General features: G+C 75.2%; 48 protein-coding genes and 3 pseudogenes (1 of these 51 running past the window's edge). 31 read left to right on the top strand and 20 right to left on the bottom strand.

The annotated features are described in order from the left end of the window. The 6 genes and pseudogenes from OSB71_RS20735 to OSB71_RS20710 form a co-directional block, all read right to left on the bottom strand. Positions 1-241, bottom strand: the start of a protein-coding gene (locus OSB71_RS20735; protein ID WP_265950172.1) for a Tellurium resistance. The gene continues 524 nt to the left of window position 1, outside the view; only the first 241 of its 765 coding nucleotides appear in the window; it begins with the start codon at positions 239-241; its stop codon lies beyond the left edge, outside the window. Between the two features lie 124 nt (positions 242-365). Then, complete coding sequence (locus tag OSB71_RS20730) at positions 366-1,514, bottom strand: DUF475 domain-containing protein (protein ID WP_265950171.1); 1,149 nt, start codon at positions 1,512-1,514, stop codon at positions 366-368. Between the two features lie 71 nt (positions 1,515-1,585). After that, positions 1,586-1,842, bottom strand: a pseudogene (locus OSB71_RS20725) (TerD family protein); the annotation flags it as partial. A 456-nt stretch (positions 1,843-2,298) separates the two neighbouring features. Continuing rightward, a complete protein-coding gene (locus tag OSB71_RS20720; RefSeq protein ID WP_265950169.1) occupies positions 2,299-2,874 on the bottom strand; it encodes a TerD family protein in 576 nt (191 codons plus the stop codon). Positions 2,875-2,996: 122 nt separating this feature from the next. Continuing rightward, positions 2,997-3,455 (bottom strand): peroxiredoxin, encoded by a 459-nt coding sequence (locus OSB71_RS20715; RefSeq protein ID WP_265950168.1) that lies wholly within the window; start codon positions 3,453-3,455, stop codon positions 2,997-2,999. A gap of 218 nt (positions 3,456-3,673) precedes the next feature. Continuing rightward, on the bottom strand, positions 3,674-4,114 hold the full coding sequence (locus tag OSB71_RS20710) for a DUF3052 domain-containing protein (RefSeq protein ID WP_265950166.1): 441 nt from the start codon (positions 4,112-4,114) through the stop codon (positions 3,674-3,676). Between the two features lie 443 nt (positions 4,115-4,557). On the opposite strand from OSB71_RS20710, the gene aceE reads away from it, so the two are divergent. Further along, positions 4,558-7,290 (top strand): pyruvate dehydrogenase (acetyl-transferring), homodimeric type, encoded by a 2,733-nt coding sequence (gene aceE, locus OSB71_RS20705; RefSeq protein WP_265950164.1) that lies wholly within the window; start codon positions 4,558-4,560, stop codon positions 7,288-7,290. A 56-nt stretch (positions 7,291-7,346) separates the two neighbouring features. Here the strand turns inward: aceE and OSB71_RS20700 are convergent, their stop codons facing one another. Further along, positions 7,347-7,877: a peptidase inhibitor family I36 protein gene (locus OSB71_RS20700; protein WP_416237303.1), complete on the bottom strand. Its 531-nt coding sequence runs from the start codon at positions 7,875-7,877 to the stop codon at positions 7,347-7,349. Positions 7,878-8,083: 206 nt separating this feature from the next. After that, on the bottom strand, positions 8,084-9,697 hold the full coding sequence (locus tag OSB71_RS20695; RefSeq protein ID WP_265950162.1) for a DHA2 family efflux MFS transporter permease subunit: 1,614 nt from the start codon (positions 9,695-9,697) through the stop codon (positions 8,084-8,086). Between the two features lie 123 nt (positions 9,698-9,820). Between OSB71_RS20695 and OSB71_RS20690 the strand changes: the two genes are divergently transcribed. The 5 genes and pseudogenes from OSB71_RS20690 to OSB71_RS20670 form a co-directional block, all read left to right on the top strand. Next, positions 9,821-10,471 carry a TetR family transcriptional regulator gene (locus tag OSB71_RS20690; RefSeq protein ID WP_265950160.1) on the top strand — a complete coding sequence of 217 codons (651 nt, stop codon included), beginning with the start codon at positions 9,821-9,823 and terminating at the stop codon, positions 10,469-10,471. Between the two features lie 635 nt (positions 10,472-11,106). Then, positions 11,107-12,348, top strand: a complete 1,242-nt coding sequence (locus OSB71_RS20685) for an alpha/beta hydrolase (RefSeq protein WP_323055323.1) — start codon at positions 11,107-11,109, stop codon at positions 12,346-12,348. A gap of 56 nt (positions 12,349-12,404) precedes the next feature. After that, entirely contained in the window at positions 12,405-13,304 is a 900-nt protein-coding gene (locus OSB71_RS20680) for a DUF4429 domain-containing protein (protein ID WP_265950159.1), read from the top strand. A gap of 181 nt (positions 13,305-13,485) precedes the next feature. Beyond that, positions 13,486-14,102, top strand: a pseudogene (locus tag OSB71_RS20675) (LuxR C-terminal-related transcriptional regulator). Positions 14,103-14,369: 267 nt separating this feature from the next. Next, a pseudogene (locus tag OSB71_RS20670) lies at positions 14,370-15,392 on the top strand (alpha/beta hydrolase); the annotation flags it as partial. A 257-nt stretch (positions 15,393-15,649) separates the two neighbouring features. Here OSB71_RS20670 and OSB71_RS20665 read toward each other — a convergent pair. Together OSB71_RS20665 and OSB71_RS20660 are read right to left on the bottom strand one after the other, a co-directional pair. Beyond that, positions 15,650-16,741, bottom strand: coding sequence for an aldo/keto reductase (locus tag OSB71_RS20665; protein WP_265950157.1), 1,092 nt, complete (start codon positions 16,739-16,741; stop codon positions 15,650-15,652). Next, a complete protein-coding gene (locus tag OSB71_RS20660) occupies positions 16,738-17,304 on the bottom strand; it encodes a MerR family transcriptional regulator (RefSeq protein WP_265950156.1) in 567 nt (188 codons plus the stop codon). Before OSB71_RS20660 ends, OSB71_RS20665 begins: the two co-directional genes overlap by 4 nt. A gap of 71 nt (positions 17,305-17,375) precedes the next feature. On the opposite strand from OSB71_RS20660, the gene OSB71_RS20655 reads away from it, so the two are divergent. Further along, positions 17,376-18,188, top strand: a complete 813-nt coding sequence (locus tag OSB71_RS20655; protein WP_265950154.1) for a serine hydrolase domain-containing protein — start codon at positions 17,376-17,378, stop codon at positions 18,186-18,188. A 63-nt stretch (positions 18,189-18,251) separates the two neighbouring features. Here the strand turns inward: OSB71_RS20655 and OSB71_RS20650 are convergent, their stop codons facing one another. Then, entirely contained in the window at positions 18,252-18,926 is a 675-nt protein-coding gene (locus OSB71_RS20650) for a pirin family protein (RefSeq protein ID WP_265950152.1), read from the bottom strand. A 138-nt stretch (positions 18,927-19,064) separates the two neighbouring features. Here OSB71_RS20650 and OSB71_RS20645 point away from each other — a divergent pair, with 138 nt between their 5' ends. The 5 genes from OSB71_RS20645 to fabF all read left to right on the top strand — a co-directional run bounded on the left by OSB71_RS20645 (position 19,065) and on the right by fabF (position 23,995). Next, a complete protein-coding gene (locus OSB71_RS20645; protein ID WP_265950151.1) occupies positions 19,065-20,270 on the top strand; it encodes a PucR family transcriptional regulator in 1,206 nt (401 codons plus the stop codon). 94 nt (positions 20,271-20,364) lie between these two features. Continuing rightward, entirely contained in the window at positions 20,365-21,297 is a 933-nt protein-coding gene (locus OSB71_RS20640; RefSeq protein WP_265950150.1) for an ACP S-malonyltransferase, read from the top strand. Positions 21,298-21,309: 12 nt separating this feature from the next. Beyond that, complete coding sequence (locus OSB71_RS20635; RefSeq protein ID WP_265950148.1) at positions 21,310-22,323, top strand: ketoacyl-ACP synthase III; 1,014 nt, start codon at positions 21,310-21,312, stop codon at positions 22,321-22,323. A gap of 76 nt (positions 22,324-22,399) precedes the next feature. Beyond that, complete coding sequence (locus OSB71_RS20630; RefSeq protein ID WP_265950147.1) at positions 22,400-22,648, top strand: acyl carrier protein; 249 nt, start codon at positions 22,400-22,402, stop codon at positions 22,646-22,648. A gap of 81 nt (positions 22,649-22,729) precedes the next feature. Continuing rightward, on the top strand, positions 22,730-23,995 hold the full coding sequence (gene fabF / locus OSB71_RS20625) for a beta-ketoacyl-ACP synthase II (protein ID WP_265950146.1): 1,266 nt from the start codon (positions 22,730-22,732) through the stop codon (positions 23,993-23,995). A gap of 114 nt (positions 23,996-24,109) precedes the next feature. Here fabF and OSB71_RS20620 read toward each other — a convergent pair whose 3' ends face one another. Then, on the bottom strand, positions 24,110-24,604 hold the full coding sequence (locus OSB71_RS20620; RefSeq protein WP_265950144.1) for a DUF3145 domain-containing protein: 495 nt from the start codon (positions 24,602-24,604) through the stop codon (positions 24,110-24,112). 327 nt (positions 24,605-24,931) lie between these two features. Between OSB71_RS20620 and OSB71_RS20615 the strand changes: the two genes are divergently transcribed. Beyond that, positions 24,932-25,840, top strand: a complete 909-nt coding sequence (locus OSB71_RS20615; RefSeq protein WP_265950142.1) for an SGNH/GDSL hydrolase family protein — start codon at positions 24,932-24,934, stop codon at positions 25,838-25,840. 66 nt (positions 25,841-25,906) lie between these two features. Next, the gene (locus tag OSB71_RS20610; protein ID WP_265950141.1) at positions 25,907-26,794 is read left to right on the top strand and encodes an alcohol dehydrogenase catalytic domain-containing protein; all 888 of its coding nucleotides are present in this window, start codon (positions 25,907-25,909) and stop codon (positions 26,792-26,794) included. Positions 26,795-27,062: 268 nt separating this feature from the next. Here OSB71_RS20610 and OSB71_RS20605 read toward each other — a convergent pair whose 3' ends face one another. Then, positions 27,063-27,488 carry an organic hydroperoxide resistance protein gene (locus tag OSB71_RS20605; protein ID WP_265950139.1) on the bottom strand — a complete coding sequence of 142 codons (426 nt, stop codon included), beginning with the start codon at positions 27,486-27,488 and terminating at the stop codon, positions 27,063-27,065. Between the two features lie 94 nt (positions 27,489-27,582). Further along, a complete protein-coding gene (locus OSB71_RS20600; protein WP_265950137.1) occupies positions 27,583-28,599 on the bottom strand; it encodes an NADP-dependent oxidoreductase in 1,017 nt (338 codons plus the stop codon). Between the two features lie 106 nt (positions 28,600-28,705). Here OSB71_RS20600 and OSB71_RS20595 point away from each other — a divergent pair, with 106 nt between their 5' ends. After that, positions 28,706-29,158: a MarR family winged helix-turn-helix transcriptional regulator gene (locus OSB71_RS20595; RefSeq protein WP_265950136.1), complete on the top strand. Its 453-nt coding sequence runs from the start codon at positions 28,706-28,708 to the stop codon at positions 29,156-29,158. A 46-nt stretch (positions 29,159-29,204) separates the two neighbouring features. Here the strand turns inward: OSB71_RS20595 and OSB71_RS20590 are convergent, their stop codons facing one another. Together OSB71_RS20590 and OSB71_RS20585 are read right to left on the bottom strand one after the other, a co-directional pair. After that, complete coding sequence (locus tag OSB71_RS20590) at positions 29,205-30,419, bottom strand: PucR family transcriptional regulator (protein WP_265950134.1); 1,215 nt, start codon at positions 30,417-30,419, stop codon at positions 29,205-29,207. Beyond that, positions 30,416-31,045, bottom strand: coding sequence for a hypothetical protein (locus OSB71_RS20585; RefSeq protein WP_265950132.1), 630 nt, complete (start codon positions 31,043-31,045; stop codon positions 30,416-30,418). Before OSB71_RS20585 ends, OSB71_RS20590 begins: the two co-directional genes overlap by 4 nt. 287 nt (positions 31,046-31,332) lie before the next feature. On the opposite strand from OSB71_RS20585, the gene pgfA reads away from it, so the two are divergent. The 12 genes from pgfA (at position 31,333) to OSB71_RS20525 (ending at position 47,195) form a co-directional block, all read left to right on the top strand. Beyond that, the gene (gene pgfA, locus OSB71_RS20580) at positions 31,333-32,277 is read left to right on the top strand and encodes a cell envelope lipid trafficking protein PgfA (RefSeq protein WP_265950130.1); all 945 of its coding nucleotides are present in this window, start codon (positions 31,333-31,335) and stop codon (positions 32,275-32,277) included. 345 nt (positions 32,278-32,622) lie between these two features. After that, positions 32,623-33,846, top strand: coding sequence for a glycosyltransferase family 4 protein (locus tag OSB71_RS20575; protein WP_265950129.1), 1,224 nt, complete (start codon positions 32,623-32,625; stop codon positions 33,844-33,846). Between the two features lie 5 nt (positions 33,847-33,851). Continuing rightward, the gene (locus OSB71_RS20570; RefSeq protein WP_265950194.1) at positions 33,852-34,589 is read left to right on the top strand and encodes a class I SAM-dependent methyltransferase; all 738 of its coding nucleotides are present in this window, start codon (positions 33,852-33,854) and stop codon (positions 34,587-34,589) included. Continuing rightward, positions 34,576-38,922 (top strand): alpha-(1->3)-arabinofuranosyltransferase domain-containing protein, encoded by a 4,347-nt coding sequence (locus OSB71_RS20565; protein ID WP_265950127.1) that lies wholly within the window; start codon positions 34,576-34,578, stop codon positions 38,920-38,922. Before OSB71_RS20570 ends, OSB71_RS20565 begins: the two co-directional genes overlap by 14 nt. Further along, the gene (locus OSB71_RS20560; RefSeq protein ID WP_265950126.1) at positions 38,919-40,220 is read left to right on the top strand and encodes a condensation protein; all 1,302 of its coding nucleotides are present in this window, start codon (positions 38,919-38,921) and stop codon (positions 40,218-40,220) included. The genes OSB71_RS20565 and OSB71_RS20560 overlap by 4 nt, the downstream gene beginning before the upstream one ends. Then, positions 40,217-40,981 carry a class I SAM-dependent methyltransferase gene (locus OSB71_RS20555; RefSeq protein WP_265950124.1) on the top strand — a complete coding sequence of 255 codons (765 nt, stop codon included), beginning with the start codon at positions 40,217-40,219 and terminating at the stop codon, positions 40,979-40,981. The genes OSB71_RS20560 and OSB71_RS20555 overlap by 4 nt, the downstream gene beginning before the upstream one ends. 2 nt (positions 40,982-40,983) lie before the next feature. Then, a complete protein-coding gene (locus OSB71_RS20550) occupies positions 40,984-41,961 on the top strand; it encodes a DMT family transporter (RefSeq protein WP_265950123.1) in 978 nt (325 codons plus the stop codon). Continuing rightward, on the top strand, positions 41,951-42,163 hold the full coding sequence (locus OSB71_RS20545; RefSeq protein WP_265950121.1) for a Trm112 family protein: 213 nt from the start codon (positions 41,951-41,953) through the stop codon (positions 42,161-42,163). The genes OSB71_RS20550 and OSB71_RS20545 overlap by 11 nt, the downstream gene beginning before the upstream one ends. Next, entirely contained in the window at positions 42,160-42,948 is a 789-nt protein-coding gene (locus OSB71_RS20540; protein ID WP_265950119.1) for an FkbM family methyltransferase, read from the top strand. The genes OSB71_RS20545 and OSB71_RS20540 overlap by 4 nt, the downstream gene beginning before the upstream one ends. A gap of 69 nt (positions 42,949-43,017) precedes the next feature. Continuing rightward, positions 43,018-43,485: a GNAT family N-acetyltransferase gene (locus OSB71_RS20535; protein ID WP_265950117.1), complete on the top strand. Its 468-nt coding sequence runs from the start codon at positions 43,018-43,020 to the stop codon at positions 43,483-43,485. 364 nt (positions 43,486-43,849) lie between these two features. Next, the gene (gene dnaG / locus OSB71_RS20530) at positions 43,850-45,778 is read left to right on the top strand and encodes a DNA primase (RefSeq protein WP_265950115.1); all 1,929 of its coding nucleotides are present in this window, start codon (positions 43,850-43,852) and stop codon (positions 45,776-45,778) included. Between the two features lie 328 nt (positions 45,779-46,106). Then, complete coding sequence (locus OSB71_RS20525) at positions 46,107-47,195, top strand: RNA polymerase sigma factor (RefSeq protein WP_265950193.1); 1,089 nt, start codon at positions 46,107-46,109, stop codon at positions 47,193-47,195. 83 nt (positions 47,196-47,278) lie between these two features. Here OSB71_RS20525 and OSB71_RS20520 read toward each other — a convergent pair whose 3' ends face one another. From OSB71_RS20520 to OSB71_RS20510, 3 genes are all read right to left on the bottom strand, one after another. After that, positions 47,279-48,733, bottom strand: coding sequence for an FGGY family carbohydrate kinase (locus OSB71_RS20520; protein WP_265950114.1), 1,455 nt, complete (start codon positions 48,731-48,733; stop codon positions 47,279-47,281). Positions 48,734-48,909: 176 nt separating this feature from the next. Continuing rightward, on the bottom strand, positions 48,910-49,320 hold the full coding sequence (locus OSB71_RS20515; protein ID WP_265950112.1) for a rodlin: 411 nt from the start codon (positions 49,318-49,320) through the stop codon (positions 48,910-48,912). 347 nt (positions 49,321-49,667) lie between these two features. Further along, positions 49,668-50,477 carry an SAM-dependent methyltransferase gene (locus tag OSB71_RS20510; RefSeq protein ID WP_265950110.1) on the bottom strand — a complete coding sequence of 270 codons (810 nt, stop codon included), beginning with the start codon at positions 50,475-50,477 and terminating at the stop codon, positions 49,668-49,670. 258 nt (positions 50,478-50,735) lie between these two features. On the opposite strand from OSB71_RS20510, the gene OSB71_RS20505 reads away from it, so the two are divergent. The 4 genes from OSB71_RS20505 (at position 50,736) to OSB71_RS20490 (ending at position 56,980) form a co-directional block, all read left to right on the top strand. Next, positions 50,736-51,278 (top strand): hypothetical protein, encoded by a 543-nt coding sequence (locus OSB71_RS20505; protein ID WP_265950108.1) that lies wholly within the window; start codon positions 50,736-50,738, stop codon positions 51,276-51,278. A gap of 133 nt (positions 51,279-51,411) precedes the next feature. After that, positions 51,412-53,556, top strand: a complete 2,145-nt coding sequence (locus tag OSB71_RS20500; RefSeq protein ID WP_265950106.1) for a SpoIIE family protein phosphatase — start codon at positions 51,412-51,414, stop codon at positions 53,554-53,556. A gap of 108 nt (positions 53,557-53,664) precedes the next feature. Next, positions 53,665-55,590 carry an ATP-binding SpoIIE family protein phosphatase gene (locus OSB71_RS20495; protein WP_416237302.1) on the top strand — a complete coding sequence of 642 codons (1,926 nt, stop codon included), beginning with the start codon at positions 53,665-53,667 and terminating at the stop codon, positions 55,588-55,590. A 301-nt stretch (positions 55,591-55,891) separates the two neighbouring features. Next, positions 55,892-56,980, top strand: a complete 1,089-nt coding sequence (locus OSB71_RS20490; RefSeq protein WP_265950105.1) for a helix-turn-helix domain-containing protein — start codon at positions 55,892-55,894, stop codon at positions 56,978-56,980. Here the strand turns inward: OSB71_RS20490 and OSB71_RS20485 are convergent. Continuing rightward, entirely contained in the window at positions 56,873-57,511 is a 639-nt protein-coding gene (locus tag OSB71_RS20485; protein ID WP_265950103.1) for a TMEM175 family protein, read from the bottom strand. The genes OSB71_RS20490 and OSB71_RS20485 overlap by 108 nt on opposite strands. Positions 57,512-57,671 lie beyond the last annotated feature (160 nt).

Raw genomic sequence — 57,671 nt, 5'->3', positions numbered from 1 at the left:
GGCCGGGATTGCGCAGCAGACTCGGCCGCCGCGGGCGGTCGTTGAGGTCCGAGGTGCGCATCTGCCAGGAGAGGTTGACGCGCATCGTGCCGGTGTCGCCGCCCTGCTGGGTGAGCGAGACCTTCGGGTACCGGCGGGTCAGCTCCACCGCGTACGACGACGGGCCGCCCACCGTGTCGAACTTCGGGCCCTTGCCAGGACCCCGCCCCGCCGTTCTCCAGTGCTCCCACAGGGAAACCATGCCGCGCCCCCAATCCGGTGTTCGGACAGCCCACTGCCGCGGGGCGGCCGTCCCGCGACGGACGGCCGCTCCGCTCAGAGACTTCCGCAATTACGGGGCCGCGACACCCGCGTTCACCCGCTGTTCACACTCCGGAGGTCACCGGTGCCTGCTCCTGCGGACTGCCCCCGTCGTCGTCGCCACTGGCGTCCCGGCGGCGGTTGTACCGCAGCGACGAGGCGAAGGCCAGGCCGATCAGCGCGACACCGAACAGGCCGGTGATGACCTCGTGGATCTCCCACCGCACCGTGACGAGGAGAATGGTGGCCAGCGCGCCGATCGCGTAGTGCGCCCCGTGCTCAAGGAACACGTACTCGTCCAGCGTGCCCTGGCGGACCAGGTAGACGGTGAGCGAACGGACGTACATCGCACCGATGCCCAGACCCAGCGCCATCCAGAAGATGTGGTTGGTGATGGCGAAGGCGCCGATGACGCCGTCGAAGGAGAAGGAGGCGTCCAGGACCTCCAGGTAGAGGAAGAGGAAGAAGGCCGCCTTACCGCCGACGCCGAGGGCGGTGACCTCCTTGCCGGAGCGCCGGGCCGCCTCCTCGGCCTCCTCTTCGCGGGCCTCCTCCTGCTCCAGCTTGTTCTCGAAGAATCCGGAGAGTCCACCGACGATCAGGTAGGTGATCAGACCGGCCACGCCGGACAGCAGCACCGTGGAGGTCTTGTCCGCGTGACCTCCGTACTGGTGGGCCATCGGAGCGAGGAAGCTCGCCGTCAGCAGCAGCGCGATGAGCGCGACGCACACCGCGAGGCCGTTCACGGCACTGAGCTTGCCCAGCGGCTTCTCCAGCCACGGAATCCACTTGTGCTCGCGCTCGTCGAAGATGAAGTTCAAGAAGATCATCAGCAGGAACATGCCGCCGAACGCCGCGATCGAGGGGTGGGCGTCGGTGACCATCTGCTCGTAGGTCTCCGGCTCGCTCATCGCGAGGTCGACCGCCTCGACCGGCCCGATGCCCGCCGTGACGGCCACGATGGCCACCGGGAAGACCAACCGCATGCCGAAGACGGCGATGAGGATGCCGATGGTGAGGAAGATCTTCTGCCAGAAGGCGTTCATCTTCTTCAGCACACCGGCGTTCACCACGGCGTTGTCGAACGACAGCGAGATCTCCAGAATCGACAGGATCGCCACGATGGCGAAGCCCTGCCACCCCCAGAAGAACGCCGCCGCGGCGAGGCCGACGGCAGTGACGCCGAAGGACCACCCGAAGGTTCTCAGAACCACTGCTTACCTCGTCTCTCGCACGGAGTCCTCCCCGCGCATCGGCGTGGCCGGCCCGCGCACGACGGACCCGGTCACGTGACGTCGACGCCGAAGTCTAGGGCGATGCCCCGCGACCCCGATGCGTACCCCCGGCCGACGGCCCGGAACGTTCTTTCCCGCCATAGCGGTACAACTCGCCGAAGCTCGTGGCGGGCTCCGTGGAGGCGTACCCCGTCGGCTCGTACCGGACCGGCTCCTGCCCGCTCTCCTCGCCTCCCACACCGGTGCGCGCGCCGCTGACCTGGCCGGAGACCTGACGGCGGAAGGCCGCATCGGCGTGGTGGGACACGACGGCGACGGCCCCGCGCCCCGCCCACGTGCGAGGACGCGGCCGGTTTCCGGCAGCGGCGCCTACGCCTCACCGCCGCCGACGAGCCGACGAGCCGGACTAGGGCGTGCCCGCCGGGAACCTCGGGCTCACCAGGTGGTGACAGGCGACGTGGTCGTCGACCGGCGCGCGCCTCGGCACCGCGGCGTCCAGGGCGCAGGGTGTTTCGGTGGCCGCTCGGGCGGGCCGACCCGCTCCCGTCCGCACCCCCGGCCTGTTCGCCGCCGCACTGCTGTGGAGAGGTCGACCTTCTGCCGGGCGTCACGCCCCGCCCGCTGCTCGCGTCTCCGGGGACCGCGCACCGCCCGGCCCCGCGCCGGCGGCGCGGGGCTGACAGCCGACACACGCGCCGGTGCCGCCCCGGCTGAGGGCGGCGCCGGCGCCGACGCACACAGCCGACACCGGGACCAGCCGCTCTCAGACGTTGACGCCGAAGTCCTGTGCGATGCCGCGCAGCCCGGAGGCGTATCCCTGGCCGATGGCGCGGAACTTCCACTCCGCGCCGTGCCGGTACAGCTCGCCGAAGACCATCGCCGTCTCCGTGGAGGCGTCCTCCGTCAAGTCGTACCGCGCCAGCTCGCGGCCGTCCGCCTGGTCGACCACGCGGATGTAGGCGTTGCGGACCTGGCCGAAGCTCTGCTGGCGCGTCTCCGCCTCGTAGATGGAGACCGGGAAGACGACCTTCTCGACCTCGGCGGGCACCGAGGCGAGGTTGACCTTGATCGCCTCGTCGTCCCCGTCGCCCTCACCGGTGAGGTTGTCACCGGTGTGCTCCACGGAGCCCTCGGGGCTGGTGAGGTTGTTGAAGAAGACGAAGTGCTGGTCGCTGAGCACCTTGCCCTGACCGTCGGTGAGCAGGGCGCTGGCGTCCAGGTCGAAGTCCGCGCCGGTGGTGGTGCGGGCGTCCCAGCCCAGGCCCACCAGGACGGCGGTCAGGTTCGGCGCTTCCTTAGTCAGCGAGACGTTGCCGCCTTTGCTGAGACTCACTCCCACGAGTCCTCCAGGTGGGTCACACGAGGAGCAGTGCTGCCGCCCCTCTGGCCGGGTGTCGTTCAGTCGGTGTCGGGTGCCGTCGCCTCAACGAACGGGGCGACGGTGACGGTTCCCCCGGTGTGTCACAGGGCCGCGAGGGCCTCGGCGTACTCGTTGAGGTCACGGGCGTCGGGCAGGCCGTTGACCACGGTCCAGCGCACGACGCCCTCCTTGTCGATGACGAACGTGCCGCGCACGGCGCAGCCCTTCTCCTCGTCGAAGACCTCGTAGGCGCGGGAGACCTCGCCGTGCGGCCAGAAGTCGGACAGCAGCGGGTAGCCGAGCTGTTCCTGCTCGGCGAAGACGCGCAGCGCGAAGGGGGAGTCGTTGGAGACGGCGAGGAGCTGCACGTCGTCGTTGACGAACCGCGGCAGCTCGTCACGCAGAGCGCACAGCTCACCGGTGCAGACCCCGGTGAAGGCGAACGGGTAGAACAGCAGGACGACGTTCTTGCGGCCGTGGAAGTCGGCGAGTGAGACCGTCTCGCCGTGCTGGTTCTTGAGCTGGAAGTCCGGGGCCTTGGTGCCGACGGCGATCGCCATGGTCGTGTGGTCCTCCGATGGTGGCGGCTGCTGATCGTGCCCCCACCCTATGCCTCCGGCGCCACGGGCGGTTCACGGGCCCGCTTCCGCGGTATCCGGCGGTCTCGCGGCGGCGCACGGGGCGGGGAGCCGATCACGGCCCGGGGCCGGGCGGCACCGCGCCGCCCGGCCCCGGCTCACAGCCGCCGCACGGGCGGGACGCGCCCCGGTCGGCCCGCTCAGCCCTTGGCCGCGCGGCTCGTCTTCGGGGTGACCAGGCGGCTGCCGGTCCAGTCCTTGCCGATGTTCATGGGCTTGGTCTGCTGGAGGCCGGCCGTCTGGGCAGCCTCGCCGATGTCGCTCGCCTCGACGTAGCCGTCCCGGCCCGTCTTGGGCGTCATCAGCCAGATCGGCGCCCCGTCATCGACCAGCGAGATGGCGTCCACCAGCGCGTCCGTCAGGTCGCCGTCGTCCTCGCGGAACCACAGCACCACGGCGTCGGCCAGGTCGTCGTAGGTTTCGTCGACCAGCTCGGTGCCCGTGATGGCCTCGATGCCCTCGCGAAGTGACTGCTCGGTGTCGTCGTCGAAGCCGAGCTCCTGGACCACCTGCCCGGGCTGGAAACCCAGCCTTGCGGCGGGGTTGGTCCGCTCCTCCGCGTGGTCCGCGGTCGCGCTCACGGATTGCCTCCTGTCATGGTTCGAACGTATCGAGATCCTCGCGTGTACGCGAGGTACTTGGCCGTAGTCCACACGTGCCGGGCGGATCGCGCAAGTACCCGGCCGCCCGGAGCAGCCCAAACGGTGACGTGTCGGCACGGCCACACGGCTGCGCACCGTCAGCCGTCCGAAACCGCTGGTAGCGGGGCCGTACAGGCGACCGCGCCGGGCAAACGACTCCTTGCCCCCTACCCGCCCACTACCCGTCCGTCAGCGAAGCATGGGCGCTGTGGGCGTAAGGTTGCAATTTGGCCGACCGGTGCGGCCGGCCCGCGCGCGCCGCCGCGCGTCACCCCGAGACCGGCTGCGGTTACCTCCCAGTAGAGGTGACGCGGGCGGCCCAGCGGTAGACGATGGAGTCGGCGCGACACCACCAGAGCACTACCGAGCAGCGAAGGAACAGCGTGGCTTCCGCATCCGATCGCAACCCGATCATCATTGGCGGCCTTCCCAGTCAGGTCCCGGACTTCGATCCCGAAGAGACCCAGGAGTGGCTCGACTCGCTCGACGCGGCCGTCGACGAGCGAGGCAGGGAACGTGCCCGCTATCTCATGCTCCGCCTCATCGAGCGCGCCCGCGCCAAGCGGGTGGCCGTGCCGGAGATGCGCAGTACGGACTACGTCAACACCATCGCCACCCGTGACGAGCCGTTCTTCCCCGGCAACGAGGAGATCGAGCGCAAGGTCCTCAACGCCACCCGGTGGAACGCGGCGGTCATGGTCTCGCGCGCGCAGCGCCCGGGCATCGGCGTCGGCGGCCACATCGCGACCTTCGCCTCCTCTGCCTCCCTCTACGACGTCGGCTTCAACCACTTCTTCCGGGGCAAGGACGAGGGCGACGGCGGCGACCAGGTCTTCTTCCAGGGCCACGCCTCCCCGGGCATCTATGCCCGTGCCTACCTGCTGGACCGGCTGACCGAGGCACAGCTCGACGGCTTCCGGCAGGAGAAGTCCGCCTATCCCAACGGGCTCTCCAGCTACCCGCACCCGCGGTCCATGCCCGACTTCTGGGAGTTCCCCACGGTCTCGATGGGCCTCGGGCCGATCGGGGCGATCTACCAGGCCCGGATGAACCGCTACATGGAGGCGCGCGGCATCGCCGACACCTCCCGCTCGCACGTGTACGCCTTCCTCGGGGACGGCGAGATGGACGAGCCCGAGTCGCTCGGGCAGCTCTCCATCGCCGCGCGCGAGGGCCTGGACAACCTGACGTTCGTCGTCAACTGCAACCTCCAGCGGCTCGACGGCCCGGTGCGCGGCAACGGCAAGATCATCCAGGAACTGGAGTCCCAGTTCCGCGGGGCCGGCTGGAACGTGATCAAGCTGATCTGGGACCGCTCGTGGGACCCGCTGCTCGCCCAGGACCGCGACGGCGTCCTGGTGAACAGGCTCAACACCACGCCCGACGGTCAGTTCCAGACGTACGCCACCGAGACCGGCGCCTACATCCGCGAACACTTCTTCGGCGACGACCACCGGCTGCGCGCCATGGTCGAGGACATGACCGACGACCAGCTCCTGCACCTGGGCCGTGGCGGGCACGACCACCGCAAGGTCTTCGCCGCCTACAAGGCCGCCCGGGAGCACAAGGGTCAGCCGACGGTCATCCTGGCCCAGACGATCAAGGGCTGGACGCTCGGTCCGAACTTCGAGGGCCGCAACGCCACGCACCAGATGAAGAAGCTGACCATCGACGACCTCAAGCGCTTCCGTGACCGGCTGCACATCCCGATCACCGACCGGGAGCTGGAGTCCGGCCCGCCCCCGTACTACCACCCGGGGCGGGACTCGGAGGAGATCCAGTACATGCACGACCGCCGTCAGGGGCTGGGCGGCTACGTGCCGACGCGGGTGGTGCGCGCCAAGCCCCTGGAGCTCCCGGACGACAAGGCGTACGCGGCACTGAAGAAGGGCTCGGGCAACCAGCAGGTCGCCACCACGATGGCTTTCGTGCGGCTGCTGCGGGATCTGATGAAGGACAAGGAGATCGGCAAGCGCTTCGTGCCGATCGCGCCCGACGAGTACCGCACCTTCGGCATGGACTCGCTGTTCCCGACGGCCAAGATCTACAACCCGCTCGGGCAGAGCTACGAGTCCGTCGACCGCGAACTCCTGCTCGCCTACAAGGAGTCCCCGACCGGCCAGATGCTGCACGACGGCATCTCCGAGGCGGGCTGCGCGGCCTCGCTCATCGCGGCCGGTTCGGCCTACGCGACGCACGGCGAGCCGATGATCCCGGTGTACGTCTTCTACTCGATGTTCGGATTCCAGCGCACCGGCGACCAGTTCTGGCAGATGGCCGACCAGCTCGCCCGGGGATTCGTGCTCGGCGCGACGGCGGGGCGCACGACGCTGACGGGTGAGGGGCTGCAGCACGCCGACGGCCACTCGCAACTGCTGGCTTCCACGAATCCGGCGTGTGTGGCCTACGACCCGTCGTTCGGCTTCGAGATCGCCCACATCGTCAAGGACGGCCTGCGGCGGATGTACGGAGAGGACGCCGAGGACGTCTTCTACTACCTGACCGTCTACAACGAGCCGATCCAGCAGCCGGCCGAGCCGGAGGACGTGGACGCCGAGGGCATCGTGCGCGGGCTGTACCGCTACCGCGCCGGGGACCGGGGCGAGCAGCGGGCGCACATCCTGGCGTCGGGCGTGGCCATGGGCTGGGCCCTGGAGGCGCAGCAGATCCTCGCGGACGAGTGGGGCGTGCGCGCCGACGTGTGGTCGGCGACGTCCTGGAACGAGCTGCGGCGTGACGCGGTGGCGGCCGAGGAGCACAACCTGCTGCACCCCGACGAGGAGCAGCGGGTGCCGTACGTCACGCGGGTCCTCCAGGACGCCGAAGGACCGGTGCTGGCCGTCTCCGACTGGATGCGCGGTGTGCCGGACCAGATCGCCCGCTGGGTGCCGGGGCCGTACCAGTCCCTCGGCGCGGACGGGTTCGGTTTCGCGGACACGCGGGGTGCGGCCCGGCGTTACTTCCACATCGACGCCCAGTCGATCGTGCTGGGTGTGCTCGTGGAGCTGGCGAAGGAGGGGAAGGTGGACCGCTCGGCGCCCAAGCAGGCCATCGACCGCTACAAGCTCCTGGATGTGGCGGCGGCCGACCCGGGCCCCGCCGGCGGCGACGCGTAGGCAGCGTCGGAGCAGTACGGGGAGGCGGCCCGCTCGGCGGGCCGCCTCTTGCGTGCTCACCTCTCCCACACCTTGAACGCGCGCACGGCGTACGGCGTCCGCGGAGCCCACGAACCCGTGGGATGGGTGTGGAACTCCCCCGTCTCGGCGCACGTCCGGCTCTGGTAGACCGTCACCGGGCGGCCGGTGCGGTTGGCGACGGCCGCGGCACTGACGTCCCGCGGCAGTGCGACGCAGCTCTCGATGCCGGTGTCGGTCAGCTCGTAGGCGTGCCGCTCCCCGGTGAAGTCCGTCCCTGACCACAGACAGAGCTGGCCGGGCGTACACGCCCCCAGCTCCGGCGCGGCGGCGGACGCGGCGGCGGCGGGGGCCGCGACGAGCCCGAGGACGGCGGCGCCGGCGCCCAGCGCCCGGCCGAAGCGGCGGCCGGTGCCGCCCCGCCTGTGCCGTGCGGTGCCCGGCGTGTGGCCCGCGCCCGCGAGGTGCTTCCGCGGCGCGGCGGTCGGTGTGGCGGTCGTGGCGTGGACGGTCGTGCGGGTGAACGTGCGGGTGAACGTGCGGGTGAACGTGCGGGTGGAGAGGCGCATGGGTACCCCCGGAGCGGTGTGGTCGAGGTGGTCGTGTCGCGGAGTGCGACGGCGGCGTGGGAGCGCCGCGCTGGCACCAAGACTCGACGCGAAACGGCCGGCCTGCCAAGAGCAGACCGGCCGTTTCACCGTCACGGGGGGCCGAGTTGTCCACAACCCGTCAGTTGTCCACAGGCCGCTGCGGCGGCCTGGTCACGGGCGTAGCGTCACACGTGCACCGCAGGGCCCGCGTCGCTCCGCCCCCGCTTGGTGAACAGGGCGACCCCCGCAGCCAGGACGGCGACCCCGCCGGCGATGGCGAACGCGAGCCCCATGCCGGAGATGAACGCACCGTGCACGGCGTCCGCCATGGCGGACGCCATCTGCTCGGGCGCTCCCTCGGGCGGTGGCGGGACGACGCCGACCTCGGCGGCCTCTCGCAGCGCCGCGGACTGCTCCGCATCCAGCGGGGCCAGCCCGGCCGCCTGCCACTCCCCCGGCAGGGTGCTGCCGACCCGGGAGGCCATGACGGCGCCCAGGACGGCGGTACCGAGCGCGCCGCCGACCTGCATGGCGGCCTGCTGGAGCCCGCCGGCGACCCCGGCGTGCTGCAGGGGCGCGTTGCCCACGATGACCTCGGTCGCTCCCACCATCACCGGCGCCAGGCCGAGGCCCAGCAGGGCGAACCAGACCGACATCTCCAGCGTTCCGGTCTCCGGCTGGAGCGTGGACAGGCCGAACATGGCGACCGCCGACAGCCCCATGGCCGTGACCAGCGGGATGCGCGGACCGACGCGCGTGATGACGGCTCCGGCCAGCGGGGAGGCGACGATCATCATCGCGGTCAGCGGCAGCAGGTGCAGGCCGCTGTCCACCGGACTCATCCCATGCACGTTCTGCAAGTAGAAGGTGACGAAGAAGATGCCCCCCATGAAGCCGAAGGCCATGAGCACCATGAGCACCGTCCCCGCCGACAGCGGCACGGAACGGAACATCGACAGCGGCAGGAGCGGTTCCGCGGCCCTGCGCTCCCAGACGGCGAAGGCCACGAAGGCGACCACGGAGACGGCGAGGAAGAGCCAGGTCGTGCCGTCGCCCCAGCCCCACTCGGGGGCGTTGATCAGTGCCCAGATGAGGCAGAACATGCCGCCGGACAGCAGCAGGACCCCGGGTATGTCGAAGGACCTGGGCGCGGCGGCGGCTCGGTGGTCGACGAGGATGGCCAGGCCGAGCACGCAGGCCAGCAGGCCGACGGGCACGTTGATGAAGAAGACGGACTGCCAGCTCACGTGCTCCACGAGCAGGCCGCCGGCGATCGGGCCGCCGGCGGTGGAGGCACCGATGACGGCTCCCCAGATCCCGATCGCCATGTTGAGCTTCTCGGCCGGGAAGGTGGCGCGCAGCAGCCCGAGGGCGGCGGGCATCAGGAGCGCGCCGAAGAGGCCTTGCAGCACGCGGAAGGCGATCAGCCAGGCGACGCTGCCGGAGAACCCGATCGCGGCGGAGGCGGCGGCGAACCCCAGGACGCCGACCAGGAAGGTCTGGCGGTGGCCGAAGCGGTCGCCGACCTTGCCGGCGGTGATGAGGGCGACGGCGAGCGCCAGCAGATAGCCGTTGGTGATCCACTGCACGTCGGCGAGGGAGGCGCCGAGGTCCGCGGTGATGGCCGGATTGGCGACCGCGACGATGGTGCCGTCCAGCGCCACCATCATGACGCCGATCGCGACGGTGACCAGGGTCAGCCAGGGGTGGCCGCGCAGCCCTGCGCGCGGCGCGGGCGGGGGTTGATCGGGTGGGGAGCCGGGCGCCGGGGCGTGCGCAGGGGAGGTGTCGGTGGTCATGCGCCCGAGATTAATGTCAGCGAGTGACAGTTTTCGAACGGTTTTCCGGCTCGCGCCTGTCGCCTTGCTCACAGGTAGGGTGAACCGTTCGAAACGGCGGGGGAAAGCCTCTGGAGGTAGTTGTTGGCGGGCCTGCGCGAGAGCAAGAAGCAGCGCACCCGGGACGCACTCGTCCGCGCCGCCCACGAGCTGTTCGTCTCCCAGGGCTACGAGCACACGACCGTGGACGAGATCGCCACCGCCGTGGACGTGTCCCAGCGCACCTTCTTCCGCTACTTCGCCGGGAAGGAGGACGTGGCCTTCGCCGTGCAGAACATGATCCAGGAGCGCTTCGTCGCGGCCTTCCGGGACCGGCCGAGGCGCGAGGCGCCGATCACGGCGCTGCGCGGAGCGCTGGCCGAGACCTGGGATTCGACCGGTGAGGCGATCGCCGAGGTCGTGCCCCTGGACCTGCACCTGCGGCTGGCGCACGTGATCGAGACCACGCCGACGCTGGTGGCCGTCGAGCTGCGGCGGTCCACGGAGATGGAGGAACGGCTCGCCCTGATCGTCGCCGATCGGGAAGGCCTGGACCCCGACGCCGACCCCCGACCCCGGGTCCTGGTCGCGGCCTTCGCCGCGGTCATGCGGGTGGCGATGCACCGCTGGGCCCTCGGGGACGACATCACCATCGAGCGGGCCAGACGGGAGATGGACCGGCACCTCGACCAGCTCACCCCCTCCCTGTTCTCCGGATGGCGCTCCCGGCGCCGCGGGTGCCCCGGCCGCCGGTGAGCCGAGCGGTGGGAGACCGACCCGGGCGGGCCCCGCACGCCGCGGCTTCGGGCCGCCGGACCTCCGGACGGTGGGACGCAGGCGTCGGGCCTTCGCACCCCGGCCTCCGGCCCCCGGGTGGTGGGGTGACGCATGCCGGGCGAATCGGAGCGCGGGACCTTCACACCCCCGCCCCCGGGCTCCCAGGGCCCCGGGCGCCAGACCCCCGGGCGGTGAGGTGACGCATGCCGGGCGAATCGGGGCACCGGGGAGTCAACGCCTCGGGTCTCCGCACGCTGGGCGATCGGGGCACCGGGGGCCAACGCCCTGGGTTCCGCGCGCCGGGCCATCGCGGCTCGGGGGGTTGGGGCTCCGGGTGGTGAGGTCGCGGACGCCGGGCGTTCGGGGCTCGGCTGGTCGGGTGCCCCGGGTCTCGTGCACCGGAGTTGCCGGGCCGGGGGCACGGGTGTCGGGGCGGGTTCCGGCCGGGTTCGTGGTTGGCGACTCCGGGGGGGCCGGGCGGTCCGGACGGGGAGCTGCTGCCCGTCGCACCGCCGGGTGTGCTGGTCGGAAAGGTGGTGCTCAGACGGGTGGACTGGAGGGAAACGTGATGTGTCTCACGGCTCCGGGGACGGAGGTGCGGCGTCTCGTAGGGTGTGGCTTCCGCGATCTTCTCCCCGCACCCCAGCACGTCTCCGCCCACCCGCGGTGCGCCGTCGGCCGGGTGGACCGAGCCTTCGGCCGAGCAGACCCACTGGAGTCCGTGGCGCATCCTGCTCACGGTGGCGGTGGTGTTCGTGCTGCTGACCACCACGGGGTGGACGGCGCGGCAGGACGGGGAGCAGGCCCCCGACGCGCGCACCGAGGCACTGCTGGCCTGGGAGGAGGCCACCCTCGGCGGCCGGGGGCTCCCCAGTGCCGAGGCCGGAGCCGCTGAGCTGGCCCGCTTCTTCGGCACGCTCGACCCCCACCAGCGCCGGGCGCTGACGCGGCGCCATCCCCTCGTGGTCGGCAACCTCGACGGAGTCCCCGTGCGGCTGCGGTACCAGGCCAACCGCATCGCGCTGCGGCGCGCGGCCGCCGCCGAGGCCGAGCGGCACGCCGACCCGCGGCTGAGCCCGGTCGGGCGCCACCTCGCCGGGCGCCGGATGAACCGTTTCACCTCACTGCTGGAGGACGGCCGGCAGATCCTCGCGTTCGACCCGACCGGCGGGGGCCGGGTCGCGGAGGTCTTCGGTGACCTCCGCCGCGCCGAACGCGTCTCCGTCGTGGTGCCGGGAGCGGACGTGGACGTGCTGACCTTCGAGCGGACGCGGATGAAGTACGCCGCCCCGGTGGGGATGGCGCAGGCGGTGCGGGCCGAGCAGCGCCGCACGGCACCCGGCGTGCGCACCGCCACCATCGCCTGGGCCGACTACACCGCGCCGCGCGGCGCGAGCGTGGACGCGGCCACCGGCGAGCTGGCGCAGGCGGGGGCGCGGCGCCTCACGGAGCTGGTGGCGGGCCTGCCCGGGGCGGGACGCGTCGCGCTGCTGTGCCACAGTTACGGCTCCGTGGTGTGCGGCCTGGCCGCCCGGGACCCGGTCATCGCCGCGCGCGTCACGGATGTCGCGGTGGCCGGGAGTCCGGGCATGCGGGCGGGCTGCGCCGAGGACCTCGCCCCCGGCGTCGCGGTGTGGGCGATGCGCACCCCGGACGACTGGATCGCCGACGTGCCCTACCTCAGCCTCGGGGACCTGGGCCACGGCGCGGACCCGGTGTCTCCGGCGTTCGGCGCGCGCCGGCTGGCCACGGGGAGCGCAAGGGGGCACACAGCCTACTTCACGCCGGGCACGGAGAGCCTGGCGAACCTGGCCGCGATCGGAAGCGGCACCTACGGTTCCGCTGAGCTGCATTAACGGCCGTTAGCCGCGACGGGGGGACGCGCGGGCCGTCGCCGCATACGATGGGCCGCATGGGTGATGTGCTGGCCGGAATCCACTCCGCCTGGGAGTTCGACACCGACTCCGTGCGCATCCGCTTCGAACGGGGGATTCGCACACCCAAGCTGTTCCACGTCCTGCGGGAGAGAACGGTGCCCTACGCGGCGCTGGCCGGTGTCGAGCTCGGGCCGGGCCTGCGCCGGGGCACGGTGGCGCTGCGGGTGGTGCCCCGCAAGGGCGCCGATCCGCTGCTGGACGCCGCCGCCGGGCAGCTCAAGCTCGCCTGCGACCCCTACCGTCTGGTGCTGCCCGCCGAGCGCGAGACCCTCGCGGACTACTACGCCACCGAGCTGCGCGGCGTCCTCGGCCCGGACGCGGACCACCCGGCCGACGAGTTCCTGGTGGCCGCCCCGGAGCCGCCGTTGCAGTTCAAGGCCTACGACGGCAAGGCGAGCTTCGACGGCAGCACCGTGGCGTTCCGCTGGTTCTGGACGGGCGCCTCGTCGGCCAAGTGGAAGGCCGGTGACCAGTTCTTCCCCGTGGAGGACCTGGAGGGCGTCGACTGGCATTCGCCCGAGCTGCTGGGCGGGCACCTGCGGCTGTTGCGACGCGGCGCGGACGCGCCGGAGGGCGATGCCGCGGAGGCGGACCAGGACCCGGCGGCCGTGGTCTTCGGCCTCGGCTACGGCCTGGTGCACGAGTCGCTGCCGCTGGCCGCCTCGGTGCTGGAGAAGATCCCCCGCACGCGCGCCGCCGGCGAGGCGCTCGGCGGCAGCGGCACGGGTCTGCCGGGCTCCGCGCCGAGCGCGCTGCGCGCCGATCCGGCCGACATCGCCGAGCGCATCCGCCACCTCGGCCGGCTGCACGACTCCGGCCTGCTGACCGACGAGGAGTTCTCCGCCAAGAAGGCCGACCTGCTCGCCGAGCTGTAGCCTCGGCCCCGTCGCGGCCCCCGTGCCGCACCACACCGCAATGAGCGCACCTCACTCCCCCGCCCCGCCGCCGGACGCCGACAGCCCCGGCGCGCCCGGGCCCGAAGGCGCCGGGGCGCGCAGCCCCGAACCCACCTCGGGGTCCCCGGCCGAGCCCGCTGCGGTCGGCGGCTTCGCCGCGCTGCTGTCCGCGCAGAGCGACATCGACGTCGTCGGGGAGGCGCCCGACGGCGTGGCGGCGTCGACCTGGGCCACCGCCCCCACCCCGACGTGGTGCTGATGGACGTGCGGATGCCGGTGCCGGACGGCCTCGCCGCCACCCGCAGGCTGCTGGAGCCGGCCCGGGGCGTCACGCACCGACCCAGGGTGCGCATGCTCACGACGTTCGACGTGGACGACTACGTCTACGAGGCGCTGCGCGCGGGGGCCAGCGGCTTCCTGCTCAAAGACGCCCCGCCGGCGGACCTGACCGCGGCGGTGCGCGTGGTGGCCGCCGGGGACGCGCTGCTGGCCCCGTCCGTCACCCGCCGACTGATCGCGGGCTTCGCGGCGCAGCGCCGGGCCCCGCGCGGCGCTCCCCGGCTGCGTCTGAACGGGCTGACCGAACGCGAGACGGAGGTGCTGGGCCTGGTGGCGCGGGGCCGGTCCAACGCGGAGATCGCAGCCGACCTCGTGGTGGCCGAGCAGACGGTGAAGACCCACGTCAGCCGCGTCCTGACCACACTGGAGCTGCGCGACCGGCCGCAGGCCGTCGTCTTCGCCCACGAATCCGGGCTCGTCACCCCCGGCGAGGGCTGACCGACCGAGCGGCCCGCGACGTCCCGCACGACCCGCGACGTCCCGAGCGGTTCGAAGCGGCCGGAAACGTCCGGCGCGCGGCCCCGTACCGCCCCCGCGCCCCCTGCGGCACACCCGGACGCACGCGGAGCCCGACCCCGCCCCCGGTCTCCCCCTGCCCCTACCCCGGTACCACCCCGCGGATGGCTCCGCGGGGTGACGCGGCGTCCACGGCCGTCCGCGCACGCTCTCCGGCGACCCCACCGGAAGCGAGCGAGGGAGCGCCGGATGTGGCAGCGGAAAGCGGTACGGAGCGGCGGCACCAGGGGCGTCGACGCCCACCGGACCGGGTGGGCGGCCGCCCGGACCGCGCGCCGACGGCTGGCCCGCGCGACGGCGGCGGGGACGCTGGCGCTGACCGCCGTGGTCGGGGCCGGAGGCTGGGCGGCGGGCCCGCAGCAGCAACCGATCACCGGCCCGCCACCGGGCACGGCGGCGTGGCGGGCCGACACCGTGCAGGGCCGTGAGCTGCCCGACCCGGCGACGGCGTCCCCGCGGCGCGTCGCCGCGTTCTTCGCCTCGCTCAGCCCGGACGCGCGCCGGGAGCTGGCGGAGCGCCACCCGGGCGTGGTGGGCAACCTGGACGGCGCCCCGGTGGCGCTGCGGTACGCGGCCAACGCGCTGGCCTACGCCCGGCACACCGGCCGACCGCTGCCCGGTGAGCGTCAGTTGCTGGCCTTCGACCCTCGCGGCCGCGGCCTGGTCACCGAGGTGGTCGGCGACCTGTCCCGGGCGCGCCGGGTGGCCGTCGTGGTGCCCGGGTCCGACCTGGACCTCGCCGACCACGACGGCGCCCGGACCGCCGCCCGCAACCTGCACGCGCGCCTGGAGCGGACGGCCCCCGGGGTGCCGACGGCCGTCGTCGCCTGGGTCGGCTACACCACACCCGACGGCCTCGGCATCGACGCCGCCACCGACCGCCTCGCCGAAGCGGGCGCGCCCCGGCTGACGCGCTTCCTGACCGGCCTGGCCGCGACCACCGACGCGGCCGCCCCCGCCCTGTTCTGCCACAGCTACGGCTCGCTGCTGTGCGCGCGGGCGGACGCGGACCGGGCGGACACCCACCGGACGGACGCCGGTCGAACGGACGCGGATCGAACGGACCCGGACCGGGCGGGCGCGGACCGGGCGGACGCCGGCGACGTGGTGTTCCTGGGCAGCCCCGGCACCGGCCTGTCGCACGCCGCGGACGTGCCCGGCGCGCGCCGGGTGTGGGCCACCGAGCTGGCCGAGGCCGACTGGGTCGCCCACGTGCCCCACGTCCGCCTGCTCGGCCTCGGCCACGGCACCGACCCGACCGACCCCGCGTTCGGCGCCCGCGTCGTCTCCGCCGCGGGCGCCGAGGGTCACGACGGCTACTTCGCTCCGGGCACCGCCTCGCTCGCGGCGTACGCGGCGATCACCCTGGGCCGGTACGACGCCGTGCCCCGCGCCGACGGTGGCGCGGGGCACGTCCGGCCCCGGGTGAGGCGTCCCGGGAGGGCACCGGCGGAAGGGGGCGCGTGCCGCTACTCGCGTCCGGCGCTGGTGAGCGCCATGCTGGCGTACCGGTCCCCGGCCACCTGGGCGGCCAGCGGCTCCAGCTCCGCCAGCTCGGCCGCCGCCAGCCGGACCCGGGCCGCGGCCACGTTCTCCGCCACCCGGGTCCGGCGCCGGGTGCCGGGGATGGGGACGACGGTGAGCCCGTGCACGTCCGCCTGCTGCTGCACCCAGGCCAGGGCGACCTGGGCCGGGGTCAGCCCGCGCCGCTGCGCGATCGCCCGCAGCGGGTCCAGCAGGGCCGCGTTGACGTGGGCGTTCTCGCCGGTGAAGCGGGGCATGGTGCGCCGGAAGTCGTCCGGGGACAGCTCCTGGTCGGCCCGGGTGAAGGAGCCGGTGAGGAACCCGCGTCCGAGCGGCGAGTAGGGCACGAAGGCCACGCCCAGTTCGCGGGCGGCGGGCACGGCCGTGCGCTCCACGTCGCGGCTGAAGACGGACCACTCCGACTGGAGGGCCGCGATCGGGTGGACGGCGTGCGCCGCGCGCAGCTCGGCGCCGGTCACCTCGCTCAGCCCCAGCGCGCGGACCTTCCCCTCGGCGACCAGTTCGGCCATCGCGCCGACGGTCTCCTCGATGGGCACCTCCGGGTCGCGGCGGTGCATGTAGTAGAGGTCGATGATGTCGACGCCGAGTCGGCGCAGGCTGCCTTCGACGCACTGCCGGACGTAGGCCGGGTCGTTGCGGACGCCGTGGCCGGAGGGGCCGTCCGAGCCGTACACGATGCCGAACTTGGTCGCCACCACCAGGGCGTCGCGGTGGGCCCGGACGAAGGGGGCGAGGAACTCCTCGTTGGCGCCGTAGCCGTACAGGTCGGCGGTGTCCAGGAGGGTGACGCCCAGCTCCAGGGCGTGGTCGAGCGTGCGGCGGGCCTCGTCGGCGTCGGTGGGGCCGTAGGCGAAGCTCATGCCCATGCAGCCCAGGCCCTGCACGCCCACGCGCAGGCCGCTGTCGCCCAGGGGCGCGTCGGGCAGGGGCTGGGCGGGGCCGTTGGCGGGGTCGTTGGCGGGGCCGTTGGCGGGGTCGTTGGCGGGGTCGTTGGCGGGGTGGCTGGTGGAGTTCATCGCTGCCTCTCCGACGCCGGTGCGGCGTGCGCGTAGATGTCGATCTTGTAGTCGAGTACGGCCAGGGTGTCCCGGAGCTCGGCGACGCGGCGGAGCACGCTCTCGCGGGTCGTGCGCAGCAGCCGCAGCCGCTCGGGGTAGGTGTGCTCGCCCTGCCGGACGAGCTCGGCGTAGCGGACCATGTCCGCCACCGGCATCCCGGTCAGCCGCAGCTTCCCGACGAGCGAGAGCCAGTCGAGGTCCCGGTTGGAGAAGCGGCGCTGTCCGGTGTGCGAGCGGTCGACGTGCGGCAGCAGGCCGATCCGCTCGTACCAGCGCAGGGTGTCCGCGCTCAGTCCGGTCACCGCCGCCACCTCGCCGATGGTGTAGCGGTCGGTGCCGTCCGGGCGGGGGTGGGGCACGTCCACCGTCGCGCAGGCGTCGGGCAGCGCGCCGCCTTGGCACACGGGCCCGGCCCCGCCCTCCGCGACGGCGACGGTGCCGGGCCCGCCCCCGGTTTCGGTCTCGTGCTGTTCGGTCTCGTCCCGCTCTGTGTGGTGCGTGGTGTCGTCGAGCACGGTCATGCCGGGAACGCTAGAGGGCTGGAGCGCACTCCAGGCAAGGGCGTTTCCTCCGTCCCGTACGCTCGGGGGCCATGGAGAGCCTGCGGATGATCGACAACTGGCCGGTGGACACGGCGGCGGCGGCCGTCGTCCGAGCGGACCGCACCGTGGCGGGCGCCCACGGCCCCGTCGACCGGCGCTTCGCCCTCGCCTCGGTGACCAAGCCGCTGGCCGCCTACGCCGTGCTGGTCGCCGTCGAGGAGGGCGCGGTGGAGCTGGACGAGCCGGCCGGGCCGCCCGGTGCGACGGTGCGCCACCTGCTCGCGCACACCTCGGGCCTGGCCTTCGACGAGGACCGGACGATGGCCGAGCCCGGCAGTCGGCGCATCTACTCCAACACCGGCTTCGAGGCGCTGGGCGACCACGTCGCCAAGGCCAGCGACATCCCGTTCGCGGACTACGTGCGCCAGGCGGTGCTCCAGCCCCTGGGCATGGGGGCGACCACGGTGGACGGCTCCCCCGCCAAGGACGGCGTCTCCACCCTGGGCGACCTGACGCGGTTCGCGGCCGAGCTGCTGGACCCGCGGCTGGTGCACCGCCGGACGCTGGAGGAGGCGACCTCCGTGCAGTTCCCGGGCACGCGCGGGGTACTTCCCGGGTACGGCAACCAGTCCCCCAACGACTGGGGGCTCGGGGTGGAGATCCGCGGCACCAAGTCGCCGCACTGGACGGGGGCGCACTCCTCGCCGCGGACGTTCGGACACTTCGGGCAGGCGGGCACCTTCCTGTGGGTCGACCCGAGCGTCGGAGCGGCGTGCGTGGCGCTCGCCGACCGCGCGTTCGGGGAGTGGGCGGTGGCGGCGTGGCCCCCCTTCACCGACGCCGTCCTCGCGGAGCTGGCCTGAGACCGTGCGCCTCGGCCGGGTCCGGCCCACCGCGCCCACCGCGGCCGCCCGGTGCCGCGCCGCTCAGCCGTAGGCCGGCTCGGCGTGCATCTCCCACGCCAGGAACTCCGCGTCACCGGTGGCCGCGCGCACGGTGAGTTCCCCGGCGTCGCGCAGCCGGGCGGCGTCGCCGTCGCGCAGCCGCGCGCCGAGGAGCTCGACCTCACCGCGCACGACGTGCACGTAGACCCACGGCGCGGCGGGGACGACGGCGCACGCGCCGGTGCGCGGACGGCCGACGTGCAGCACCGCCCGCGTCCGCTCCAGCGCGTACGGGGCCGCGTCGGCGGGGGCGGGCACGACCGCGTACCGGGGCGGGACGCCGAAGACGCCGGGCACCAGCCACATCTGCACGAACCGCAGCGGCGTGCCGCCGGTGTTGCGCTCACTGTGCCGGACGCCGGACCCGGCGCTCAGGTGCTGGAGGTCGCCGGGGCGGACGACGCCGGTGTGCCCGGTGGAGTCGGCGTGTGTCAGCTCCCCCTCGGCCACCCAGGTGACGATCTCCAGGTCGCGGTGGGGGTGGGTGTCGAACCCGGCGCCGGGCGCGAGCCGTTCCTCGTTGCAGGCGACGAGGAGGCCGAATCCGGTGTTGTCGGGGTCGTAGTGGCCGGAGAAGGAGAAGGCGTGCCGGGTGTCGACTCCGGCGTCCGCGTCCCCGCCCCGGTAGCGCTCCCCGGCCCTGCGCACGTCCAGCATGCCCCCACGGTAGCGGCCGGACCCGCGCCGGGCCGCCCGCCCCCGGTCGCCCGCGTCCGGCCGCCCGCACCCCCGCCCGCGCCGGGCGGCGCAGGGGCAGGGTCCCGGGGCGGTGCGGCCATGAGGCAGGCTTGTGCCGTGCCCGAACCCTCTGAGACCACCCCGCAGCCCGTGCCCGACCACCCGCACGCGGCGACGCTGCGCCGCCTGCAGCAGCACTCCGGCAAACTGGCGGCGGCCGCCATCGCGCGGATGGACGAGCAGTTGTCCTGGTACCGCGCGATGCCCCCGGAGAACCGGTCGTGGATCGGGCTGGTGGCGCAGGCGGGCATCGCCGCGTTCACCGAGTGGTTCCGCCGCCCGGAGGCGCCGCGGGCGATCAGCACGGACGTCTTCGGCACGGCCCCGCGCGAGCTGACCCGGGCGGTCACCCTGCGTCAGACGGTGGAGATGGTGCGCACGACGATCGAGGTCGTGGAGGCGGCCATCGACGAGGTGGCGGCGCCGGGCGACGAGGCGGTGCTGCGCGAGGCGCTGCTGGTCTACGCGCGCGAGATCGCGTTCGCGACCGCGCAGGTGTACGCGCAGGCCGCCGAGGCCCGCGGCGCGTGGGACGCGCGGCTGGAGTCGCTCGTGGTCAACGCGGTGCTCTCCGGCGAGGCGGACGAGGGCGCGGTGTCCCGCGCGGCGGCGCTGGGCTGGAACTCCCCCGACCACGTGTGCGTGGTGCTGGGCAACGCGCCGGAGGGGGACAGCGAGCTGACGGTGGAGGCGATCCGCCGCGCCGCGCGGTACGCCAAGCTCCAGGTGCTGACGGGGGTGCTGGGCAGCCGCCTGGTGGTGGTCGCGGGCGGGGCGGCCGATCCGCTGAAGGCGGCCAGGTCGCTGATCGGGCCGTTCGCGCCGGGTCCGGTGGTGGCGGGCCCGGTGGTCGGCGACCTGCTGTCGGCCACGCGGTCGGCGCAGGCGGCGGCGGCCGGGCTGCGGGCGTGCTCGGCGTGGCCGGACGCGCCGCGTCCGGTACTCGCGGACGATGTGCTGCCCGAGCGCGCGATGGCCGGAGACCCGGCGGCGCGGGCGCTGCTGGTGGAGGAGATCTACAGACCGCTGGAGGAGGCCGGCTCGGCGCTGCTGGAAACGCTGAGCGTCTATCTGGAGCAGGCCAGTAGCCTGGAGGGGGCCGCGCGGATGCTGTTCGTTCACCCCAACACCGTCCGCTACCGGCTGCGACGTGTGACAGACGTCACCGGCTGGTCGCCGTCGGACGTGCGCTCGGCGTTCACCCTGCGTATCGCGCTGATCCTGGGGCGTCTCGCGGAGGGCGCGCCGCTCGGACGGCCTTGACGCGCGTCTTTGTCCGAGGTCCACAATTCACTCGGGCGTTCTTCGTCTCGGTCCCCATCAGCGCGGACGCCACAGCTCGGGAGAAGGTGGAAGGGTGCTCGTACTCGTCGCTCCAGGCCAGGGCGCCCAGGCCCCCGGCTTCCTCAATCCCTGGCTCGAACTCCCCGGTGTGGCCGATTCCCTCGCGCGGTGGTCGGAGATCACCGGCCTGGACCTGGTGCGCTACGGCACCGAGGCCGGCGCGGAGGAAATCACCGACACCGCGGTGGCCCAGCCGCTGCTGGTGGCGGCGGGCCTGGTCTCCGCCCGGGCCCTGCTGGACGGCGTGGCCGCCGCCCGCCCCGGTGTCGTCGCCGGCCACAGCGTCGGCGAGCTGACGGCCGCCGCGCTGGCCGGTGTGCTGCCGGAGGCGGACGCGATGGCCGTGGTCACCCGGCGCGGCCAGGCGATGGCCGAGGCGGCGGCGGTGACGGACACCGGCATGTCGGCCGTGCTGGGCGGTGACGCCGAGACCGTCGTGACGCACCTGGAGAAGCTGGGCCTGACCCCGGCCAACATCAACGGAGCGGGCCAGATCGTCGCCGCCGGAACCACCGAGCAGCTCGCCGAGCTGGCCGCCGACAAGCCCGAGGGGGCCCGGGCCGTGCGCGCGCTGAAGGTGGCCGGTGCCTTCCACACCGCGCACATGGCGCCGGCCGTCGGGGCGCTACGGGAGGCGGTCGCCGGTGTCGCCGTGGGCGAGCCCGCGCTGCGGCTGGTGTCCAACCGGGACGGCGCGGTCGTCGCCGACGGCCCGGAGTTCGTGGACCGCCTGGTGGACCAGGTGGCCAGCCCCGTGCGCTGGGACCTGTGCATGGAGACGTTCCAGCGCCTGGGCGCCACCGCCCTGATCGAGCTCTGCCCGGGCGGCACGCTCACCGGGTTGGCCAAGCGCGCCCTGCCCGGCGTGAGGACGCTGGCGCTCAAGACCCCCGACCAGCTCGACGCGGCCCGTGAGCTGATCGCCGAGCACGGCACTGCCGAATAGGAGCCCGAGCCCATGCCTGCGAAGATCAAGCCCGCCCAGGGGGCCCCGTACGCGCGGGTCCTCGGCGTCGGCGGGTACCGCCCGGACCGCGTGGTGCCGAACGAGGAGATCCTCAAGCACATCGACTCCTCGGACGAGTGGATCCGCTCGCGCTCGGGCATCACCACCCGGCACTGGGCGGGGCCGGACGAGACGGTCACGCAGATGACGCTGGCCGCCTCGGGCAAGGCCCTGGCCGCCGCGGGGCTGGCCCCCGAGGACGTCGACGCGGTGGTCATCTCGACCGTCTCGCACTTCAAGCAGACGCCGTCGGTGGCCACCGAGATCGCCCACCAGCTCGGCGCCGGGAAGGCGGCCGCGTTCGACATCTCGGCCGCCTGCGCGGGGTTCGGCTACGGCCTGACGATCGCCAAGGGCCTCATCGTCGAGGGCAGCGCCCGCCACGTGCTGGTCGTCGGGGTGGAGCGCCTGTCGGACCTCACGGACCTGTCCGACCGGTCCACCGCCTTCCTCTTCGGGGACGGCGCGGGCGCCGCGGTCCTCGGCCCCTCGCAGACGCCGGAGATCGGCCCGACGATCTGGGGCTCGGAGGGCGACAAGCACGAGACGATCTCGCAGACCGTCTCCTGGGACATCTACCGCTTCACCCCCGCCGAGCAGGTCGGGAAGTTCCCGGCGATCCGGCAGGAGGGCCAGACGGTCTTCCGCTGGGCCGTGTACGAGATGGCCAAGGTCGCCCAGCAGGCGCTGGACGCCGCCGGGCTCACCGCGCAGGAGCTGGACGTCTTCATCCCGCACCAGGCCAACCTGCGCATCATCGACTCGATGGTGAAGACTCTGGGGCTGCCGGAACACGTCGCGGTCGCGCGCGACGTGGAGACCACCGGCAACACCTCGGCCGCCTCCATCCCGCTCGCCATGGAGCGCATGCTGGCGACCGGCCAGGCCAAGAGCGGCGACACCGCCCTGGTCATCGGCTTCGGGGCGGGTCTCGTGTACGCGGCGACGGTCGTTACTCTCCCCTAGTCGGTACCGCAGCCGGTCACGCGGCCGGTGCACACCGCAACCCACTCAAGGGCAACACATCAGAAGGAGTGCCAACATGGCCGCCACGCAGGAAGAGATCGTCAAGGGTCTCGCCGAGATCGTCAACGAGATCGCCGGTATCCCCGAGGAGGACGTCCAGCTCGACAAGTCCTTCACCGACGACCTCGACGTCGACTCGCTGTCCATGGTCGAGGTCGTCGTCGCCGCCGAGGAGCGCTTCGACGTGAAGATCCCGGACGACGACGTCAAGAACCTCAAGACCGTCGGCGACGCCGTCAAGTACATCGTCGAGCACCAGGACTGACGTCCGCTCGGCGATGCGTCTGTCGCCACCCGGCCCCCGGGTGGCATCTCGCACCCCTCAACCCGTGGAGACAGGAATCCCGTGAACGCGACCAACCGCACCGTGGTCGTCACCGGTATCGGCGCAACCACACCGCTGGGTGGCGACAGCGCATCGACGTGGGAGGCCCTGGCCGCCGGCCGGTCGGGCATCGCGGCACTGACGGAGGACTGGGCGGCCGAGCTGCCCGTCCGCATCGCCGCCCGCGTGGCGGTGGAGCCTGGTGAGGTCCTGCCCCGTCCGCAGGCCCGCAAGATGGACCGCTCGGCGCAGTTCGCGCTGATCGCGGCCCGTGAGGCGTGGGCGGACGCCGGTTTCCCCGGCGCCGCGGGCGAACCGGACACCGGCCTGGACCCGGCCCGGCTGGGCACCGTGATCGCCTCCGGCATCGGCGGCGTCACCACCCTGCTGGACCAGTACGACGTGCTCAAGGAGAAGGGCGTCCGCCGCGTCTCCCCGCACACCGTGCCGATGCTCATGCCCAACAGCCCGTCGGCCAACGTGGGCCTGGAGGTCAACGCGCAGGCGGGCGTGCACACGCCGGTCAGCGCCTGCGCCTCGGGCGCCGAGGCGATCGGCTACGCCATCGAGATGATCCGCTCCGGCCGGGCGGACGTCGTGGTGGCGGGCGGCACCGAGGCGGCCATCCACCCGCTGCCGGTGGTGGCGTTCGCCAACATGATGGCGATGTCGAAGAACAACGACGCCCCCGAGCGGGCGTCGCGCCCCTACGACACCGCGCGCGACGGGTTCGTGCTCGGCGAGGGCGCGGGCGTGGTCGTGCTGGAGTCCGCCGAGCACGCCCAGCGGCGCGGGGCCCGCGTGTACTGCGAGGCGCTGGGCCAGGGGCTGTCCGCCGACAGCCACCACATCGCGCAGCCGGAGCCCACCGGCCGCGGCATCTCCGCCGCGCTCCAGCACCTGCTGGACACCACGGACACCAAGGCGGAGCAGGTCGTGCACCTCAACGCGCACGCCACCTCCACGCCCCTGGGGGACGTGGCGGAGGTGAAGGCGCTGCGCAAGGTCCTCGGCGACCACCTGGACCACGTGGCCATCTCGGCGACGAAGTCGATGACCGGCCACCTGCTGGGCGGAGCGGGCGGCATCGAGACGGTGGCGACCGTGCTCGCGCTGCACCACCGGCTCGCCCCGCCGACGGTCAACGTCGACGACCTGGACCCGGAGGTGGACGCCGACGTCGTGCGCGACGCGGCGCGGACGCTGCCGGAGGGCACAATCGCGGCGGTCAACAACTCGTTCGGCTTCGGCGGCCACAACGTCGTCCTGGCGTTCCGCTCCGTGTGAGGGCCGCGCACCGGCCCGCCCGGCGGACCGGTGCTCACACGGCGAAGGCCGCACCCCGCCCGGCGCGGTGCGGCCTTCGCCGTGCCCGGACCCGCCCGGGCGGCAGGGGCGCGCTCAGACGACCTGGTGCAGCCAGCGCACGGGGGCGCCCTCGCCGGCGTAGCGGAAGGGCTCCAGCTCGTCGTCCCAGTCCTTGCCCAGCAGGCGTTCGACCTCGGCGGCGAGCTCCGTCTCGCCGCGGGCGGCGCGGTCCATCGCCGCGCGCAGCCGGTCCTCGGGGATGAGGATGTCACCGTGCATGCCGGTGACGGCGTGGAAGATGCCCAGGCGCGGGGTGGAGCTGTAGCGCTCGCCCTCGGCGGTGGCACACGGCTCCGCGGTCACCTCGAAGCGCAGCAGGTGCCAGCCGCGGAGCGCGGAGGCGATCTTCGAGGCGGTGCTGGGGGCGCCCTGCCAGGACAGCTCCGCGCGCCAGGTGCCCGGCGAGGCGGGCTGCTTGATCCAGTCGAGGCTGACGCGGGTCCCCAGCACACCCGCCACGGCCCACTCGACGTGCGGACACAGCGCGCTCGGCGCGGAGTGCACGTACAGAACGCCACGTGTCGTCACCGGGACCTCCCGTGCGGTTCGAGGCACGCCGCCGCCGACGGCCTCGCGTCGCTCCCGGCCGGAGGCGGATCAGCGCCCGGCCGGCGCCTGACATTCTTCCCCATCACCAACGTGACCACCAGCTCCTGGGTTACGAACAGTAAACACCATTCGCGGTCATTCTCCTCAAAACGGTCGTCATATGACGTGCCGTAAGTGTCGCCGCCCGCTCCCGAACGGCCCACCGCGGGTCCGGGTCCGCCCGGCGGGGGCGTCGGGGCGGGCGCGCGTCCCGTACCGTCGGATCAGATGACCGGCGCCCGCCGGCGGGTGAGGGAGGAGCACGCGATGGCCAGTGGTCGACGGAACCGGGGCCGGGCCCTGCTGACGGCGCTGCTCGCCCTGGCGTGCACGGCCACGGCGTGCAGCGGTGACTCGGGCGCCTCCGGCGAGGAGCCGGCCGACCCCCGCGCGTCCTACACCGCCGACAGCGCCCCGCCCTCCGCCGACCCCGCCTGGGACACCAGCCCGGACAGCATCGCCGCCCTGGGCGACTCGATCACCACCGGTTTCGACACCTGCTCCCTGCTGGCCGACTGCCCCGAGGCGTCCTGGGCCACCGGAACCCGGGCCGAGGTGGACAGCCTGGCCGACCGGCTGCTGGACGAGCGGGACGGGCGCACCTGGAACTACGCGGTGGCCGGGGCCACGATGGCCGAGTTGCCGGGCCAGGCCGCGCGGGCGGCGGCGCACGAGCCGGAGCTGGTCACCGTCCTGGTGGGCGCGAACGACGCCTGCGCCCCGGAGGTCTCGGCGATGACCCCGGTCGCGGAGTTCCGGGCCGACTTCACCCGGGCGCTGCGGACGCTGCGCGAGGAGTCCCCCGGCAGCCAGGTGTACGTCGCCAGCGTGCCGGACCTGGAGCGGCTGTGGTCGGTCGGCCGGGACAACGTGGCGGCGGTCCGGGTGTGGCAGCTCGGCGTCTGCCCGACGATGCTGCGCGACCCGGCCGTCACGGACGCGGCGGCCACCGAGCGGCGGGAGCTGGTCGCCGAGCGCGTGGACGCGTACAACACGGCGCTGCGTGAGGTGTGCGCGACCGACGAGCGGTGCCGCCACGACGGCGGGGCCGTGCACGACTACGCCTTCACCGCCCGCGAGCTGAGCACGTACGACTGGTTCCACCCGAGCGAGCGGGGGCAGGCGGTGCTGGCCGAGCTGGCACACGATCAGGTGACGAGCGCTCAGCGGCCCTGACGACGGGATGGCGCGAACCCGTCGGCCCGATGTGACGCCGGCGGCCGTGGCGGCACAATGGCCGCCGTGGACCCCGCCCCCCGCACGGCGCGCGCCGTCGTACTCGACAGGCCCGGTAGCCACCGGCTGGTGCGCGGCCCCGCGGCCGTCCCCGGGCCGCACGAGGTACGGGTCGCGGTGCGGGCCGCCGCCCTGTCCGCCGAGGACCGCGCGCTCTTCGAGGGCACCCACGTCGACGGGCTGCGCCCGTACCCGCTCACCCCGGGCAAGGCGTGGTCGGGGAGGGTGGAGGCGTGCGGCTCGCGCGTCCCGGCCCGGCTGCTGGGGCGCGCGGTGGCGGGTGGCGCGGCGGGGGGCGGGGGCGCGTGCGCCGACGTGGTCACGGTCGCGGCCGGTGCGGCGCACCCGCTGCCGGACGCCGTGGACGCCCGCGCCGCCGCGCTGCTGGGGCCCGCCGCCTCGGCGGCCGCCGCCGTACACTCCGGCCGCCCCGCCCCCGGCGAACGCGTCGCCGTGCTGGGTGCGGGCACGACCGGCCTGCTGGCCCTGCGGCTGCTGGCGGCGTGCGCGCCGGGCGAGCTGCTGGCCATCGACCCGCGGGTGCGGCGCGCCGAGTACGCGCTGACGCTCGGTGCCGACGACGCGACCGACCCGGTGGGCGCCCGGAACCTGCGGGGCCGCTACGACCTGGTGGTGGACACCACGGCCCGCGGCGCCGCCCCGCGGGCGGCGCCCGCCGCCGGGGCGCTCGCGGGCGTCGGCGGCCGGACGGTCCGCACCGGCGCGGGCGCGCCCACGGCCGCCGCCTGGACGGAGGTGATCGGCCTGTTCGCCGCGGGCTGGCTGGAGCTGGGCGCGCTGGTGAGCGGCGTGGTGCCGCTGACGGAGTTCGGGGAGGCCATGGCCCGCAGCGCCGACCCGCGCCGACTGGGCCGGGTCCTGCTCCGGCCGTGACCGCCGCCCGGCCTGGCCCCGCCCCAGGGCACACCGGCGCGCGGGCCGCACCCGCGCCCGGACCGCACCGCACCCGGCGCTCGCCCGCGTCCGGGCGCGTCCGGGCGCGTCCGCGTCCGGCACCGGTCGGGGTGACGGGCCGCGCGGTGAAGGACCGTTCGGTCGCACCCGCCGGAGACGGCGGAAGGCCGCCCGCACGAGCGGACGGCCTTCCGGTCGGGCCTGCGTCACGGCCGCCGGTCCCGCCGGGCCCGGGCCCGGCCGGAACTCAGACGGAGAGCGTGACCTCGATGTTGCCGCGGGTGGCGTTGGAGTAGGGGCACACCTGGTGCGCCTTCTCCACGAGCGCCCTGGCGGTGGCCTCGTCGAGATTCGGGATGCTGGCCCGGATGGCGACCTTCAGGCCGAAGCCGCCCTCGGGGGTCTTGCCGATGCCGACCTCGGCGGTCACCGTGGACCCGGAGACGTCGGCGTTCTCCTTGCGGGCGACGACGCCCAGGGCGCCCTGGAAGCAGGCGCTGTACCCGGCGGCGAAGAGCTGCTCCGGGTTGGTGCCCGCGCCGCTGCCGCCCATCTCCTTGGGCGGGTTCACGACGACCTCGAGCTGGCCGTCGTCGCTGGCGACCTTGCCGTCCCGGCCGTTCTCCGCGGTGGCCACGGCGGTGTACAGGACGTCGACGGGCTGGATGGACATGCGGTTCCTCCTGGTTGGAAGCGGCACCGGGGGCTCGCGCCCACGACCCTCCGGCGCGCACGAGTGTACGGGCCGCGTGCGGCCGGGCGGGGCGTCAGTCCGCGAGACGGACGATCATCTTGCCGGTGTTGCCGCCGCGCAGCATGCCGAGGAAGGCGTTCACGGCGTTCTCGATGCCGTCGGCGACGGTCTCCTGGTAGATCAGCTCGCCGGAGGCGATCCAGGCGGCGGTCTCCCGCACGAACTGCGGCTTGAGCGCGTCGTGGTCGCCCACGAGCATGCCCTGCAGGCGCAGCCGCTTGCCGATGGCCAGCATGAGGTTGGCGGGCCCGGGCGCGGGCCAGCTGTCGTTGTAGCCGGAGATCATGCCGCACAGGGTGACGCGGCCGTGCACGTTGAGCCGGCCGAGGGCGGCCTCCAGGTGGTCCCCGCCGACGTTGTCGAAGTAGACGTCGATGCCGTCGGGTGCGGCGGCGGCGAGCTGCTCGGCGACGGGGCCGTCCTTGTAGTTGAAGGCGGCGTCGAAGCCGTACTTCTCGGTGAGCAGCTTGACCTTCTCCGCCGAGCCCGCGCTGCCGATGACCCGGGAGGCGCCCTTGAGGCGGGCGATCTGGCCCACCTGGCTGCCCACGGCGCCGGCCGCGCCGGAGACGAAGACGGCGTCGCCCTCGCGGAAGGAGGCCACCTCCAGCAGCCCGGCGTAGGCGGTCAGGCCCGGCATGCCGAGGACGCCGAGGTAGGTGGTGAGCGGGGCGAGGTCGGCGGAGACCTTCTCGGCGTGCCGCGCGTCGAGCGTGGCGTACTCGCGCCAGCCGAGGGAGTGCAGCACGTGGTCACCGGGGGCCAGGCCCTCGGCCTCGGAGGCGACCACGACGCCGACGGCCGCGCCGTCCATCGGCCGGTCGAGCCGGAAGGGCGGGACGTAGGACTTGACGTCGTTCATCCGGCCCCGCATGTAGGGGTCCACGGACAGCGCCAGGTTGCGCACCAGGACCTGGCCGGCACCGGGCGCCCGGACGGGCTCCTCGCGCAGCGCGAAGTCGTCCGGCGTCGGCCAGCCGTCCGGGCGGGCGGTCAGGTGCCAGGCGCGACCGGTGGTGGGCAGGCTCATCTCAGCTCCTCGGGAGGTGCGGGTCCGCGAAAGATTTACTTCATGAACTAAAACAACACTGCACCTGCATATTTCACCTTGTCAAGTAAATCGCTATGCTGCTGGCATGACACGCCGAACGCCGCCGCCCGACGCGCTGACGTGCGAGGTGGTCGAGCTGCTGGGCGAGGTCGTGCGCCGGTACCACGACGACTACGACCGCGCCGCCGCCGACTACGCGCTCACCGGCGCCCAGGCGCGGGTGCTCGCGCTGCTGGCCTACGGGCCGATGCCGATGCGTCGGCTGGCCGACCGGCTGAAGTGCGAGCCGTCCAACGTGACCGGGATCGTGGACCGGCTGGCGGCCCGCGGCCTGGTCGAGCGCCGCGCGGACGAGGCCGACCGCCGGGTGAAGCTGGCGGCGGCGACGCCGGAGGGCCTGCGCACGGCCACCGAACTGCGCGAGTCCCTCGGCGACTTCGCCCGGGAGCCGCTGGGCCGGCTGCCCGAGCGGGAGCGGCGCGTGCTGCGGGACCTGCTGCACCGCATGGTGGACGACGCCCCGCGGCCCCCGGGGTAGGGAGGCGCCCGGCGGCCCCCGCGTGAGCGGAGCACCGGGCGGCGGCTCACGTCAGGTCGCCGCGCAGGCGACGCGCGCGCAGCACCAGCTCCAGCGCGAACCGCTGGTCCGGGTCGTCGACGGTCTCGCCCCACATCTCGCGGATCTGACGCAGCCGGTAGCGCACCGTCTGCGGGTGCACGCCCAGGCGCGCGGCCACCTCCGGGGCCCCGCCCCGGGTCTCCAGCCAGGCCAGCAGGGTCTCGGCCAGCCGCCGGGCGTGGGTGGGCCCGCACTCGGACAGCGGCGCGAGGAGCCGGCGGCCGAGGTCGTCGATGAGTTCCTCGGGCGGCAGCAGCACCAGCGCCTCGGTGTGCTCGGTGCACTCCAGCAGGCCGCCCGAGGGCAGCAGGCCGCGCTCCATCAGCGCCACCGCCGACTGCGCCCAGCGCAGGGACTTGGCCGCGTCGGCCAGGCCCACCGGGGGGCCGATCGCGCCGGACCAGCCGGCCGTGGCCCGGCGCAGGAGCTCGCCGCGCCCCGCGGCGTCCGGCTCGGGGACGACCATGATCGGCTGCTCGCGCTCCATGTCGAGCAGCACCTCGGGCCCCACGGCCGGGGGCACGGCCTCGCGGGCGGGCGGGACGAGGACGGCCACCGCGACGGACCGGGGCACCGGCCAGCCGATGCGGGCGGCCCGCTCGGCGAGCAGCGTCTCCACCTGGCCGTCGTGCGCCTCGCCGTCCAGCAGCAGGTCCAGCAGGCGGCGTTGCAGGCGCAGCCGCTCCCCCGCCTGCCGGGCGGCGGCCTCCGCGTACCCGCGCACGGACTCGGCGACCAGGCCGTCGAGGTACTGGAAGCCGGACTCGGCCAGCTCGTACATCGCCGGGGCCGGGATCTCGGTCTGCTGGCCGATCTCGGCCATGCGCCGCCAGGCCAGCCGCACGCCCAGCCGGTAGATCGCCTGGAGCGAGTCGAGGCTGCGGCCGCCCAGCAGCTCACCCCGGCCGAACTCCTGGAAGACGGCGAGGTGGGCGTGCGGGGCACCCAGGCCGGTGGCCAGGTGCTCGACGAAGTGCTCCAGGGCGCGGCGGATGCCGATGAGCGACATCGGCTCGCCCGAGGACTCGTCCAGCACGACGGGCAGGTCCGGGTACGCCCGGCGGATCTCGCGCAGGATGTCCCCGGCCAGCCCCGGGATGGCGGCCCGCGTTTGCCGGGTGAAGGCCGACACCTGCCCGGCCGGGACCGCGCTCCAGGCCGACCGCACCGTGGCCGTCACGTCCGCCCGCCGCCGTCCAGGAGGGTGAGGACCGGGCCGAGCAGGCTGTGGACGATCAGCTCCACGGGACCGGGCACGTCGTCGCCGCCGCCCGCCGCGCCGTCGTCCTGGTCGGCGGGCCCTTCGCCCGGACGGCCTTCGTCGTCCGCGCCGCCGCCCGCGCCCTCGCCGCGCTCTTCGCCGGAGCCGGGGCCGCGCTCCTCGCCGCGTCCCGCGCCGGGCCCGTCGCCGGGTCCGGCGGACGGGGCCGGACGGTCGGCGGAGGCGGGCGGAGCCGCCGCACGGTCGCCGTCGCCCTCGGCCCGCGTGCCGCCCTCGGCCGCCCCGGGTGCGGGGGCGGGGGCCGCGGCGGCCGGCCCCGGGGGCGGAGCCGCGACGGCGCCCGGGCCGTCTTCGGCGTCCCCGCTCCCGGCCTCGCCGGGCGGCGGCGAGGGTTCGGCGTCCGCCTCCGTCGCGGTGGGTGACGGCGTGCCGGACGCCTGCGGCTCATGGTCGGGGAAGTGCACCAGCGGCACGTTGGGCTGCTCCGGCGTGGCGTTCAGCACGCTCACGGCGCCCACGCCGGCACCGACGGCGAGCAGCGCGGAAACAGCGCAGGTCAGGCCGGCTGTGAGGAGTCTGTGCATGACGCGGGGGACCTCTCTCATGACTGCTAAGGCACCAGACGTCGCCCCCGACACCAGTTGCTCTGCGAGTCTGGGGAGGCATTGACTCGCTGTCAAGTGTTCGCTTACCGTCACCGGCCCAGAGGGCCCGCCGACGAGCGGACGCGGGCCGACCACGCCGCGCGGCGGGATGCCACCCCTCCCCGCCCCGCGCGGACCCGCGGCACCGCACGCACCTCCGCGGCACCTCCTCGCAGCGCACGCAGCACGCCCACCGCGCACCACCCATCTCTCACGGGAGCACCGTCATGCGCCGTTCCGCCTCACCGTTGTCGTTGACCCTGCTGGGCCTCGGCGTCTTCCTGCTGGTCCTCGCGCCGATGCTGGCGTTCTACGTGGAGCCGCGCGCCAAGCGCACCCCGATCGACGTGGACCAGACCACGGTCCTGACCGGGACGGGGTCCTACTTCGACCAGGAGTCGGTCAGGGTGCGGGAGGACCAGAAGCTCACCGTCACCCGCCGGGTGCTGGGCAACGTCGAGGTCAGCACGGAGAACGACGTCGCCGCCTGGGAGGTCTCCACGACGATCGACAACCCGGACACGCTGAAGCTGGCGGACCCGCGCAAGTCGTTCCAGTGGACCACCGAGCGCTGGGTGACCGACCGGGCGACGAACCGGCCGGTGCACTGCTGCGACGAGGGGCCCACCCGGTTCTCCGGCGACGCGTACCTGAAGTTCCCCTTCGACGTCCAGGAGCGCGGTTACCGCTGGTGGGACAGCACGCTGGGCGGCGCCGTGCCGCTGACGTACGAGGAGCGGGCCGAGGTGGACGGCTACGAGGGCCTGCGGTTCACCGGCAGCGTGGACGCCACCCGCACGGGCAGCCGCCAGGTGCCCGGCGCCCTCGTGGGCTCCAGCGCCCCGCAGGTCATGGCCGAGGAGTGGTACGCCAACGACAACATCGAGCTGATCGTCGACGAGGCCACCGGACGCATCCTGAAGGCCACCATCGGCCCGCGGGTGACGCTGCGGGCGCCCGGCGCCGACGAGGACGCCGTCACGCTGCTGCACAGCGACGCCCTCACCTTCACCGACGAGACGGTCGAGAACCAGGTCGAGCTGGCCTCGGCGGACAGCGGCCGACTGCGGCTGGTGGGCACCACGGCCCCCCTGGGCGCAGGGATCGCCGGCGCGGTGCTCGCCGCCGTCGGCGGTTTCCTGGTGGTGCGCGGGCGCCCCGGCCCGCGGTGACACGGGTCACAGCGCCGCGGGGACCGCGGGGGAGCGTGCGGACGGGGGTGACAGGACCCGCCGGTAAGTTCGGGGCGAAATTGTCATACGGGTGAGTAGCCCGATCGGACGCAGCGGCGAAAACTGAGCATCCCGACGGCCAGCCACCGCCCCCGGCTCGCGGCTCTCGGTCTCCGCCGCGCACCCGCGGCCCTACCCGCGCACCACCCCGCCCGGTAGCCCCGCAGTTCGCACGACCCCGCACCACCCCGTACCGCGCCACCCCCGCATCCGCGCCACACCACCCCCGCACCGCCACGCACGCCACTGTCCACCACCGCACCCCTCACACGAGTGGAGCGCCCCATGCCCCAGCAGGTGCCCTCGGTGGCCTCCTCCGCCGCCTTCGTCCCCTCGCGGCGGCCGGCCGCCGCGGCCCCGGCGGCCGCCACCGCTCAGGCCGACACCCCCGCCGCCCCGGCGGACCGCCACCCGCGCCGCATCGTCTTCCTCGCCCGTCGTGACCTGGACAACCCGGCCGCGGGCGGTTCCGAACTGCTCATCGACCGGATCGCCGCCGGGCTCACCGCCCACGGCCACGAGGTGACCCTGGTGTGCGGCGGACCCGCCGCCCGGCGGGACTACCGGGTGGTCTCGGCCGGCGGCGACACCGCGCACTTCCTGCGCGCCCCCCGCACGCTGGCCCGGCAGGTGGGCCCGTCCGACCTGCTGGTCGAGGTGTGCAACGGCATGCCCTACCTGGCGCCGCTGTGGCACCGGGGCCCCACCCTGTGCTTCGTCAACCACGTGCACACCGAGCTGTGGGGCGTGCGCTACCCGGCCCCGGCCGCGCGGCTGGGCCGGCGGCTGGAGCACTGGGCGCTGGCCCGCACCCACCGGGACAACCTCATGGTCGCCGTCTCCGGCTCCACCGCCGCGGCGCTGCGCGGCATCGGCGTCGCGGGCGAGCGCATCCGCATCGTGCACAACGGCGTCGAGGAGGCCGGGACGCCGCTGCCCACCGCGCCCGAGCCGGTGTTCCTGGCCGTCGGCCGCCTGGTGGAGTACAAGCGCATCGACCTGCTGCTGCGCCTGTGGGAGCGGGTCCGCCCGGTGACCGGAGGCCGGCTGGTCATCGTCGGGGACGGTCCCGAGCGGGCCCGGCTGGAGGCCATGGCCGGGCCGGACGTCACCTTCACCGGGCACGTCCCGGAGGCGGAGAAGCACCGGCTGCTGTGCTCGGCGTGGCTGCTGCTGCACCCCTCGATGGTGGAGGGCTGGGGCCTGGTGGTCATGGAGGCCGCCGCGCGCGGCACGCCCGCCGTCGGCTTCGACATCCCCGGGCTGCGGGACTCCGTCGCCGACGGCACCACCGGGGTGCTGGCCCGCGGCGAGAGCTCCTTCGCCGCGGCCTGGTGCACGCTGGGCCTGTCCACCGCGCGCCGCGTCGCGATGGGCGAGGCGGCCCGGGCCCGGGCCGCCGAGTTCGGCTGGTCGCGCACCGTCGCCGCCTTCCGCGAGGTGGCCGCCGAGGCGTGGGCACCCCACCGCGCGGCCGCCGCGCGGCGGGCCGGCGGAGCCGCGAGGTGACGCTGGTGAAGGACCCGTCCCTGCGGCGGTCGGCCGCCCTGTTCACGGCGTTCCTGCGCGAACAGCGCGACCCCGAGACCTGCTACCGGCTCCTGGCGCGCGACGCGGCCGACCAGGTCGAGCGCCACGTGCCGCTGCGCGGCCAAACCGTTCTCGACGTGGGCGGCGGCAGCGGCCACTTCAGCGAGGAGTTCCGGCGTCGCGGCGCCCAGGCCCTCCTCCTCGAACCCGACCCGCGCGAGCTGTTCGCGCGCGGAGAACGGCCCCCCGGGGCGGTCCTGGCCGACGGCTACCTGCTGCCGGTGGCCGACGCCGTCGCCGACGTCACCTTCTCCTCCAACGTGCTGGAGCACGTGGCGGACCCGCGGACGTTCCTCAGCGAGCTGGTGCGCGTCACCCGGCCCGGCGGGCTGCTCTACGTCGCCTTCACCAACTGGTACTCCCCCTGGGGCGGCCACGAGACCGCGCCCTGGCACTACCTGGGCCACGAGCGGGCCCGCGCCCGCTACGCCCGCCGCCACGGCCGCCCCGCCAAGCACACCCTGGGCGACAACCTCTTCGCCGTGCACGTCGGCTCCACCCTGCGCCACGTCCGCTCCCGCGACGACGTCGAGATCGTCGCGGCCCGGTCGCGTTACTGGCCCTTCTGGGCCCATGCCATCACCCGGGTCCCGGTCCTGCGCGAGATCGCCACCTGGAACCTCCTCCTCATCCTCCGGCGGTGCCCCCATGACGACCACTGATCGCACCCTCCCACTGGACCCGGTGGGGCCAGGTGCCCAGCCCGCGGAGCCGCCCCGCGGCCGCCGCTGGCTGCTGGGCGCCTACGTGCTGGTCCTGGTCGCCTTCGTCCTGGCCGCGCCGGGCGCGATGACCTTCGAGACGAAGCTGGGCGTCGCCACGGACCCGCTGAGGTTCCTCGGCGAGCTCGGCAGCCTGTGGTCGGACCGCTCCGGCTTCGGCGGCATCGCCGACCAGTACGTCGGCTACCTCTTCCCGATGCTGCCGTTCTACGCCCTGGCCGACCTCGTCGGCGTGCCGGTGTGGCTGGCCGAGCGGCTGTGGCTGGCCCTGGTGGTGACGACCGCCTTCTGGGGCGCGCTGCGGCTGGCCGAGCGCTTCGGCGTCGGCACCGCGCGCACCCGGCTGCTGGGCTCGGCCGCGTACGCGCTGTGGCCGACGTTCACCATCATCGTCGGCTCCACCTCGGCCGGCGCGCTGCCCGGCGCGCTGCTGCCGTGGGTGCTGCTGCCCCTGGTGCCCCGGCTCGACGGCACGGCCCCCACCGCGCGCGTCGCCGCGGCCCGCTCGGCGCTGCTCATCCCGTTCATGGGCGGCGTCAACGCGGCCTCCACGCTGGCCGCGCTGCTGCCGGTGGGCCTGTACGTCCTCACCCGCACCGGGCGGCGGCGCACCTCGCTGCTGCTGTGGTGGGCCCCGGGCGTCGTCCTGGCGACGCTGTGGTGGGTCGTCCCGCTGCTGCTCCTCGGCGTCTACGGCGAGGACTTCATGCCCTACGTCGAGCAGGCGACGGCCACCACCTCCACCATGTCGGCGCTGGAGATGCTGCGCGGCGCGGGCAACTGGGTGGCCTACCTCCACTTCGGCGAGGCCTGGCTCCCGGCCGGCTGGCTGATGGCCACCGGCGCGCTGGCCATCGCCGCGTCCGCGCTGGCCGCCGCGCTCGGCCTCGGCGGCGTCGCCCGGCGGGACATGCCCGAGCGGCGCTGGCTGGTGCTCACCCTGCTCACGGTCACGCTCGTGATGCTCGCCGGGTACGGGGGCGCGCTCGGCGCGCCGTTCGCCGAGGGCTTCCAGGGCTGGCTGGACGGCTGGCTCAAGCCGTTCCGCAACATCTACAAGTTCCAGCCCGGCATGGCGCTCGCCCTCGCGTTCGGCCTCGCCCACCTGACCGCCGTCCTGGCCGCGCGCCACCGCGAGCGCGCCGGTGCGCCGGGCGCGGGCGGCGTACCGGGCGGGGCCGGCCGGACGCGTTCCGGGCGGCTGGTGCCGGCGCTGGCGGCGCTGCTCGTCCTGCCGGGCCTGGCCCTGCCCTACCTGACCGGCGCGGTGCTCCAGCCGGGCGCGTTCGAGGAGCTGCCCGACCACTGGAAGGACACCGCCGCCTGGCTGGAGGACAACTCCCCGCACACTCGCGCCCTGGTGGTGCCCGCCACCGCGCACGGCGTCTACACCTGGGGCTCGCCCATCGACCAGCCGCTGCACGTGCTGGCCCGCTCGCCCTGGGCGCAGCGCGACTACGTGCCCTTCGGCCCGCCCGGTGAACGCCGCATGCTGGACGCCGTGGAGCAGGCGCTGCTGGGCGGCGGCGAGGTGCCGGGGCTGGCGCACTACCTGAGCCGCGCGGGGCTGCACTACGTCGTCGTCCGCAACGACCTCGACCCGGACCAGGTCGGCTACGTGCCGCCGCAGATGGTCAAGCGGACGCTCGCGTCCTCCGGCTACGAGAAGGTCGAGGGCTTCGGGCCGCTGACCACCGGCGGGCGCATCCCGCCCGACACCCCGGTGGAGATCCAGGGCTTCTACGCACGCCAGCAGGCGGTGGAGATCTACGCGCCGGCGGGCGAGGACGCGCCCGAGCGGCCCGGCCGGGTCGAGGCGCAGGCCGTCGCGGAGACCGCCCGCGTCAGCGGCGGCCCGGAGGCCCTGCTACCGCTGTCGGCGGACCCGGACTTCCGCGCCCGTCCCGCGGTGCTGACCGGTGACGCGCACCCCGGCGTCGACGCCCCGGACCTCCAGGTCACCGCCGACGGGCTGCGCCGCGCCGACACCCGGTTCGGCCTGGTCAACCACAACACCTCCTTCACCTACACCGCGCAGGGCCGCAACCACCCGGACAGCCTCCAGGACCCGGGCGAGGAGCCCCAGCAGATCCTCCCGGTGGACGGCGTGGCGCACCAGACGGTGGCCACCTTCCGCGGCGCGAGGTCCGTGACCGCCTCCAGCAGCGGTAGCTGGCTCTTCCACCTGCCGCAGTTCGACCCCGTGCACGCCTTCGACAACGACCCGCGCACGGGCTGGGCCGAGGGCAGCGCCGACGACAGCGCCGGTCAGTGGGTGCGGATCGACTTCACCGAGAAGACCGACGTCCCCGCGACGATCGAGCTGACCCCGCTCCCGGACGACGGCCTGCGCCCGACCCCCACCGAGGTGCTGGTCGAGACGGACCGGGGCGCCGAGACCACCGTGCTCCGGGACGGCGACGGCCCGCAGCGCGTGCGGGCACCGGCCGGAGCGGCGCAGTGGCTGAGGCTGACGATCCTGCGGACCGAGGAGCGCCGCCCGGGACTGACCGGCGCGGGCTTCGCGGAGATCTCCGTGCCCGGCGTGGACGTCAGCCGGATGCTGTCGCTGCCCGAGGACGCGACCGACGCCGAGCCCGCGCGGGCGGAGACGGTCTCCCTGCACCGGGACGCCGACCCCGGGGGCCTGAACCCGGTCGGCGCCGAGCGGGGCATGGCCCGCCACTTCTCCCTCACCGAAGGCGGCACCTACGCCGTCCGGGCCGGCGCCCTGCCGGTGCCCGGCGAGGCGTTCGACGAGCTGCTGGACGAGGTCGCCCCCGGTCGCGGCGACCGCGTCACCGCGACCGCCGCGTCCACCAGCCCCACCGGGCACTCGCTCAGCCCGCGCAACCTGGTGGACGGCGACCTGACCACGGCGTGGATCGCGGGCGACGACCCGGTCGTCACCGTCTCCTGGCCCGGGGCCCGGCCGGTGGACGCCGTCGTCCTCTCCGCGGCCGGAGGCGTCTCCGCCCGTCCGACGAAGGTGGAGATCACCTCCCCGGGCGGCGCGGTCACCACGGCCGTCGACGAGAACGGCTGGGCGCGGTTCGAGGCGATGACCACCGACGAGCTGACCATCACCGTGCTGGAGACGGCGCCGCTCACGGTCGCGCACCCGCTGGCCGACGGCGACCTCCAGCTCCCGGTCGGCCTCAACGAGATCCACGTCCCCGGTCTGGAGGCCCACCGCGTCGGCCCGCCCGCCGAGGACCGCCCCCTCACGCTGGAGTGCGGCCGGGGCCCGGCCGTCACCGTGGACGGGCGGGAGTACCGCACCAGCGTCTCCGGCACCGTCCGCGACCTGACGGAGCGGCGCCCGCTCGCGGTGGAGCTGTGCGGCGAGGGCACCACCGACGGCGGTCTGCGGCTGGACGCCGGTGAGCACACCCTGACCACCGGCGACGAGGGGCCGCTCGCGCTCACCCGGGTCTCCCTCACCCGCGGCGACACCGCGACCGGTGCCCCCGCCCGCTCGGCGTCCGCCCAGGAGTGGAGCGGCGACGAGCGCACCGTGGAGGTCTCCGCGGGACCGGCGTCCTACCTGCGCACCTTCCTGGCGGCCAACGAGGGCTGGGCGGCCACGCTGGACGGCGAGGAGCTCAGCCCGGTGCGGCTGGACGGGTGGCAGCAGGGCTTCCTCGTCCCCGAGGGCGCGGGCGGCACGATCACCCTGGAGTACCGCCCGGCCGCCTGGTACACCGGTGGCATGGTCGCGGCGGTGGTGGGCGTGCTGGTGCTCGCCGCGCTGGCGCTCGTCCGCCGCCGGGACGTCGACGAGCGGGCGGGCGCCGTGCCGCCGCCCGCTCCGGGCTGGCTGCTGGGCTCGGGGGCGCTGACGCTCGTCCTGGCGCTGGTGGCCGGGCCCTACGCGCTGGTGGTGCCGGCGGTCGCGCTGCTCGCCTGGTGGCGTCCGGGCCTGCTGGTGCCGCTGGCGGTCGGGGCGATGGCGCTCGGCGGCGCGGTGGCCGTGCTGTTCGCGGACTCCGCCGTCGCCCAGGAGCGCGGTGCCTTCGGGCCCGAGGGGCAGGCGCTCGCCCTGCTGGCCCTGGCGGCCGCCGTCGTCACGGTGCCCGCGCGCCGCGAGCCGGGCCGCCACCGGCCCGGGGCCACCTCCGCCCCCGTCCACGACGACACCGCCCCGACCCTGGGCCCGCCCGCGCTCACCGGGCCGCCGCCCGGCGGCCCGGCCCCGGCCGGACCCGCCCCCGGCGGCCCTCCGCCCGGCGGACCAGTCCGGGGCCACGGCGACACCCGGGAGGCCCGATGACCACGCGGCGCATCCCCTTCCCCACCGTGGACGAGATCTCCCGGCACTGCCTGGAGCAGTACGAGCCGGACACCGTCCACATCGAGATCCACCTCCCGGGCCGACTCGACCCCGACCGGCTGCGCACCGCCGTCCGGGAGGCGTTCACCCGGCACCCGCGCATCCTCGTGCGGCAGGCCCCGGTGCGCTGGTGGCACCGGAGCTACGCCTGGGAGCTGACCGCCGAACCGGACACCGACCCGGTCCGCTTCCCCGGCGGCACCCTGGCCGACGCGCGCCGCCGCGCGCTCACCGACGCGCCGCCGCTGGAGGCCGCGCCGCCGGTGCGCATCGAGGTGGTCGACGCCCCCGAGGGGGCGGGCTGCGTGCTGGTGGCGACGGTGCACCACACCGCGCTGGACGGCCCCGCCTGCCTGCGCGTGCTCGCCACCGCGGCCGAGCTGTACGGCGGCCGGGACAACGCGCCCGCCCCGGTGCCAGTGCGCGGCGGCGGTGCCGCGCCGGTCGGTGCGCCGCCGCCGGCCGGCTCGCCGTGGGCCCGCCCGGCGCGCATCGCCGCCGAGCACACCAGCGGCGCGCCCGGCCTGGGCAACGGCATGTACCTGGCCGACCTGCCGCTGCCCACCCGGCCCCCCGGGTCCCCGTACACGGTCAACGACCAGTTGCTGGTGGCCGCCTGCCTGACGGCCGCCCGCTGGAACCGCGAGCACGGCGAGCCCGACCGCCCCGTCCGGCTGACCATGCCCGTCGACGACCGCCCGCGCACCGCCGAGATGCCCATCGGCAACGGCACCCGGCTGGTGGAAGTGCCCTTCGGCACCCCGGGCGCGGCCGTGGACGGCGACCCGGAGGCGGTCGAGGCGCTGCTGCGCGCCACGGCACTGCGCACCCGCGCGCTCAAGGCCGTGCCGCGGCCGCAACTGGGCCGCAGCGGCGCCCTGCTGACCGCCCCCGTCCTGCCGGTGGGCGTCCGCGCGGCCGCCGCCCGGGCGCTGCGCGGCGCGGCGGCCCCGTGGGCGTCCACGACGCTGCTGTCCAACCTGGGGCGGCTGGCGTACCCGATGGACTTCGGCGACGCGGGCCGGGCCACCCGCGCCTGGTTCTCGGCCCCGGCGCGGATGCCCCGCGGCGTGGCCCTGACCACGATCTCCGTCAGCCGGCGGCTCCAGCTCGCGCTGCGCTGGTCGCGCACCCGGCTGGACGACGCGGCCGGGCAGCGGCTCGGCGAGCTGTTCACCCGCACCCTCGCGCAGACCGCCGGTGCCGCGCCGGCGGCCGGTCAGGAGGCCACCCCGTGAGCACCGTCCGGAGCGACACCCTGCGGGAGCTGTACGAGGACCCGGCCACGCCGGTCGCCTCCGGTGCCGACCGCTCCCGCCGCCAGGCCGCCCTCCTGGCCCGCGCGCTCGGCCCCGGCGCCGGCACCGTGCTGGACGTCGGCTGCGGTGACGGCACGGCCGCCGCCGTCGCCACGCCGCTGCTGCCGGGCAAGCGGATCGTGGGCTGCGACTGGTCGCACGACGCGCTGCGCCGGGCGAACACCCGCCTGAGCGCCGTGCGCGGCGAGCTGGCCGCGCTGCCGTTCGCCACGGGGGCCGCCGACGCGGTGCTGTTCAGCGAGGTCATCGAGCACCTGGTGGACCCCGACGCAGCGCTCGACGAGCTGCACCGGGTGCTGCGCCCCGGCGGCCACCTGCTGCTGTCCACCCCGAACCTGGCCGCCTGGTACAACCGCGGGCTGCTGCTGGCCGGGGTGCAGCCGGTCTTCTCCGAGGTGTCGCTGCGCGGCGTCCACGGGCGTCCGGGCGCCCAGGTCGTCGGCCACCTGCGGCTCTACACCGCCCGCGCGCTGCGCTCGATGCTGCCGGCCGCCGGGTTCCGCGTCGTACGCGTCACCGGCGCGCCCTACCACGACGTGCCGCGCCCGCTGCGGCCCCTGGACCGGCTCGCCTGCCGGGCGCCGTCGCTCGCCTCGATCCTGCTCGTGCACGCCCGCCGCGTCGACCGGGCGGGTCCCGTCGACGGAGCGGGCCGCGTCACCCCGCGGGACGGCGGCTAGCCGTGTGGCTGGGCGTCGCCGCGGCGCTGCTGGCCAACCTGCTGTTCAGCGTCGGCTTCGTGGTGGAGAAGCGGGCGCTGACCGGCCTGCCGCCGCTGTCGGCCGCCCGCCCCGGGCAGGTGGTGCTGCACCTGGTGCGCAGCCCGCTGTGGCTGGTGGGCGCCGGGGCGCTGGGCCTGGGCTTCGCCGCCCAGCTCGCCGTCTACCGCACGCTGCCGCTGGTGGCCGCCCAGGGGCTGTTCGTCACCGGTCTGGTGATGCTGCTCCTGCTGTCGCCGGTCTTCCTCGGCGAGCGCTCCAGCGGGCGCGAGCGGCTGGCCATGCTCGCGATCCTGGCGGCGCTGGTGATGATCGTGCTGTCGCTGCGCGGTGGGCCGGAGGCGATCAGCCACACCGCGCCCCCGCCGCTGCTGCTGGCCCTGACCGTCCCGTCGCTGGCGCTGGGCCTGCTGCTGTTCGTCACGGCCGAGCGCCGGTCCCGGCGGCGGCACCGGCTGCCGACGGCCGGAGTGCCCTACGGCGTGGCCGTCGGCTTCCTGTACGGCGTCAGCTCGCTGGCGATCAAGGGCGTGGCCGGGCTGCTGGAGGAGCGCACCGTGCCGGAGTGGGGGCTGGCGGTGCTGGCCTCCCCCTATCCCTACCTGCTGCTGTGCACCGGCTCCAGCGGGCTGGTGCTCTCGCAGACCGCGCTCCAGCGCTGCCGGGCCTCGCTCATCGTCCCGGTGTGCACCACCGTGACGTTCCTGTTCACCGTCGCCGCCGGGACGGTCGCGTTCGACGAGCCGCTGCCCGCGGAGCCGCTGCGGCTGGCCCTGCGGCTGGGCGGCGCCGCGCTGGCCGTCACGGTGCTGCTCGCCCTGCCCCGGCACGACGAGCCCGCCGGCTCCCCCGACTCCCCCACCGTCCCCACGCCGCCCCACCCGGCCGGCGCGGTCCCGCTCCCCCACCCCCGTACGGAAGGCGTACGCCATGTCCCCTGACGACCCGCTCCTGGCCATCCTCGCCTGCCCCCTCGACAAGGGGCCGCTCCTGCTGCTGGAGCGGGGGGACGGCCTCTACAACCCCCGGCTGCGCCGCCGCTACCCCATCGTCGACGGCGTGCCCCGGCTGCTGCCCGCCTCGGGGGAACCGGTCGGGGACGCCGACCACGCCCGGTGGTGCGCGCGGGCCGGGACGCCGTGACGCTCGCCGCCCGCCTCGGACCGCACCTGCCCGCCCGGCTCGTCGCGGGCGCGGCGGTACGGCTCTACCCGCGCTTCGAGCCGGAGCTGCGCCGCCTCGCCGACTTCTGCCCGCGCGGCGGCACCGCCGTGGACGTCGGCGGCTGGTACGGCCCCTGGACGCACCGGCTGGCCCGCCGCGCGGAGAGCGTGGTCACCGTGGAACCGGTGCCCGCGCTGGCCGCCGTGCTGCGGGCCACCGTCCCCGGCAACGTCCGCGTGGTGCAGGCGGCGGCGGCCGAGCGGGCGGGCACCGCCACGCTGTGGCTGCCGCCCGGCGGCACCGGCGAGCGCGGGGTCTCCTCCCTGGTGCGCCGCGCGGAGGTGCACGCCGAGCGGCTGGAGGTCGGCTGCGTCGGCCTCGACGGGCTGGGCCTGGCGGACGTCCGCCTGGTCAAGATCGACGTGGACGGGCACGAGGCCGCCGTGCTGCGCGGCGCCGAGGCCACCCTGCGCCGCTGGCGCCCGGCCCTGTTCGTCGAGCTGGAGACGCGCATCGCGCCCCCGGGCCCCGTGCTGGAGCTGCTGTCCGACCTCGGCTACGCGGGGTGGGTGCTGCCCGCCGCGCACTGGATACCGGTGGAGGCGTTCGACCTGGCCGGGCACCAGGAGCGCACCGCGCACGTCGCCGAGCACGGCCTGCTGCGCCGCTCGGTGCTGCCCCACCGCCGCTACGTGAACTCGGTGCTCTTCCTGCCCGACGGCCGCACCCCGGCCGTCCCGGTGCCCCGCCGGGCCCGCCGCTGACAGAGCGGGCACCGCGAGCACCCGCCGCGGGCCCGCCCCGCACGGCGCGCGGCGCAGTACGCTGCGCGCATGCCGATCAGGACCGCCGTCGTACCCCTGGACGCGATCTTCGACCTGCGCTGGAGCGTGCTGCGCCCCGACCTGCCGGCGGAGACCGCCCGCTTCGCCGAGGACGCGTGGGAGGGCGCGTTCCACGTGGCCGCCCACGGCGCCGCGGGTTCCGCCGAGGACGCGGTGCTGGGCTGCGGCAGCTTCTACCCCGAGCCCTTCCCCGGTCCCGGCGGCCCGCCGGGACCGGCCTACCGCATCCGCGGCATGGCCAGCGCGGCGGCCGCCCGGGGCCGGGGCTACGGCGCCGCCGTGCTGGCGGCGGGCACCGCCGAGGCGCGGCGGCGCGGCGCGAGGGCGCTGTGGTGCAACGGGCGCACCGGGGCCCGGGGCTTCTACGAGCACCACGGCTACCGCACGTACGGCGAGGAGTTCACCATCGAGGGCGTGGGCCCCCACTACGTCTTCGCCCGGGAACTGCTCGACTAGCTAGTGCCGCGTCAGTCAGGGTTTGCCCGTCAAGGAGCGGCGTCCGGTGCGGTGCGTCGCAAGGCGCCGGATCGGCGGCGTAGCGGGCGTAGGGGGCCTACTCGGTCGATTCGGCAACGCCGCCAGGCGCCGTGCCGGGCGTCGCGACAGGGCAAACCCTGGCTGATGCGGCACTAGCACCCCGCCCGGCACCCCGCGGCCCCTGCCCCCGCCGCCCGCCCGGGTGTTCGGCGCCGCGACGCCCCGCGCCGCCCCGCGACGCCCCGCGCCGTTCGGGCGCGGGCGGGAGCCGGGCGGTGCAGAACCGGCTCCGGAGGCGGACTGACCGGCGGAGCCGTCCGCGCCGCGCCGTAGACTGACGGGCGTGGCTGGGCGGATCAACGACGACGACGTGCGGGCGGTGCGGGACGCTGTCTCGATCGACACCGTCGTCTCCGAGTACCTCCAGCTCCGCCCGGCCGGGGGCGGGAACCTCAAGGGCCTGTGCCCCTTCCACGACGAGAAGTCGCCCTCCTTCCACGTCAGCCCCGGCAAGGGGCTCTTCCACTGCTTCGGCTGCCAGGAGGGCGGGGACACCCTCGCCTTCCTGATGAAAGTGGACCACCTCTCCTTCTCCGAGGCCGTGGAGCGGCTGGCCGCCCAGGCGGGCGTCACGCTGCGCTACGAGGAGGGCGGCTACGGCCGGGCCAGCCAGCAGGGGGAGCGCACCCGGCTGATCGAGGCGCACAAGGTGGCCGCGCGGTACTACGCCGAGCAGCTCGGCTCCCCCGAGGCGGAGATCGCCCGCCGGTTCCTGCGCGAGCGCGGCTTCGACCAGGCCGCCGCCGAGCACTTCGGCGTCGGCTACTCCCCGGCCGGCTGGGACCACCTGACGCGGTTCCTGCGCGGCCACGGTTTCTCCGACAAGGAGCTGGTGCTCTCGGGGCTCTCGCAGGACGGGCGGCGCGGGCCCATCGACCGCTTCCGGGGCCGGCTGATGTGGCCGATCCGGGACATCACCGGCGAGGTCGTCGGCTTCGGCGCGCGCCGGCTGCGCGAGGACGACAACGGCCCGAAGTACCTGAACACCCCCGAGACCCCCGTGTACCGCAAGTCGCAGGTGCTGTACGGGATCGACCTGGCCAAGCGGGACATCGCCAAGGAGGGCCGGGCCGTCGTCGTCGAGGGGTACACCGACGTGATGGCCTGCCACCTGGCCGGGGTCACCACCGCCATCGCCACCTCCGGCACGGCGTTCGGCGAGGGCCACATCAAGATCCTGCGCCGCCTGCTGATGGACAACTCCCGCACCGAGGTGGTCTTCACCTTCGACGGGGACGCGGCCGGGCAGAAGGCCGCGCTGCGCGCGTTCGAGGACGACCAGAAGTTCGCGGCCCGCACCTCGATCGCCGTCAGTCCCGGCGGCATGGACCCGTGCGAGCTGCGGGTCACCAAGGGGGACGCGGCCGTGCGGGAGCTGGTGGACAGCCGCTCGCGCCTGTTCGAGTTCGCGCTGCGCTCGGTGGTCGACGAACACGACCTGGACTCCGCCGAGGGCCGCTCGGCCGCGCTGGAGGCGGCGGCGCCCATCGTGAGCCGGATCAAGGACGGCTCGCTCCAGCACGAGTACGCCGTCCGGCTCGCGGGGCTGCTGGGCATCCTGGACACCCAGTTCGTGGTGCGCCGCGTCGGTCAGCTCGCCCGGTGGAAGCGGGACGGCGGCGGCCGGGACGGGGCACGGCGCCCGCGGCAGTCCCCGACGCACCCGGCGTCCCTGGCGTCCCCGGTGAACAGGGCGGCGCCGCCCACCCCGGGGTCGTACGGCCCCGCCCTGCACCTGCGCAGTCCGGCGCACCTGGTGGAGCGGGAGCTGCTGAAGCTGGCGCTGCAGTACCCGCACCTGGTCGCCCCGGCGTTCGACGCCTACGGGGCGGACGAGTTCACCGCGGCGCCGTACGCGGTCGTGCGCACGGTCATCGAGCGGGCGGGCGGCACGCACGGCGCGGACGGCGCGTACCTGACCCGCGTCCAGGAGGCCGCCCCGGACGACGCGGTGCGCAAGCTGATCACGGAGCTGGCGGTGGAGTCGCCGCGCCACCCCGGGGGCGGGGAGCCGGACGAGGCGTACGCGGGCGAGCAGCTCGTGGCCGTCCGGCTGGCCGCGGTGCGGGCCCGGGTGGCGGAGCTGGAGGGCAGCGCGCGACGGCTGGACGCCCAGGGTCAGCCGGAGCGGGCGGCGGCCGTCTGGCAGGAGCTGTGGGTGCTGGAGCAGTACGCCACCTCCCTGCGGGCCAGGGGCGCCGCGGCCCTGTAGGGAGCGCCACGCGCCGAGCGGCACCTGGCCGACCGGGCGAGGGCACGACCGGACCGGGCCGCGCGGGAGCAGGCCGCACCGACCACGCAGGGACAGCACCGGACCGCCCGTGCGGGAACAAGCCGACCGCGCGGTGGCCCCGCGCGGGAGCACGACCGAACGGTCGGTTTCGTCCCGTTCCGTAGCACTACCGACGCGTCTCGTAGTGCCCGCCGGGCAAAAACCCTCCGCAGACCCCTACTGAGCGCAGTGTGTCGTACCCCACACTGAGAGCGGCGTCCCAGCACGCCCACGAGCACGGCGCAATCCGCGGAGCGAACCGGCAGCGATCACCCTGGAGGTCGCCCTCGTGCAGACCCGGACCCTGACTTCCACCGACGTGCGCTCCCCCGCGCGGGCCGCCGCGGCTCCGGCCGCCGGGCCGCCCGCGACGCCGCCCGCGCACCCGGAGCAGGTCCCCCTCGTCCCCCTCGACCCGCTCCCGCCACTCCGCACGGAGGCCACCGGCCCCTCGCCCGACCTGTTCCGGCAGTACCTGCGCGAGATCGGCCGCATCCCGCTGCTGACGGCCGCCGAGGAGGTGGAGCTGGCCCGCCGGGTGGAGGCCGGCCTGTTCGCCGAGCAGAAGCTGACCGCGGGCGCCCACCTGGACACCGCGCTCGTCCTCGACCTGGACCGGCTGGTGGTGCGGGGGCGGCTGGCCAAGCGCCGGCTGATCGAGGCGAACCTGCGCCTGGTGGTCTCCGTCGCCAAGCGCTACGTCGGCCGCGGCCTGACGATGCTGGATCTGGTGCAGGAGGGCAACCTCGGCCTCATCCGGGCGGTGGAGAAGTTCGACTACGCGCGCGGGTTCAAGTTCTCCACGTACGCGACCTGGTGGATCCGCCAGGCGATGTCCCGCGCCCTGGCCGACCAGGCGCGCACGATACGCGTGCCCGTGCACGTGGTGGAGCTGATCAACCGGGTGGTGCGGGCCCAGCGGCGCATCCTCCAGGAGCGCGGCTACGAGCCCACCGCGCAGGAGGTGGCGACCGTGCTCGGGCTGAGCGCGGAGCGGGTGGGCGAGGTGCTGCGGCTGGCGCAGGAGCCGATCTCGCTGCACGCCCCGGTCGGCGAGGAGGACGACGTCCACCTGGGCGATCTGATCGAGGACGGGGACGCCCCCTCGCCCGTGGAGTCCGCGGCGTTCCTGCTGCTGCGCCAGCACCTGAACGCGGTGCTCTCCACGCTCGGGGAGCGCGAGCGCGAGGTGGTGCAGCTCCGCTACGGGCTGGTCGACGGGCGTCCGCGCACCCTGGAGGAGATCGGCCGCATCTTCGGCGTCACCCGCGAACGCATCCGGCAGATCGAGTCCAAGACGCTGGGCAAGCTGCGCGCCCACGCGTACGCCGACCAGCTCCGCGGCTACCTCGACTGACGCCCGGCGAGAGCGCCCCCGCCGCGCCGCCCCGACGGCGCCGCCGGGGCGGCGCGGGGCGGCGCGGGGCGGCGCGGGGTGACTCAGCCGGGGAACGCGCCGGGGTGGGTCTCGTCGCGCACGGCCGCGTACTGCTGGCGCACCGAGCCGCCCACGGCCAGCCCGGTGTCGTCCGGCTCGCACAGCGTGGCGGCGGGCGCCGGCCACGGCGGGGGCGCCGCGGGCGAGGCGTGCCCGTGGGCCACGCCCAGGGCCCACGCGGCCTGCCGGGCGGCGCCCAGGGTGGTGTAGTCGGCCGGCTCGGGGACGACGACGCGGGCGGCGAACAGCTCCGGGGCCAGCCGGCGCACGGCGGGCAGCTCGGCGGCCTTGCCCAGCAGGAAGACGCGGTCCACGCGCACCTCGCGGCGGCGCAGCACGTCCAGGGCGTCGGCGAGCCCGCACAGCATGCCCTCGAACGCGGCCCGGGCGAGGTGCTCGGGCTTCATCGCGTCGCGCCGCAGCCCGGCCAGCGTGCCCGCGGTGTGCGGCAGCTCGGGGGTGCGCTCGCCCTCCAGGTAGGGCAGGAACACCAGCCCGTACGCGCCGGGGGTGGAGGCGAGCGCGAGCTCGGAGAGCCGTTCGAGGTCGCAGCCCAGCAGCTCCGCCGTGCCGCGCAGCACCCGCACCGCGTTCGAGGTGCGCACGACGGGCAGGTGCAGGCCGGTGGCGTCGGCGTAGGAGGTGATGGTCCCGGCCGGGTCGGCCAGCGCCTGGTGGTGGACGGCGAAGACGGAGCCGGTGGCGCCGAGGGAGACGACGGCGTCGCCGAGGCCGAGCCCCAGCCCGAAGGCCGCCGCCATGGTCTCGCCGGTGCCGGCGGAGATCAGCAGCCCCTCGGGGGTCTGCCCGGCCGCCTGCGCGGGCCCCAGCACCTCGGGCAGCGCGACCGGGTGGCCGAGGGCGAGCTCGGCCAGGTCGGGGCGCCAGGCGCCGGTCGCCGCCGACCAGTAGCCGGTGCCCGAGGCGTCCCCGCGGTCGGTGGTGCGGCGGGCCGGACGCCCCAGGAGCTGCCAGGTCAGCCAGTCGTGGGGCTGGAGCGCGGCGACGGTGCGCGCGGCCGCCTCGGGCTCGTTGCGGGCGAGCCAGCGCAGCTTGGCGACCGGCTCCCCGGACTGCGGCACCAGGCCCACCGCCTGGGCCCACGCCGCCCGGCCGCCGAGCCCGTCCACCAGGTCGGCCGCCGCGGTCTGGGCGCGCAGGTCGTTGCCGACGAGGGCGGGGCGCACCGCGTTCCCGGCGTCGTCCAGCGCCACCACGCCCTGCTGCTGGGCGGAGACGCCGATGGCCTGCACGCCTTCGAGCAGGCCACCGCCCGCCGCCTCGCCGAGCGAGAGCAGCCAGGCCTGCGGGTCGATCTCCGTCCGGCGCCCGGAGCCCTCCTGCGGCGGCCCGGGGTGCGGGGCGTACCCCTGCCGGATGACGGCACCGGTGTCGGTGTCGCAGACGACGATGCGGGTGTACTCGGACGAGCTGTCCAGACCGGCGGCTATCCCCATGGCCACGATGATGCCGCATCCCGGCCCGGGCACGGCTCGGCCCCCACCCCGTGCGGTGCACGGAGCGGGGGCCGGAGCGCGGAACGCCGGTCAGAAGGAGGAGACCCGGGTCCCGCGGGTGAACGGGCTGTGGCCGGGCGAACCGGAGGACGCCCGGGCCGCCCGGCCGTGCCGACTCAGTCCTGGACGGAGGTGGAGCCGTTGTTCGCCAGGATCGGGATGTCCGACAGAACGTGCGACAGCGGGTCGTCGCCGTCGATCTGCGTCGAGTTCTCCGTGCAGGACTGCGCGTTGTTGCTGGTGAGGATGTCCTGAACGGTGATCGGGATGAGGCCGACCACGGAGCCGACGTTGGCCTTGTTCGGCAGCAAGGTGATGCAGGGCTTGTTCAGCGCGCCGTTGACGAGGCTCATGTTCGGGCTCATGTAGCCGCCCGTGGTGGTGTTGCCGTAAACCTGGGCCGACCCGTTGCCGCTGGCCGTGTCGTGGCCGGTGTCCTCGATGGCGAGGGCGGGGGCGGCGACGGCACCGGAGACGCCGACGACGGAAGCCGCCACAGCAGCCGTAGCGAGCACCTTCTTGATCACGAGTTTTCCTTCCGAGTCTGGGATGCCCCGCTGCCGGAGCAAACTGGACAACTCGCGAGCCGGGCAGAAGTTCTCTTCCTTCACTCGACCTGCGGATTCTTCGTATTGCCGCACTGTTCCGCCGAATGCACGCCTGTGCAGGTGAGAACGTTTCTGCGCGTCATCACGGCGGGCCTCGGTTCACACCAGGCGTCGGCCGCCCGGCGTCTTCGGGCTGCCGACGCCCCAGAACCGGCACGCGGCGCGCCAGGCGCGGGTTCCGGCGTGCCGGAACCCGCGCCTGGCGCGTCAGGACCCGCCGCACGGCGCCCCGGGACCCGGCGCCTCGGAGCCCGCCGCACGGCGCCTCAGGGCTTGCGCCCGACGCCGCCGTAGGAGTCGACGTGGGCCGGGGCACCGACCTGGCTGGGCTCCGGGCGCCACAGCGGGCAGGAGACGACCCCGGGCTCCACCAGCTCCAGCCCGGTGAAGAACTCCGCCAGCTCCTCCGGGCTGCGCAGCCGGTACTGCACGGCCCCGCCCTCGTTGTGCTCGTCCTGGGCCTTGCGGAGCGTGTCGTCGGTGTCCGTGCCGTCGCAGACGAGCAGGTAGCTGCCGGACGGGAGCGCGGCCACCAGCTCGCGCACGAGGCCCTGGGCCTCCCCGGTGTCCAGCACGTGGCCGAGGATGCCGCTGAGGATGAGCGCGATCGGCTGGTCGAAGTCCAGGGTCTGCCGCGCTTGCGCGAGGATCGCGCCGGGGTCGTGCAGGTCGGCGTCGAGGTAGGCGGTGGTGCCCTCGGGGGTGGAGGTGAGCAGCGCGCGGGCGTGCGTGAGGACGAGCGGGTCGTTGTCCACGTAGACGATGCGCGCCTCGGGCGCGACCCGCTGGGCGACCTCGTGGGTGTTGTCCACGGTGGGCAGGCCGGTGCCGATGTCCAGGAACTGCCGCACCCCCGCGTCCGCCGCCAGGTACCGGATCGCCCGGGAGAGGAAGGAGCGGAAGGCGCGGGCGTTGGCGGCGATGGCGGGGAACGCGGCCCGGAACTGGTCGGCCGCCATCCGGTCGACCTCGTAGTTGTCCTTGCCGCCGAGCCAGTAGTTCCACATCCGCGCCGAGTGCGGCACCGATGTGTCGATCACGGGCTCGCCCTGGCCGGGTATGCGGTCGCCGCTCACTGCGCCTCCTGTTGTGCACGTCACACGGTGTTCACCGCCCAACGTACCGCCCTGCCGCGCACGCGCACACGCAGGGCCGCCGCGCCCGCCGCCGCCCGGGACCGCGCCCGGCGCCGCCCGGGCCGCGCGAGCGCCGCACGGGCGGGCGCCGGCCGGAGTGAGGGGTGTCATGGTGAGCGCGCGCGGCGGCGCGGTACGGTGCCCGCGCCCGGGGTTCCGGGTCCCGCGCCGGGCGAGCGAACTGGGAGGTCTGCTGCCGTGTCCGCGGACGTCTCCTCCGTCATAGCCGCCACCGCGCGGTGGCTGGTGCGGGCCTACCCGCCCACGGGCGGCGCCATGAGCGCCGCGCTCGCCGAGGCCCAGGCCCGGCAGGCGGCGAGCGTCGCCGCGTGGCTGCGGTACCCCACCGCGCTGGACGCCGCCCTCGCCGCGCTGACCGGGGCCGGCGGCTCCGCGCGCCTGGACCGCCTCGTCGGTCTCGGCGGGCCCCGCACGGCGCGGGGCGAGGACGCCGGGGCGGCGGGAGCGGAGGCCTGGCGCACCTGGGTGGACGAGGTGGTCGCGAGCTGGGCGGCGTGCCTGCTGGCGTCCCCGGAGCTGGCGGCCGCCGCGGTGGCGGCGCTCTCGGACACCGAGCACGCCCCGGACGCCCCCGGCCGGTTCCGCCGCCTGACGGACCCCGACGAGCACGACCGCCGCGCCGCGCCGCTGCTGCGCCACCCGGACCTGGTGGCCGAGGTCGCCGACCTCCACCGGGCCCCGCTCCTCACCCGGCTGCACTCCGACCCGGTACCGGGCTGAGGGCGGCCGGGCCCGGCGCGCCCCCGGCGTCCACCGGCACCGTCGCCCGTCGCGCCGCGCCCGCTCCCCTCGCGGGAACCCCGGACGTGGCCGACCATGGCACCAAGCAGGCGCACGACGGCGAGGACGGCGCATGGGGACCACGTTCGCGGACCAGCTCGTCGGCCTGCTGCGCTCCGGCCGGACGGACGCCCTGCTCGCCGGGGCCGTGGCCGCCTGCGCCCCGGACGTGCCGGACGCCGAGGGCGCGCTGCACCGGCTCGAACAGGACGGCACGCTGCGGCTCGTCGCCGCCACCGGACTGCCCGAGCCCCTGGTGGAGTCCTACCGGGTGCTCGGCGCGGACTCCTGGCTGCCGGTGGCCCGCGCCGTGCGCGAGCGGCGCTCGGTGTACTCGACGGCGGGCGACTTCCCCTGGGCTGGCGTCGACCCGGCGCTGTACGGGCGCGGCGGGCCCCCGGTGGCGTCCGCGGAGTTCGTCTCGGTGCCGCTGCTGATGGACGACGCCTGCCTGGGCGTGCTGAGCCTGCGGCTGTCTCCTGGCAGTTCGCTGGACGCCGCGCGGGAGCACCGGCTGCACGCCGTCGCGACCGCCTTCGCCCACCGCTGGGAACGGCTGCTGGAGGCCGGCGAGGGGGCCCCGGCGCCCGTCGGCCCGCCGCCGGGGGCGATCGCGGCGGGCCGGGGCCGCGCGACGATGCTGGAACTGGCGATGTCCAACGCGCGCATCGGCACCTTCGACTGGGACTTCACCAGCGGCCGGCTGATCTGGGACGAGCGGCTGTGCGACCTGTTCGGCATCGAGCCGGAGAAGTTCGACGGCCGCGTCGAGACGTTCTTCACCGCCGTGCACCCCGAGGACGTGCGGCTGGTGGACGAGGCGGTGGCCGAGAGCCACCGCACGGGGAGGTACGCCGTCGCCTTCCGCATCGTGCGCCCGGACGGCACGGTGCGCCGGCTCGACGCGGAGAGCAGGGTCCTCTTCGACCGCGCCGGGCAACCGCAGGGCATGATCGGCGTCGCCCAGGACCGCACCGAGGAGTACGAGCGGGAGGCGGCCCGCGAGGCGCGCAAGGACTTCGTGCTCGCCCTCACCCGGGAGCTGGCCGCCGCGCTGACCACCCAGGACGTCGTCACCGCGGTGACGCAGACGGTCCTGCCCGTGCTCGGCGGCACCACCATGGCACTCGTGCTGCGCGAGGAGGGCGGGCGCGCGCGGCTGGCCGGTGCGCACGGCTTCGACGCCGCGGGGCTGCGCCGGCTGCGGGCGCTTCTGGAGATCACGCCGGACCACCCGGAGCTGGCCGGGCTGCACGCCGGCCGGCCCCTGCTGATCGAGTCGCGCCGGCAGCACCGCGCCCTGTTCCACGACCCCCGGCTGAGCCCGCTGCCGAACGAGCACGCCTGGGCGATCCTGCCGCTGACCTCGGCCGACGGGCTGGTGGGCACGTGTGCCATCACCTACGCCGAGCCGCGCGCCTTCTCCGACGACGACCGCACCGTCCTGACCGCGGCGGCCAGCATTCTGGGCCAGGCGCTCGCCCGCGCCCGGCTGCACGACACCCGGCGGCGCTACCTGACCGAGCTCCAGCACCTCATGCTGCCCCGGCGCGTGCCGCAGGTGCCGGGTGCCGAGGTCGCGGCGCGCTACCGGCCCGGTTCGGCGGGGCTGGACGTCGGTGGCGACTGGTACGACGTCGTGGCCCTGCCGGGTGGCCGACTGGCCCTGCTCATCGGCGACGTGCAGGGCCACAGCGCCCGGGCGGCGGCGGTGATGGGGCAGGTGCGGACGGCGATGCGCACCCGGGCCGAGGAGCGGTACGGGCTCGCGGAGCTGATGAAGCGCGGCAACGGCATGGTCTGCGGGCTGGACACCGACCTGTTCGCCACCTGCTGCGTCGCCGAGGTGGACCCGGCCCGGCGCCGACTGCGCGTGGTGCGCGCGGGGCACCCCTACCCGCTGCTCGTCGGGGCGGACGGCCGCCCCCGTGAACTGGAGGTGCCCGGCGGCATGCCGCTGGGCACCTTCCCCGACGGGGGCGACTACCCGGTCACCGAGACGGTGCTGGAGCCCGGCGCCGTCCTGCTGATGTACACCGACGGCCTGGTCGAGCAGCGCGGCCGGGACTACGCCGCCGAGGTGGCCGAGGTGGCCGGACGGCTCGCCCGGGACCGCCGGCTGGAGCTCGGGGCGCTGGCCGACCGGCTCGTCGCGTCGGCCGCCGCCGTCCCGCACCCCGACGACATCGCCGTGGTGCTGCTGCGGGCGGACGGATGAGCGGTGGGCGGGCGGGCCCGGGGGCCGCCCGGGGCCGTCCCCCTCCCGCGCCTCCTGCGCCGATTACCCCCTGCCGCCCGGAAGACGTGGGCGGCGCGGCGGGGCAGAATGTGCACCGGGAGAGCCGCGGGGATCACCGCCGGGTCGGCTCTCAGGCCAGCCCCAGGAGGTGAGGCGGTGGTCATCGAGCGGAGGTCCGCGGACGGGCGCAGGCGCCTGCCCGGCCCGGCGCGGGTGTCGGCCGCCGTGCGCCGCTCCCGCGAGGCGCTGGGGCGGTTGCTCGCCCCCCGCGACCGGCTGTCCTGGCTGAACGAGGCCAGCACCCGCATCGGCACCACACTGGACCTGGAACGCACTTCCCAGGAGCTGGCCGACTTCTGCGTGCCCGACCTGGCCGACGCGGCCGCCGTCGACCTGCTCGACTGCATCCTGCGCGGCGAGGACGCCCCCTGCTGGCGGGTGGGCGAGCTGCCCGTCACCCGGGCGATCGCCGTCTCCGAGATGCCGGGGCTGAACCTGGAGCCGGACCCGGTCGGGGACCTCTCCTTCCACCGCTCGGCCAGCCTCCCCTCCCGCTGCCTGATCGAGCGCAAGCCGGTGCTGGTCACCCGGATCGGCGCGGGCGAGCACGACGTCATCGCCCCCACCCGCAACGGCGCGGACGCCATGCGCCGGGCCGGGGTGCACAGCTACATGGCCGTGCCGCTGATCGCCCGCGGGGTGCTGCTGGGCATCGCCGACTTCATCCGCGTCGGGGGCCGCCCCGGGTTCAACCGCACCGACGTGGCCCTCGCCGTCGAGCTGGCCTCCAAGGCCGCCGTCTACGTCGACAACGCCCGCCTGTACGGGCGCGAGCGGCAGGCCGTCGTCTCACTGCAGCGGAGCCTGCTGCCGCGCGGCACGCCCACGACCCCGGGGCTGGCCGTGGACACCTGCTACGCCCCGGCGGCCGACCCCGGCGGCGTGGGCGGCGACTGGTTCGACGTCGTCGGCCTGCCCGGCGGGCGGACGGCGCTGGTGGTGGGGGACGTGATGAGCCACGGCCTGGCCGCCGCGGCCACCATGGGCCGGCTGCGCGCGGTGGCCCGCACGCTGATGGCCCTGGACATCGCCCCGGAGCGGGTGCTGGCCCGGATGGACCTGGCCGCCCGCGATCTGGAGGAGGACCAGGTCGCCACCTGCCTGGTCGCGGTGCACGACCCCATGCACGGCAGCTACACGCTCGCGGCCGCCGGGCAGCCGCCGCCGCTGGTGGTGGACGCCGCGGGGCAGGCCCGGTACGTGGAGCTGCCGGTCGGCGCGCCGCTCGGCTCGGGCGTGATCCCCTACGACGCGGTGGAGGTCAAGGCCGCCGAGGGCGACCGGCTGGTCCTCTACACCGACGGGCTGATGAAGAGCCGCTCCGGTGACGTGGACACCGCGCTGGCCCGGCTGCGGACGGCCGCCGCGGGGCTGGACGGCGCGAGGCCGAACGGCGCGAGGCAGGACGGCGCGAGGCCGGACGGCGCGGGGCTGACCGCGGACGCCCTGGTGGACGCGGTCTCCGCGGGCGGGCAGCGCTTCGACGAGGCGGTGGCGATCGTCTCCGCCGCCCACCCCGGCGCAGGCGACGTGCTGCTGGAGCAGTGGGGGTTGCCCTCGGACGGCTCGGCCGCCGCCCGCGCCCGCCGCCTGGTGCGCGAACAGCTCGCCCGCTGGGGGCTGGAGGAGCTGTCCGAGACCACCGAGCTGGTCGTCAGCGAACTGGTCGGCAACGCGCTGCGCTACGGCGACGGGCCGGGCACGCTGCGCATGCTGCGGCACGGCCGGCTGGTGGTGGAGGTCTCCGACACCGGCCCGGACCTGCCGCAGATCCAGCACGTCTCGCTGAGCGACGAGGGCGGGCGCGGGCTGCAGCTCGTCAACCTGCTGTGCCGACGCTGGGGGTCGTGCCGCACGCCGGCGGGGAAGATCGTCTGGGCCGAGCAGGACATCGCCGGCCTCGTCGGCGCCACCCAACCCGCCGACCCCGCCCTGCCGCACGGCGCCGGATAGCGCCCCGACCGCCGCGCGCGGCGGACCGGCACCGCGCGCGGCAGTCCGGCACCGCGCGCGGCGGTCGGCGTCAGCGCGGCGCCCCGCGGGGCGGCACCCCGTGCCGGATGGCGTGGGCCGTGTCGATCCCGTAGGCGACCTCCCGCAGCAGCCGCAGGCACGACGCGAGGAACGGACGCATCTCATCACCCTCTTCTCACCGGGCAGTTGACGACTGCCGTGGACACCGGACTTCGAGCATGCGGGCCGGAGCCACGGGGTCACCAGTGGCGTTGGCGCCGCCCTTCGATAAGATTCCGCCATGACGGACTCCGCCCCCCGACGGCACCGCGTCGCCGTCCTGGCCACGGCCACCGGAGCCACGTTCGAGGCCGGGGTGGCCCACGCCGTCTTCGGCAGCTACCTGCCCGATCTGAGCGAGGACCGCTACGAGCTGCTGGTGTGCCTGGAGCGCCCCGGCGGCCTCGCCCTGCCCGGCGGCATGACGCTGACCACCCTGCACGGCCTGGACACCCTCGCCGGCGCCGACACCGTGATCGTCCCCAGCTCGCCCGACGACGCGCTGGACCCCTCCCCTGAGCTGGTCGAGGCCCTGCGGTTCGCCCACCACCGCGGCGCCCGCACCGTCTCCACCTGCACCGGAGCCTTCGCCCTCGCCGGCGCGGGCCTGCTGGACGGACGCCGCGCCACCACGCACTGGCGCCACGCCGACCGCCTCCAGGCCCGCTACCCGCGCGTCGACGTCGATCCCAACCCGCTCTACGTCGACGAGGGCGACGTGCTGACGAGCGCCGGGTGCGCGGCGAGCCTGGACCTGTGCCTGTACCTGCTGCGCAAGGACCACGGCGCCGAGGCGGCCAACACCCTGGCCCGGCGGCTGGTGACGCAGCCGCACCGGGACGGCGGCCAGGCCCAGTACATCGAGACCCCGCTCGCCGCCCCGCCGGAGGGCAGCGGCGTCGCGGACAGCATGAACTGGGCCGTGGAGCACCTCGCCGAACCTCTCACCGTGGCCGCGCTCGCCCGCGTCGCCCGCATGTCCGAGCGCAGCTACCTGCGGCACTTCGCGCGCTGCACCGGCACCACGCCGATCCGCTGGCTCGTCTCCCGCCGCGTCCGCGCCAGCCTGCCGCTGCTGGAGACGACCACCGCGTCCGTCGAGCAGGTCGCCGCCGCCGTCGGGTTCGAGTCCGTCGTCACCTACCGGCACCACTTCCAGCACCTGATGCGCACCTCGCCGTCCGCCTACCGCCGGGTGTTCCGGAGCGGGACGGCACGGGCGTCAGCGGGCGCCCTCGCGCAGCCGACGGTAGGCCCGGTCCTGGGCGACGCCGATGACGGACTTCACCGGCAGCAGCACGATCCACGACAGCGTCGCGGCCGGCGGTGAGAGGAACGCCACCGGCACCGACGCCCCGAACACCACGACGACACAGGCCAGGTCGGCGACGTCCAGCAGCTCGGCGCGCCGCGCCACCGGCCCGGGCGGCCCCTGCGGATGCCGCTGCGCGCGGTGCAGCACGGCCAGGTGCGCCGCGTTGACGAGCGAGACGTTGGCCGCGTACATCGCCACCGCCAGCGGGATGTGGCCGTACTCGGCGAGCACGGCGGTCGGGAACGGCAGCAGCGCCACCAGCGCCAGCCCGACGAGCGTCAGCCCGACGACCTTCCCGTCCACCTCGCGCACCCGCCCCAGCACCCGGCGCTGCTCCCGCCAGAACTGGGCGATGACGGTGAAGCTGAGCCCGTAGGCCAGCAGGTTCGGCACCGCCTCCCCCAGCGCCTCCCGGAACTGGGCGTCCGTCAGCTCCGGCGGCAGCGAGATGTCCAGCACGAGCAGCGTCAGCGCGATGGCGTACACCCCGTCCGACAACCCCGTCAGCCGCTCGGGACCCACCACGACCGCAGAGTGCTCTTCCACCCGAACCACCCTAAACCGCCACCTCACCCGCCACACCGGACGAACCCCGCACCCCACCCGAACGCCCCCCCCCCCCCCCCCCCCCGCCCCCCCCCCCCCCCCCCCCCCCCCCCCCCCCCCCGCCCCCCCGGCCCCCCGCCCCCCCCGCCCCCCGCCCCCC

It is taken from the genome of Streptomyces marinisediminis, from assembly GCF_026262575.1.
In the GTDB taxonomy this organism is placed as follows: domain Bacteria; phylum Actinomycetota; class Actinomycetes; order Streptomycetales; family Streptomycetaceae; genus Streptomyces; species Streptomyces marinisediminis.
This window is presented reverse-complemented; position numbering and strand designations above follow the sequence as displayed.

Excerpts from the sequence above, each read along its gene's own strand:
- OSB71_RS20605 (WP_265950139.1), bottom strand. The coding sequence starts at position 27,488 with ATGTCCATCCAGCCCGTCGACGTCCTGTACACCGCCGTGGCCACCGCG.
- OSB71_RS20595 (WP_265950136.1), top strand. The coding sequence starts at position 28,706 with ATGACACGCCGAACGCCGCCGCCCGACGCGCTGACGTGCGAGGTGGTC.
- OSB71_RS20560 (WP_265950126.1), top strand. The coding sequence starts at position 38,919 with ATGACCACGCGGCGCATCCCCTTCCCCACCGTGGACGAGATCTCCCGG.
- OSB71_RS20500 (WP_265950106.1), top strand. The coding sequence starts at position 51,412 with ATGGGGACCACGTTCGCGGACCAGCTCGTCGGCCTGCTGCGCTCCGGC.
- OSB71_RS20680 (WP_265950159.1), top strand. The coding sequence starts at position 12,405 with ATGGGTGATGTGCTGGCCGGAATCCACTCCGCCTGGGAGTTCGACACC.
- OSB71_RS20495 (WP_416237302.1), top strand. The coding sequence starts at position 53,665 with ATGTGCACCGGGAGAGCCGCGGGGATCACCGCCGGGTCGGCTCTCAGG.
- OSB71_RS20565 (WP_265950127.1), top strand. The coding sequence starts at position 34,576 with ATGACGACCACTGATCGCACCCTCCCACTGGACCCGGTGGGGCCAGGT.
- OSB71_RS20615 (WP_265950142.1), top strand. The coding sequence starts at position 24,932 with ATGGCCAGTGGTCGACGGAACCGGGGCCGGGCCCTGCTGACGGCGCTG.
- OSB71_RS20635 (WP_265950148.1), top strand. The coding sequence starts at position 21,310 with ATGCCTGCGAAGATCAAGCCCGCCCAGGGGGCCCCGTACGCGCGGGTC.
- OSB71_RS20665 (WP_265950157.1), bottom strand. The coding sequence starts at position 16,741 with ATGAACTCCACCAGCCACCCCGCCAACGACCCCGCCAACGACCCCGCC.
- OSB71_RS20695 (WP_265950162.1), bottom strand. The coding sequence starts at position 9,697 with ATGACCACCGACACCTCCCCTGCGCACGCCCCGGCGCCCGGCTCCCCA.
- OSB71_RS20660 (WP_265950156.1), bottom strand. The coding sequence starts at position 17,304 with ATGACCGTGCTCGACGACACCACGCACCACACAGAGCGGGACGAGACC.
- OSB71_RS20650 (WP_265950152.1), bottom strand. The coding sequence starts at position 18,926 with ATGCTGGACGTGCGCAGGGCCGGGGAGCGCTACCGGGGCGGGGACGCG.
- OSB71_RS20700 (WP_416237303.1), bottom strand. The coding sequence starts at position 7,877 with ATGCGCCTCTCCACCCGCACGTTCACCCGCACGTTCACCCGCACGTTC.
- OSB71_RS20520 (WP_265950114.1), bottom strand. The coding sequence starts at position 48,733 with ATGGGGATAGCCGCCGGTCTGGACAGCTCGTCCGAGTACACCCGCATC.
- OSB71_RS20535 (WP_265950117.1), top strand. The coding sequence starts at position 43,018 with ATGCCGATCAGGACCGCCGTCGTACCCCTGGACGCGATCTTCGACCTG.
- OSB71_RS20545 (WP_265950121.1), top strand. The coding sequence starts at position 41,951 with ATGTCCCCTGACGACCCGCTCCTGGCCATCCTCGCCTGCCCCCTCGAC.
- OSB71_RS20600 (WP_265950137.1), bottom strand. The coding sequence starts at position 28,599 with ATGAGCCTGCCCACCACCGGTCGCGCCTGGCACCTGACCGCCCGCCCG.
- pgfA (WP_265950130.1), top strand. The coding sequence starts at position 31,333 with ATGCGCCGTTCCGCCTCACCGTTGTCGTTGACCCTGCTGGGCCTCGGC.
- OSB71_RS20630 (WP_265950147.1), top strand. The coding sequence starts at position 22,400 with ATGGCCGCCACGCAGGAAGAGATCGTCAAGGGTCTCGCCGAGATCGTC.
- OSB71_RS20585 (WP_265950132.1), bottom strand. The coding sequence starts at position 31,045 with ATGCACAGACTCCTCACAGCCGGCCTGACCTGCGCTGTTTCCGCGCTG.
- OSB71_RS20655 (WP_265950154.1), top strand. The coding sequence starts at position 17,376 with ATGGAGAGCCTGCGGATGATCGACAACTGGCCGGTGGACACGGCGGCG.
- OSB71_RS20575 (WP_265950129.1), top strand. The coding sequence starts at position 32,623 with ATGCCCCAGCAGGTGCCCTCGGTGGCCTCCTCCGCCGCCTTCGTCCCC.
- OSB71_RS20490 (WP_265950105.1), top strand. The coding sequence starts at position 55,892 with ATGACGGACTCCGCCCCCCGACGGCACCGCGTCGCCGTCCTGGCCACG.
- OSB71_RS20715 (WP_265950168.1), bottom strand. The coding sequence starts at position 3,455 with ATGGCGATCGCCGTCGGCACCAAGGCCCCGGACTTCCAGCTCAAGAAC.